Annotated in this window: 56 protein-coding genes and 1 tRNA gene (2 of these 57 only partly in view); 32 read left to right on the forward strand and 25 right to left on the reverse strand. The window is 71.0% G+C overall.

Translation table 11 applies throughout. From position 1 onward, the window contains the following. Positions 1–190, reverse strand: the 5' portion of a protein-coding gene (locus ACIRDU_RS03145) for a DUF2277 domain-containing protein (RefSeq protein WP_403573642.1). The gene continues 41 nt to the left of window position 1, outside the view; 190 of the gene's 231 nt are visible here — the first part of the coding sequence; the start codon lies at positions 188–190; its stop codon lies off the left edge, out of view. Between the two features lie 102 nt (positions 191–292). On the opposite strand from ACIRDU_RS03145, the gene ACIRDU_RS03150 reads away from it, so the two are divergent. Then, complete coding sequence (locus ACIRDU_RS03150) at positions 293–1,189, forward strand: ketopantoate reductase family protein (RefSeq protein WP_403573644.1); 897 nt, start codon at positions 293–295, stop codon at positions 1,187–1,189. A 51-nt stretch (positions 1,190–1,240) separates the two neighbouring features. Continuing rightward, entirely contained in the window at positions 1,241–1,594 is a 354-nt protein-coding gene (locus tag ACIRDU_RS03155) for a hypothetical protein (RefSeq protein ID WP_403573647.1), read from the forward strand. Between the two features lie 18 nt (positions 1,595–1,612). Here the strand turns inward: ACIRDU_RS03155 and ACIRDU_RS03160 are convergent, their stop codons facing one another. Together ACIRDU_RS03160 and ACIRDU_RS03165 are read right to left on the reverse strand one after the other, a co-directional pair. Next, a complete protein-coding gene (locus tag ACIRDU_RS03160; RefSeq protein WP_403573649.1) occupies positions 1,613–2,284 on the reverse strand; it encodes a DUF305 domain-containing protein in 672 nt (223 codons plus the stop codon). Between the two features lie 104 nt (positions 2,285–2,388). Then, on the reverse strand, positions 2,389–2,787 hold the full coding sequence (locus ACIRDU_RS03165) for a DUF6153 family protein (protein WP_403573651.1): 399 nt from the start codon (positions 2,785–2,787) through the stop codon (positions 2,389–2,391). A gap of 181 nt (positions 2,788–2,968) precedes the next feature. On the opposite strand from ACIRDU_RS03165, the gene ACIRDU_RS03170 reads away from it, so the two are divergent. Further along, entirely contained in the window at positions 2,969–3,517 is a 549-nt protein-coding gene (locus ACIRDU_RS03170) for a hypothetical protein (RefSeq protein WP_403573653.1), read from the forward strand. Positions 3,518–3,603: 86 nt separating this feature from the next. Here ACIRDU_RS03170 and ACIRDU_RS03175 read toward each other — a convergent pair. Then, positions 3,604–3,675: transfer RNA gene (locus ACIRDU_RS03175), tRNA-Val, on the reverse strand. A gap of 211 nt (positions 3,676–3,886) precedes the next feature. Between ACIRDU_RS03175 and ACIRDU_RS03180 the strand changes: the two genes are divergently transcribed. From ACIRDU_RS03180 to ACIRDU_RS03195, 4 genes are all read left to right on the forward strand, one after another. After that, positions 3,887–4,660, forward strand: a complete 774-nt coding sequence (locus ACIRDU_RS03180) for a DUF4097 family beta strand repeat-containing protein (protein WP_403573656.1) — start codon at positions 3,887–3,889, stop codon at positions 4,658–4,660. Positions 4,661–4,734: 74 nt separating this feature from the next. Beyond that, entirely contained in the window at positions 4,735–6,135 is a 1,401-nt protein-coding gene (locus ACIRDU_RS03185; protein ID WP_403573657.1) for a hypothetical protein, read from the forward strand. Between the two features lie 22 nt (positions 6,136–6,157). Further along, the gene (locus tag ACIRDU_RS03190) at positions 6,158–6,379 is read left to right on the forward strand and encodes a zinc ribbon domain-containing protein (protein WP_403573660.1); all 222 of its coding nucleotides are present in this window, start codon (positions 6,158–6,160) and stop codon (positions 6,377–6,379) included. 65 nt (positions 6,380–6,444) lie between these two features. After that, positions 6,445–7,137 carry a DedA family protein gene (locus ACIRDU_RS03195; protein ID WP_403573662.1) on the forward strand — a complete coding sequence of 231 codons (693 nt, stop codon included), beginning with the start codon at positions 6,445–6,447 and terminating at the stop codon, positions 7,135–7,137. Here the strand turns inward: ACIRDU_RS03195 and ACIRDU_RS03200 are convergent. Genes ACIRDU_RS03200 through ACIRDU_RS03210 form a run of 3 tightly spaced genes read right to left on the reverse strand, consistent with a single transcriptional unit; the run spans position 7,134 to position 11,723 of the window. Beyond that, positions 7,134–7,955 carry an HAD family hydrolase gene (locus ACIRDU_RS03200; protein ID WP_403573665.1) on the reverse strand — a complete coding sequence of 274 codons (822 nt, stop codon included), beginning with the start codon at positions 7,953–7,955 and terminating at the stop codon, positions 7,134–7,136. The genes ACIRDU_RS03195 and ACIRDU_RS03200 overlap by 4 nt on opposite strands. Beyond that, the gene (locus ACIRDU_RS03205) at positions 7,955–10,552 is read right to left on the reverse strand and encodes a phosphoribosyltransferase (RefSeq protein ID WP_403573668.1); all 2,598 of its coding nucleotides are present in this window, start codon (positions 10,550–10,552) and stop codon (positions 7,955–7,957) included. The genes ACIRDU_RS03200 and ACIRDU_RS03205 overlap by 1 nt, the downstream gene beginning before the upstream one ends. A 4-nt stretch (positions 10,553–10,556) precedes the next feature. After that, positions 10,557–11,723, reverse strand: coding sequence for an HpcH/HpaI aldolase/citrate lyase family protein (locus ACIRDU_RS03210; RefSeq protein WP_403573670.1), 1,167 nt, complete (start codon positions 11,721–11,723; stop codon positions 10,557–10,559). Positions 11,724–11,951: 228 nt separating this feature from the next. Between ACIRDU_RS03210 and ACIRDU_RS03215 the strand changes: the two genes are divergently transcribed. Next, positions 11,952–12,812, forward strand: a complete 861-nt coding sequence (locus ACIRDU_RS03215; protein ID WP_403573673.1) for a TerD family protein — start codon at positions 11,952–11,954, stop codon at positions 12,810–12,812. A 37-nt stretch (positions 12,813–12,849) separates the two neighbouring features. Here ACIRDU_RS03215 and ACIRDU_RS03220 read toward each other — a convergent pair whose 3' ends face one another. The 6 genes from ACIRDU_RS03220 to ACIRDU_RS03245 form a co-directional block, all read right to left on the reverse strand. Next, positions 12,850–13,587, reverse strand: coding sequence for a Tellurium resistance (locus ACIRDU_RS03220; protein WP_403575113.1), 738 nt, complete (start codon positions 13,585–13,587; stop codon positions 12,850–12,852). Positions 13,588–13,717: 130 nt separating this feature from the next. Beyond that, positions 13,718–14,863, reverse strand: coding sequence for a DUF475 domain-containing protein (locus ACIRDU_RS03225; protein ID WP_403573675.1), 1,146 nt, complete (start codon positions 14,861–14,863; stop codon positions 13,718–13,720). Positions 14,864–14,988: 125 nt separating this feature from the next. After that, a complete protein-coding gene (locus tag ACIRDU_RS03230; protein ID WP_403573678.1) occupies positions 14,989–15,564 on the reverse strand; it encodes a TerD family protein in 576 nt (191 codons plus the stop codon). Positions 15,565–15,699: 135 nt separating this feature from the next. Continuing rightward, positions 15,700–16,275, reverse strand: a complete 576-nt coding sequence (locus ACIRDU_RS03235) for a TerD family protein (RefSeq protein ID WP_248500862.1) — start codon at positions 16,273–16,275, stop codon at positions 15,700–15,702. Positions 16,276–16,422: 147 nt separating this feature from the next. Further along, positions 16,423–16,881: a peroxiredoxin gene (locus ACIRDU_RS03240; RefSeq protein WP_403573681.1), complete on the reverse strand. Its 459-nt coding sequence runs from the start codon at positions 16,879–16,881 to the stop codon at positions 16,423–16,425. 105 nt (positions 16,882–16,986) lie between these two features. Beyond that, on the reverse strand, positions 16,987–17,424 hold the full coding sequence (locus ACIRDU_RS03245; RefSeq protein WP_062926619.1) for a DUF3052 domain-containing protein: 438 nt from the start codon (positions 17,422–17,424) through the stop codon (positions 16,987–16,989). Between the two features lie 429 nt (positions 17,425–17,853). On the opposite strand from ACIRDU_RS03245, the gene aceE reads away from it, so the two are divergent. Both aceE and ACIRDU_RS03255 read left to right on the forward strand, forming a co-directional pair. Continuing rightward, positions 17,854–20,601, forward strand: a complete 2,748-nt coding sequence (aceE, locus tag ACIRDU_RS03250) for a pyruvate dehydrogenase (acetyl-transferring), homodimeric type (protein ID WP_403573686.1) — start codon at positions 17,854–17,856, stop codon at positions 20,599–20,601. Positions 20,602–20,684: 83 nt separating this feature from the next. Next, a complete protein-coding gene (locus tag ACIRDU_RS03255; protein WP_403573689.1) occupies positions 20,685–21,419 on the forward strand; it encodes a potassium channel family protein in 735 nt (244 codons plus the stop codon). Between the two features lie 54 nt (positions 21,420–21,473). Here the strand turns inward: ACIRDU_RS03255 and ACIRDU_RS03260 are convergent, their stop codons facing one another. Together ACIRDU_RS03260 and ACIRDU_RS03265 are read right to left on the reverse strand one after the other, a co-directional pair. Next, complete coding sequence (locus ACIRDU_RS03260; RefSeq protein WP_403573692.1) at positions 21,474–21,782, reverse strand: small hydrophobic protein; 309 nt, start codon at positions 21,780–21,782, stop codon at positions 21,474–21,476. A gap of 235 nt (positions 21,783–22,017) precedes the next feature. Continuing rightward, positions 22,018–23,559 carry an MFS transporter gene (locus tag ACIRDU_RS03265; RefSeq protein ID WP_403575116.1) on the reverse strand — a complete coding sequence of 514 codons (1,542 nt, stop codon included), beginning with the start codon at positions 23,557–23,559 and terminating at the stop codon, positions 22,018–22,020. Between the two features lie 199 nt (positions 23,560–23,758). On the opposite strand from ACIRDU_RS03265, the gene ACIRDU_RS03270 reads away from it, so the two are divergent. The 3 genes from ACIRDU_RS03270 to ACIRDU_RS03280 all read left to right on the forward strand — a co-directional run bounded on the left by ACIRDU_RS03270 (position 23,759) and on the right by ACIRDU_RS03280 (position 26,597). Beyond that, positions 23,759–24,391, forward strand: a complete 633-nt coding sequence (locus ACIRDU_RS03270; RefSeq protein ID WP_403573695.1) for a TetR family transcriptional regulator — start codon at positions 23,759–23,761, stop codon at positions 24,389–24,391. 73 nt (positions 24,392–24,464) lie between these two features. Beyond that, positions 24,465–25,682: an alpha/beta hydrolase gene (locus ACIRDU_RS03275; protein ID WP_403573698.1), complete on the forward strand. Its 1,218-nt coding sequence runs from the start codon at positions 24,465–24,467 to the stop codon at positions 25,680–25,682. Between the two features lie 57 nt (positions 25,683–25,739). After that, on the forward strand, positions 25,740–26,597 hold the full coding sequence (locus ACIRDU_RS03280; protein WP_403575119.1) for a DUF4429 domain-containing protein: 858 nt from the start codon (positions 25,740–25,742) through the stop codon (positions 26,595–26,597). A gap of 88 nt (positions 26,598–26,685) precedes the next feature. Here ACIRDU_RS03280 and ACIRDU_RS03285 read toward each other — a convergent pair whose 3' ends face one another. Both ACIRDU_RS03285 and ACIRDU_RS03290 read right to left on the reverse strand, forming a co-directional pair. Continuing rightward, positions 26,686–27,702 carry an aldo/keto reductase gene (locus tag ACIRDU_RS03285; RefSeq protein WP_403573701.1) on the reverse strand — a complete coding sequence of 339 codons (1,017 nt, stop codon included), beginning with the start codon at positions 27,700–27,702 and terminating at the stop codon, positions 26,686–26,688. After that, positions 27,699–28,166 carry a MerR family transcriptional regulator gene (locus ACIRDU_RS03290; protein WP_403573704.1) on the reverse strand — a complete coding sequence of 156 codons (468 nt, stop codon included), beginning with the start codon at positions 28,164–28,166 and terminating at the stop codon, positions 27,699–27,701. The genes ACIRDU_RS03285 and ACIRDU_RS03290 overlap by 4 nt, the downstream gene beginning before the upstream one ends. 98 nt (positions 28,167–28,264) lie before the next feature. On the opposite strand from ACIRDU_RS03290, the gene ACIRDU_RS03295 reads away from it, so the two are divergent. Both ACIRDU_RS03295 and ACIRDU_RS03300 read left to right on the forward strand, forming a co-directional pair. Continuing rightward, positions 28,265–28,735 carry a GNAT family N-acetyltransferase gene (locus tag ACIRDU_RS03295; protein WP_403573707.1) on the forward strand — a complete coding sequence of 157 codons (471 nt, stop codon included), beginning with the start codon at positions 28,265–28,267 and terminating at the stop codon, positions 28,733–28,735. An 18-nt stretch (positions 28,736–28,753) separates the two neighbouring features. Next, the gene (locus ACIRDU_RS03300) at positions 28,754–29,569 is read left to right on the forward strand and encodes a serine hydrolase domain-containing protein (RefSeq protein ID WP_403573709.1); all 816 of its coding nucleotides are present in this window, start codon (positions 28,754–28,756) and stop codon (positions 29,567–29,569) included. Here the strand turns inward: ACIRDU_RS03300 and ACIRDU_RS03305 are convergent. Beyond that, a complete protein-coding gene (locus ACIRDU_RS03305) occupies positions 29,566–30,222 on the reverse strand; it encodes a pirin family protein (RefSeq protein ID WP_403575122.1) in 657 nt (218 codons plus the stop codon). The genes ACIRDU_RS03300 and ACIRDU_RS03305 overlap by 4 nt on opposite strands. 62 nt (positions 30,223–30,284) lie before the next feature. On the opposite strand from ACIRDU_RS03305, the gene fasR reads away from it, so the two are divergent. The 5 genes from fasR to fabF all read left to right on the forward strand — a co-directional run bounded on the left by fasR (position 30,285) and on the right by fabF (position 35,196). Next, on the forward strand, positions 30,285–31,490 hold the full coding sequence (gene fasR, locus ACIRDU_RS03310) for a fatty acid biosynthesis transcriptional regulator FasR (protein ID WP_403573712.1): 1,206 nt from the start codon (positions 30,285–30,287) through the stop codon (positions 31,488–31,490). Positions 31,491–31,579: 89 nt separating this feature from the next. Continuing rightward, on the forward strand, positions 31,580–32,491 hold the full coding sequence (locus ACIRDU_RS03315) for an ACP S-malonyltransferase (RefSeq protein WP_403573715.1): 912 nt from the start codon (positions 31,580–31,582) through the stop codon (positions 32,489–32,491). Positions 32,492–32,506: 15 nt separating this feature from the next. Next, positions 32,507–33,508 carry a ketoacyl-ACP synthase III gene (locus tag ACIRDU_RS03320; protein ID WP_403573717.1) on the forward strand — a complete coding sequence of 334 codons (1,002 nt, stop codon included), beginning with the start codon at positions 32,507–32,509 and terminating at the stop codon, positions 33,506–33,508. Positions 33,509–33,589: 81 nt separating this feature from the next. Then, positions 33,590–33,838, forward strand: coding sequence for an acyl carrier protein (locus ACIRDU_RS03325; RefSeq protein WP_003989952.1), 249 nt, complete (start codon positions 33,590–33,592; stop codon positions 33,836–33,838). A gap of 86 nt (positions 33,839–33,924) precedes the next feature. Continuing rightward, positions 33,925–35,196 (forward strand): beta-ketoacyl-ACP synthase II, encoded by a 1,272-nt coding sequence (fabF, locus tag ACIRDU_RS03330; RefSeq protein WP_403573719.1) that lies wholly within the window; start codon positions 33,925–33,927, stop codon positions 35,194–35,196. Positions 35,197–35,258: 62 nt separating this feature from the next. Here fabF and ACIRDU_RS03335 read toward each other — a convergent pair whose 3' ends face one another. Next, positions 35,259–35,753 (reverse strand): DUF3145 domain-containing protein, encoded by a 495-nt coding sequence (locus ACIRDU_RS03335; protein ID WP_403573722.1) that lies wholly within the window; start codon positions 35,751–35,753, stop codon positions 35,259–35,261. A gap of 259 nt (positions 35,754–36,012) precedes the next feature. Here ACIRDU_RS03335 and ACIRDU_RS03340 point away from each other — a divergent pair, with 259 nt between their 5' ends. Together ACIRDU_RS03340 and ACIRDU_RS03345 are read left to right on the forward strand one after the other, a co-directional pair. Beyond that, the gene (locus tag ACIRDU_RS03340; protein WP_403573725.1) at positions 36,013–36,900 is read left to right on the forward strand and encodes an SGNH/GDSL hydrolase family protein; all 888 of its coding nucleotides are present in this window, start codon (positions 36,013–36,015) and stop codon (positions 36,898–36,900) included. Between the two features lie 27 nt (positions 36,901–36,927). Next, positions 36,928–37,899, forward strand: a complete 972-nt coding sequence (locus ACIRDU_RS03345; protein WP_403573728.1) for an aldose epimerase family protein — start codon at positions 36,928–36,930, stop codon at positions 37,897–37,899. Positions 37,900–37,980: 81 nt separating this feature from the next. Here the strand turns inward: ACIRDU_RS03345 and ACIRDU_RS03350 are convergent, their stop codons facing one another. Then, complete coding sequence (locus tag ACIRDU_RS03350; RefSeq protein WP_403573730.1) at positions 37,981–40,458, reverse strand: beta-glucosidase H; 2,478 nt, start codon at positions 40,456–40,458, stop codon at positions 37,981–37,983. A gap of 64 nt (positions 40,459–40,522) precedes the next feature. On the opposite strand from ACIRDU_RS03350, the gene ACIRDU_RS03355 reads away from it, so the two are divergent. After that, positions 40,523–41,104: a TetR/AcrR family transcriptional regulator gene (locus ACIRDU_RS03355; protein WP_403573733.1), complete on the forward strand. Its 582-nt coding sequence runs from the start codon at positions 40,523–40,525 to the stop codon at positions 41,102–41,104. Between the two features lies 1 nt (position 41,105). Here ACIRDU_RS03355 and ACIRDU_RS03360 read toward each other — a convergent pair whose 3' ends face one another. Continuing rightward, positions 41,106–41,492 (reverse strand): RidA family protein, encoded by a 387-nt coding sequence (locus tag ACIRDU_RS03360; RefSeq protein ID WP_403573737.1) that lies wholly within the window; start codon positions 41,490–41,492, stop codon positions 41,106–41,108. Between the two features lie 50 nt (positions 41,493–41,542). Between ACIRDU_RS03360 and ACIRDU_RS03365 the strand changes: the two genes are divergently transcribed. Next, positions 41,543–42,481 (forward strand): LysR family transcriptional regulator, encoded by a 939-nt coding sequence (locus tag ACIRDU_RS03365; protein WP_403573740.1) that lies wholly within the window; start codon positions 41,543–41,545, stop codon positions 42,479–42,481. 88 nt (positions 42,482–42,569) lie between these two features. After that, the gene (locus ACIRDU_RS03370) at positions 42,570–43,802 is read left to right on the forward strand and encodes a pyroglutamyl peptidase (protein ID WP_403573743.1); all 1,233 of its coding nucleotides are present in this window, start codon (positions 42,570–42,572) and stop codon (positions 43,800–43,802) included. On the opposite strand, the gene ACIRDU_RS03375 is transcribed toward ACIRDU_RS03370, so the two are convergent. Beyond that, positions 43,753–44,583, reverse strand: coding sequence for an EI24 domain-containing protein (locus ACIRDU_RS03375; protein ID WP_403573746.1), 831 nt, complete (start codon positions 44,581–44,583; stop codon positions 43,753–43,755). The genes ACIRDU_RS03370 and ACIRDU_RS03375 overlap by 50 nt on opposite strands. A gap of 143 nt (positions 44,584–44,726) precedes the next feature. Here ACIRDU_RS03375 and ACIRDU_RS03380 point away from each other — a divergent pair, with 143 nt between their 5' ends. Further along, positions 44,727–47,294: a M14 family zinc carboxypeptidase gene (locus ACIRDU_RS03380; protein ID WP_403573749.1), complete on the forward strand. Its 2,568-nt coding sequence runs from the start codon at positions 44,727–44,729 to the stop codon at positions 47,292–47,294. Continuing rightward, positions 47,291–48,436 (forward strand): serine hydrolase domain-containing protein, encoded by a 1,146-nt coding sequence (locus ACIRDU_RS03385; RefSeq protein WP_403573752.1) that lies wholly within the window; start codon positions 47,291–47,293, stop codon positions 48,434–48,436. The genes ACIRDU_RS03380 and ACIRDU_RS03385 overlap by 4 nt, the downstream gene beginning before the upstream one ends. Before the next feature lie 68 nt (positions 48,437–48,504). Here the strand turns inward: ACIRDU_RS03385 and ACIRDU_RS03390 are convergent, their stop codons facing one another. Both ACIRDU_RS03390 and ACIRDU_RS03395 read right to left on the reverse strand, forming a co-directional pair. Then, positions 48,505–48,924 (reverse strand): organic hydroperoxide resistance protein, encoded by a 420-nt coding sequence (locus ACIRDU_RS03390; RefSeq protein ID WP_403573754.1) that lies wholly within the window; start codon positions 48,922–48,924, stop codon positions 48,505–48,507. Between the two features lie 95 nt (positions 48,925–49,019). Further along, complete coding sequence (locus ACIRDU_RS03395; RefSeq protein ID WP_403573757.1) at positions 49,020–50,042, reverse strand: NADP-dependent oxidoreductase; 1,023 nt, start codon at positions 50,040–50,042, stop codon at positions 49,020–49,022. A 102-nt stretch (positions 50,043–50,144) separates the two neighbouring features. Between ACIRDU_RS03395 and ACIRDU_RS03400 the strand changes: the two genes are divergently transcribed. Further along, positions 50,145–50,594: a MarR family winged helix-turn-helix transcriptional regulator gene (locus ACIRDU_RS03400; protein ID WP_403573760.1), complete on the forward strand. Its 450-nt coding sequence runs from the start codon at positions 50,145–50,147 to the stop codon at positions 50,592–50,594. 90 nt (positions 50,595–50,684) lie between these two features. Here the strand turns inward: ACIRDU_RS03400 and ACIRDU_RS03405 are convergent, their stop codons facing one another. Next, on the reverse strand, positions 50,685–51,491 hold the full coding sequence (locus ACIRDU_RS03405) for a hypothetical protein (protein WP_403573762.1): 807 nt from the start codon (positions 51,489–51,491) through the stop codon (positions 50,685–50,687). Between the two features lie 269 nt (positions 51,492–51,760). Here ACIRDU_RS03405 and ACIRDU_RS03410 point away from each other — a divergent pair, with 269 nt between their 5' ends. The 4 genes from ACIRDU_RS03410 to chvE all read left to right on the forward strand — a co-directional run. Next, positions 51,761–52,924 (forward strand): mandelate racemase/muconate lactonizing enzyme family protein, encoded by a 1,164-nt coding sequence (locus ACIRDU_RS03410; RefSeq protein WP_403573765.1) that lies wholly within the window; start codon positions 51,761–51,763, stop codon positions 52,922–52,924. Next, entirely contained in the window at positions 52,921–53,925 is a 1,005-nt protein-coding gene (locus tag ACIRDU_RS03415) for a zinc-binding dehydrogenase (protein WP_403573768.1), read from the forward strand. The genes ACIRDU_RS03410 and ACIRDU_RS03415 overlap by 4 nt, the downstream gene beginning before the upstream one ends. A gap of 128 nt (positions 53,926–54,053) precedes the next feature. Then, the gene (locus ACIRDU_RS03420; protein WP_403573770.1) at positions 54,054–55,022 is read left to right on the forward strand and encodes a hypothetical protein; all 969 of its coding nucleotides are present in this window, start codon (positions 54,054–54,056) and stop codon (positions 55,020–55,022) included. A 141-nt stretch (positions 55,023–55,163) separates the two neighbouring features. Further along, on the forward strand, positions 55,164–55,762 hold the 5' portion of the coding sequence (gene chvE, locus ACIRDU_RS03425) for a multiple monosaccharide ABC transporter substrate-binding protein (protein ID WP_403573773.1). It continues 514 nt past the right edge of the window; only the first 599 of its 1,113 coding nucleotides appear in the window; the start codon lies at positions 55,164–55,166; its stop codon lies off the right edge, out of view.

Genomic DNA, 55,762 nt, shown 5'->3' on the forward strand with positions numbered 1-55,762 from the left:
CGTCCAGCAACTCGGCCGTGGCCTGCGCGACGGCGTCCACGGCGCGGTCGAACACCTCCTGGTTGTGAGCGGCGGGGGCGCGGAACCCCGACACCTTCCGCACGTACTGCAAAGCGGCAGCGCGCACGTCCGCCTCGGTGGCCTCTTCGGGCATCGCGGGCGGACGCAGCGTCTTGATACTCCGGCACATGCCCCCAGTCTCACCCTTCTGGCCCCCGCACGACAGCGTTGCCTGCCATGATCGCTCCGAGGCGGCCACCGTCCCGGGGCCGACCGACGAGAGGAACTCCTCGTGGCGAACGAACTCACCGTGGCCGTCCTCGGCCCCGGCGGCGTGGGCGGCCTGCTCGCCGCCCTGCTCTCCCGCACCGGCCATCGCGTGATCTGCCTGGGCGGCGAGAAGACCGCCGAGGCCCTGCGCACCGACGGCATCCGGGTTCGCAGCGCCCGCTTCGGCGACTTCACGGCCCGCGTCGAGGCCGGCACCGAGCTGCGGGAACCGGTCGACGCGTGCCTGGTCACCGTCAAGCACACCGCCCTCGACGCCGCCTTGGCGCGGGTCCCCGCTCCGGCGCTGTCCGACGGCCTTCTCGTGCCGTTCCTGAACGGCGTCGAACACCCGGCGGCCCTGCGTGCCCGCTACCGCCCCGACCGCGTCGCCCCCGCCGTCATCCGCGTCGAATCGACCCGCGTCGCCCCGGGCGTCATCGAACACGGCAGCCCCTTCGCGGAGATCGACCTGACCGGCACGGACGTGCCCCGGCAGCGCCTCGACTCCCTCGCCGAGGCCTTCGCCACGGCCGGTCCCGCCACCCGTGTCCTGGAGGACGAGACGGCGGCCCTGTGGGCGAAGATGTCGTTCCTGGCGCCCTTCGCCCTGCTGACCACGCGCTACGGCCTGCCCCTCGGAGACGTCCGCACCCGCCACCGCGACGAGCTGACGGCCCTGGTGGAGGAGACGGCCGCGATCAGCCGCGCGTGCGGCGGCCCGGCGGACCCCGCCCAGGCCCTCGCCCGCTACGACGCCTTCCCGCCGTCGACGAAGTCCTCGATGCAGCGTGACGCCGAGGCCGGCCGGCCCCTCGAACTGGACGCCATCGGCGGCGCGTTGCTCCGCGCGGCCGAGCGCCATGGCGTACCGGCTCCGGTGGCGGCCCGCGTGGTGAGCGAGGTACACACGTTCGCATGAACCACAGGAAGGAACTCGCCTGCCAAATTCGAACAGGCGTATCATTGGGTCGTGGCTACGACCTATGACTTTCCGAGTGACCTCCTGGCCGGTCAGGAGGAACTCCATCAGGTCCGGGCCGAGCTGTCGGCCCTGCTGAAGCGGCTTCCCTGGTCGGTGGAGCCGCTGGACGGCTTCAGTGACGACAACGGCTGGCGCAAGGTGGAACGCCCCGCCTCCCCCGGCTGGACCGCCGACGAACAGGCCGAGGTGGAGAAGCTCCGGCAGCGGGAGCACGAACTCGCGGTGTTCGTCAGCACCCACCGCTACTGGTCCGAACTCGCCGGCCCCGAGCGGGTGGCGGCCCGCTCGGAACTGAAGCACGCGCACGAGGCTCCGCCGGAGGAGACCGGCGGAGCCTCGTGACGACGCCCGACCGTCAGGTCAGCTCTTGCTCTCGTTCTCGCCCTTGCCGAGGAGCTTGTTCATCTCGCGGATCTCGGCGTTCTGGGCCGTGACGATGTCGTCGGCCATGGCCTTGGCGGGCGCGTAGCGGCCCTTGCTCCGCTCGGTCCGGGCCATCTCCACGGCCCCCTCGTGGTGCTCGACCATCAAGGTCAGGAACTGGAAGTCGAAGGCCTTGCCCGTCAGCATCTCCAGCGCGGCCATGTCCTGCTCGCCCATCATGCCGGGCATGCCGGAGTGACCCGATCCGGAGTGGCCCGATCCGGAGTGGCCCGTGCCGCCGTCCGTGGCCGTGGGGACGACGTCCTCTCCCCAGGTCTTCAGCCAGCCGGTCATGGTCCGGATCTCCGGATCCTGCGCCTTCTCGATCCGCCCGGCGAGGTCCTTGACCGCCCCGGAGGAGGCTCGGTGGCCCGCCAGCCGCGCCATCTCCAGCGCCTGCCGGTGGTGCGGGATCATGCCCTGCGCGAAGGCGACGTCCTGGGGGTTGTGGGCGCCGGAGGGCGTGGGGCTTCCGGCGTCCGCGTGGCCGGCCCCGCCGGCGGCACGGTCGGCGCCGTCACCGCCGCAGGCGGCGAGGAAGAGCGCCGCGGCACCCGTCGCCGCCGCCAGGGCGGCGCGACGCGCCAGGGTACGAATGCTGTTGCTCATGCGTGAACTCCTGCTTCTGCACTGCTACGAGGGAGGGTGGATCCCGGACACGACGAGGCACCACAACCCGACCGGTCGGTACCGGCCGGCGTGGTGCGTGGTGTCTAGATCCGCAGAAGCTGGAGTTCGGCCAGGGAAGGCGGGGCGCGGGCACCCTCCGTGTTCACGAACGCGTACGCCCGTACGGCGCTCTCCCCCACGACCGCGGGGACCGGGTCGGCGACCAGCGGAGGCAACACCGGCCCACCGCTCACGGCCCCCGACGCGCAGGTCGCGTCGGCGTGCTGCACATGCCCGTCACCGCAGTGCCCGCAGGGCGCGGCCTGGGTCCGGGGCACGGCCGCCTGAAGGGCGTGCGCCTGCTGCCCATGGCTCTGCCGGGAAAGACCGCCACCGGGCGCCAGCCCGTGCATCCCCAGCAGCCCCGCCAACAGCCCCAGCACGCACAGCACATGCCACCGCCGAACGGCGGGTCGCAGGGCGCGCTGCTCGGGGCTGATCACGTGCTCATCGTAGAGACACGCCCCACGTCGGCACCGAACCGGGTGGACACACATGCGAGTTGCCGCCGGATGTGCGACGGGCCGTACCTCCATCAGGTGAACTCATTCAACCTTCTACAACCGCGCGGCTCCCCTGGCGGGTCCTACACCCGCACCACACGAATGATCCCGAGGGAGAACCATGAGCCGGCAGTACCCGCAGCAGCCGAACCAGCCTCACCCGCAGCAGCCCGGTTACGGCGCTCCGGCGCCCCAGCCGCCCAAGAAGCGCGGCGTGGGCAAGATCGCGGGCCTCGGCTGCGCGGGCATCCTCGCCCTCTTCGTCATCGCCGCCGTCGCCACGGGCGGCGGCGACGACAGCGGCGACACCTCGAACAAGGACAAGGCCGTCACCGCCGACGGCAAGCCAGGGGGTGACAGCCCCGAGAAGGCCGGGCCGGCCGACGAGAAGCCCCAGGCCGAGCAGTTCCGCAGCTGCGTCGCCGAGAACGGCACGGACACGGAGAAGGCCGCGGTCGAACACGTCACGAAGGTGACCGGCGCGGACAAGCGCAACGACATCCTCGACGCGGCCGAGGTCTTCACCGACTTCACCGGTGGCCTGATGGGACCCCACCAGGGCGAGGGCAAACTGATCGCCTCCGCGTTCACCTCCTGCTACGAGTCCGAGAACGGCCTCGTCACGGTGTACGACAAGGACGGCGAACTCCTCGCCAACGCGAATTACTGACCCCCCACTGACCCATGCCGCCGGGGCCCACAGGAAAGGCCCTCCAGGGATATCCCTGGAGGGCCTCCGACCCGAACTCGGCGCTGTGGGCGCGGACGGTTTCGAACCGCCGACATCCTGCTTGTAAGGCAGGCGCTCTACCCCTGAGCTACGCACCCGGCTCCCGGGCCACGCGCCCAGGACGAGTCGACAGCCTACATTGCCCGGGGCAGGGTCCCGCAAACCCGTATCGCCGGCGCGCACCGGGCCCGTACCTGGGGTTAACCCCACCCCTGATCCGGGAGTGGCCCGGATCCCCCGGCGGGCCCTGGGTCCATACGGTCGTAGAGCGCCCCAGAGCGCCCGTCGTCCGTCCAGGGGGAGATCGTCATGACCACACGCACCGCCGCTGCCCGCGCCGCCGCCCTCACCGGAGCGGTCGTGGTGCTCGTCGCCGGTCTCAGCGCCTGCGGCGCGTCCGCCGGGGACGACACGGACCCCGACCACCGGTCCTTCGGCCTCCAGGGCCGCACCCTCACCGTCGACTCCGACGACTCGGCCCTGGAGATCGTCGCCGCCGACCAGAACCCCGCGGGCAGGATCGAGGTCACCCGGTGGTTCCAGGGCTCGGTCGTCGTCGGCAAAGAGCCCCGGGTCACCTGGGACATGCGGGACGACCGCCTGGTGCTGCGGCTGAAGTGCTCCGGCATCGTCGCCGACTGCTCGGCCAGGCACCGCATCGAGGTGCCCCGCGGCATCACCGTGAAGGTCCAGGACGGCGACGGCAGCGTCCGCGCGCAGGGTTTCCGGGACCCCCTGAGCATCCGCACCGGCGACGGATCCATCCGTGTCACCGACACCACCGGCCCCCTGGAGCTGCGCACCGGCGACGGATCCATCCGGGCGGACGTCTCCTCCCGCGACGTCCGCACCCACACCGGCGACGGCTCGGTCGGCCTCGAACTCGGCGTCGTACCGGACCGCGTGGAGTCCCGCAGCGGCGACGGTTCCGTGACCATCGCACTGCCCCGGGCCACTTACCGCGTGACCACCGAGACCGGCGACGGCGGCGTCGATGTGTCCGTGCCCCGCGACGACACCAGCTCCCATGTGGTGTCCGCCCACACCGGCGACGGCAAAGTGACGGTGCGAACAGCGAACTGACCGGCCCGTGTGTTCGTCCTCAACCGGTGGGAGAATGACACCGGGCAGGGTGGACCACAGCACGGGAGAGGGATGTGACGGCGACACCAGCGCAGCCGTACTCGCCGTCGGTGCCGCGCGCACAGCGTCCGCGCCGCCGCATCCCCCGCCCTCCCGGCCCGCTCCGCGACACCCTCGCCCTGACGATGCTGCCGCTGCTGGCCGCACTGGCCCTGCCCGCCGCCTTCGCGGGCGGGGGCACCAGGCGCTGGTTCGGCGGCCGGGCCGAGAACCAGCGGGCCGAGGCGCAGGCCGCGAAGGACGCCGCCGCGGCCGCCTTCTACGAGCTCGACACCGCCCAGCGTGACCTGCGCATCTCGATCGAGACGATCACCGCCGTCGACGACTCCCCCGCCGCCCGGCGCGCCGTCGCCGACTTCGACGCCCTCGGCCGGCGCATCGACGAGGCCAGCCACCGCTACATCAACGCCGTCGACGCCCACGACCTCGACCGCCACGACCTGGAGGCCTCCGCCGCCTCCCGGGCCCGTGGCGAGCTGACCGCCGCCCAGGAGGAACTCGGCCGGGTCAAGCAGGAACTCGACCGTTTCACCGACGGCCTCGGCCCGCTCCTCGGCAAGGCCGAGACCCAGCTGGCCCGCCTCGCCCCGGCGGTCGAACGCGCCCGCCAGGCCCTGCTCGCCGCCGCCAACGCCCTCGACGCCGTCCGGGCGTCGGGCCTGAAGGCGGACGACCTCGCCGCCCGGCTCGCCGCCCTCTCCCCGGAGCTCACCAAGCTGAACCAGGGCGCCGGACAGCACGGCGTACCGCAGACCCTGGAGCGGGCCGAGCGGGTCACCCGCGAGGCCGAGGCGGTCCGTGTGGAGGCCGAGCGGCTGCCGGACCGCGCCGCCGAGATCGACCACCGGCTCGTCTCCCTGCGCACCCGCGCCCAGGCCCTCACCACCCGCTCCGAGCAGGTCGAACCGACCCTGAGCGAACTCCGCCGCCGCTTCACCGCGGCCTGCTGGCAGGACCTTCAGCACGTCCCCGAGGTGGCCGCCGAGAACGTCCGCCAGGCCGAGACCAGACTGGCCGAGGCCCACACCGCCCGCGGCGAACAGCGCTGGGCCGACGCGACGGCCCTGCTGTCGACCGTACGGGCCCTGCTGAACAGCACCGACGAGGCCGTCTCGGCCGCAGGCGACCGGCTGCACCGCCTGAACGCCGTGCAGAAGGACCCCCAGCAGGAGATCGACCGCACCCGCTTCGCCATCCGCGACGCCCAGCGCCTCGCCATGGCCGGGCGCAACACCCCCGACCCGCGCCACGCCCGGCCCCTGGACGACGCCGTGTCCCGCCTGGACCGCGCCATCGCCGGCCTCGAGGGCCGCCACCCCGACTACTGGCACTTCCTCACGGAGACGGAAGCGGTCCGCCGGGCAGTGGCCCGCGTGGTCTCCGAGATCCGCGAGGAACGCGGGGCCGGCCACTGACCGTGCCGGTTAACCTGTGCGCATGCCTCGCTACGAGTACCGCTGCCGGACCTGCGGCGACACCTTCGAACTCAGCCGTCCCATGGCGGAGTCCTCCGACCCCGCGGCCTGCCCCTCGGGCCACGACGACACGGTGAAGCTCCTCTCCACGGTCGCGGTCGGCGGCTCGGCCTCCGCGCCGGCCCCGGCCCCCCGCTCGGGCGGCGGTGGGGGCGGCTGCTGCGGAGGCGGCTGCTGCGGCTGACGCGTTCCCCCGGTTCCCCGGGTTTCCTCAGGAGTCCTTCAGCTTCGGTTTCCTAGCGTGGTGGCATGACAGCCATCGCAGCGGACGCCGGACCGCAGTGGGTCAACGACCTGATGGACGCGCTGGGCGCGCCGGGCGCCGGGCTCGCCATCGCCCTGGAGAACCTGTTCCCACCGCTGCCCAGCGAGGTGATCCTGCCCCTCGCCGGGTTCGCCGCGAGCAGCGGCCGGATGAGCCTGCTCGCCGTCCTGCTGTGGACGACGGCCGGCTCGGTGATCGGCGCGCTCGCACTGTACGGGGTCGGTGCGCTGCTCGGCCGTGACCGGACGGTGGCGATCGCGGCCCGGCTGCCGCTGGTGAAGGTCTCGGACATCGAGAAGACGGAGGCGTGGTTCCTGCGGCACGGCACCAAGGCGGTGTTCTTCGGCCGGATGATCCCGATCTTCCGCAGCCTGATCTCCGTGCCGGCGGGAGTCGAGCGCATGCGCCTGCCGGTGTTCCTGGGGCTGACCACCCTGGGCAGCGCGATCTGGAACACGGTGTTCGTGCTCGCGGGCTACTTCCTCGGCGCCAACTGGCACCAAGTGTCGGACATCGTCTCCGCCTACTCGAGGATCGTCTTGGTGGTGGCTGCCGTGGCGGTGCTGGCGTTCACAGCCCTACGGCTGCGACGACGCCCCGAAAGGGCCGCGGGGAACTGCGCGACAAGCCACAACGAACCGGTACCCGCACGATCCCCGCGCCCCCCGAACTCCTAGGGGGTGTCCGCGCCGGACCCGGCGGCAGCGAGGAGCTCCCGCAGGATCCGCTCCCCGGCCAGCACCCCCCGTTCGGGAAGCGCCCTGAGGGCGGGGGCCGTCCAGCCGGTGTCGGCCAGCTCGCCGTGGCCGGGGCGCCAGCCCCGGTCGGCCGCGAGGAGCAGGTCGGCGTCGAGCAGGGAGTCACCGGCGGCGAGGGTGAGATCGGCCCCGGTCCGCCGGGCGACCTCGCGCATCGCCGCGCTCTTGGTGAGCGGCTTGGGAACGGCGTAGATCTTGCGGCCCTGGAGGGACACGGTCCAGCCGCGGTTCTCCGCCCACACCGCGAGTTCCTTCACCCAGTCCTCGTGCAGCAGTTCACGCTCCACGACGAGGTAGGCGAAGAGGTCGTCGGCGACGCGGTGCTTGCGCACCCACACCGGGTCGGCGGCCCTCAGCAGGTGTTCCTGCACCTCGGCCAGGGGCGCGCACTGGTCGGCCAGCCGCGCGGTGACCTGTGCGTGCCAGTCGGGGTCGGAGACGCCGTCCACCAGGAGGTGGCCGCCGTTCGCGCAGATCGCGTACCTGGGCTCCGGGCCCGGCAGGTTGATGCGCTGGTACTGCTTGCGCGTCCGGGTCGTCGTGGGCACGAACACGGCCGCGTCGCCCAGGTCGGTGAGGAGCTGGGCCGCCGTCTCCGTCATGTACGACAGCGGCTTGCTCTCGTGCACCTCCACACACAGCAGCCGGGGCGCCCGCGCGTCCGGCATGGTCAGCGCCAGAGCGGCGGCGGAGTAGATCAGGGTGCGGTCGAGGTCGCTCGCGACGAGTGCGGGCATCAGAGGGTCACCGCCTTGCCGTCGGCGCCGGTCGCGCCCCGGGTGTACTTGGGGTGGATCAGGCCGACGCAGGTGTAGGGCAGTGCGTCGACCTCCTCGACGGGCACGCCGCGTTGCTCGGCCAGCAGGCGTACGTGGTCGAGGTCGCTGCCCGCCCCGGCGCGCGCCAGGACCTTCCAGGGCACGCGGCGCAGCATGACCCGGGTGGTCTCGCCGACGCCGGGCTTGACGAGGTTCACGTCGTGGATGCCGTACTCCTCACTGATGCGCTCGACGGCGGCCCAGCCCTCCCAGGTGGGCGAGCGGTCGGTGGCGAGCAGTTCCTTGGCCTGGGCGCAGGCCGCGTCCGCGACCTCGGGGAAGCGGGCGGACACGGCGTCGAGGAAGGTCACCGAGACGTCGGTGCCGGCGAGTTCGCGGTAGAACTTCGCGCCGTGGAAGTCGTGCGGGCCCACCAGGTCCGCGCGGAGCACGGTCCGCGAGATCAGGCCGGAGACGGTCGAGTTGAGGCAGGCCGAGGGGATGAGGAAGTCCTCGCGCGTGCCGTAGGTGCGGACGCAGGAGCCGGGGTCGGCCAGGACGGCGATCTCGGGGCTGAAGCCGGTGATGCCGTCGGACTTCTCGAACTCATCGATGGCCTGGGCGAGTTCGCGGGTGATGGCGCCCTTGCCCGTCCAGCCGTCGACGAAGACGACGTCCCGGGGGTCGTGGTGCTCGGCGAGCCAGCGCAGCGCGTTGGCGTCGATGCCGCGGCCGCGGACGATCGACACGGCGTAGTGCGGCAGGTCCAGGCCGTGCCGGTACTGGGCCCAGCGGCGCATGAGGATGCCGACGGGGGTGCCGGCGCGGGCCAGGGAGACCAGGACGGGGCGGGGGGAGCATTCCGCGAGGACCGTCTCCGTGACCACGCCGACCGCCTGGGCGATGCGGGCCGCCGAGGTCTCCAGGGCGGCGTGGAACAGCTCCTGGTACTGCTCGCTCGGCTGGTACTCCACGGGCAGCGACTCCGCGTAGTGCGCGCCACCGCTCTGGATCGCCTCCTCGCGCTCCTCGGTCGGCGCCTCCAGCGTCACGTCCGAGAGGTCCTGGAGCAGCCAGCCGACCTCCTCGGGCGCGTACGAGGAGAAGGCGGGGCCGCGGAGGGGCTCGGGCAGCATGGAGGGCCTTTCGGGGGCGTGCGACGGTATGACGGCGAGGAGGACCCGCGGCGTGTGCGCGGCGAGGCAAGCCAGCAGACCGTCGGGCGCGTGCAGCGCGGGGGTGTCCCCGGCCGAGTCGACCACCGCGACGACGGCGTCGAAGCCGGCGCCCGCCACGTTGTAGGCGTACCGCTCGCCGGGGCCGTCGGCGGGGTCGTCGTGGGCGGGGAAGGCGAGGCGGGTGCGTATCGCGTAGCCGGGGTCGTCGACGGCGAGGACGGGCGAGCGGGTGGTGGTGGAGTAGCTGACCTCGATGCCGGTGGTCCGCTCCAGCTCGCGGGCGAGCCTGAGGGGGGCGTACATCAGCTCCTCGAAGCCGAGGATGTGTACGCGGCGGGCGTTGCGAGGCAGAGCCTCGGCGATCCGGGCCGCCATGGCCGGCAGGGCGGCCTCCAGCCGGGCGCGGTGGGCGGGCGTGAACCCGTGCCGGCCGCCGTCCGGCAGGTCGGCGGGCCAGTGCAGGTCGATGCGGTGGTCGTCCGGCTGTGGGCCGGTGGGGGCTGATCGCGCGGTTCCCCGCGCCCCTTGAGGGCTGCGCCCCAGGGGCGCGGGGAACCGCGCGACCGGCCACGACGGCGCCGCGGACGGCCGATCACCGGCCGCCGCACTGTCCGCCTCGTGCCGTGCCACCAGTTCCTGCCCCTTCTCCAGCACCCCCTCGGGCAGCCGTACGGTCCCCGAGGCCGCCGTGACCAGGTCGACCCGGGCGCCGATCTCCTCGGCGAAATCCGCGAGGCGGTTCGCGTCGGCCGGCGACCGCATATCGACCAGGGCCACCACGACGTACCTCCGCCGCGGATACCGCTCATGAAGGTCACGGATCGTGTTCAGCACGGTGTTCCCCGTGGAGAACTCGTCGTCGACCAGGACCAGCGGCCCGTCGCCGGTGAGCAGCGCCGGGTCCTCCGGCAGCAGCAGGTGCGAGGTGGCGTGGGAGTGGGACTCCTCGAAGCCGCCGGCCGGGGTGAGCCCGGCGACCGGGCGGCGGGTGGAGTGCAGGTAGGGGGCGAGGCCCAGGCCGTCGGCGACGGAGTGGCCGAGGCCGGTCGCGGTCTCCGCGTAGCCGAGGACGACGGCCTTGCGGGCCTCGTCGTCGCCCAGCAGCTCACGGACGCGCCGGCCGAGCTCCACGCCGTAGCCGTACACCACGGACGGCGACTGCGGCACGTGCTTGCCCAGCACGTTCGACACCAGCAGATGGGCCCGCTTGGGGTTGCGGCGCAGGGCCAGCCCCAGCAGGCCGGTCAGCCGGTCGTCGCCGACGAGCTCGACGCCGAGCCGCTCGGCGACCCAGCTGCCGGACCAGACGCCGTCGGTGCCGTCGCCCGGCCCGGCCGGTGCATCGGCGCGCACCTCGTGGTGCTCCCCCTCGTTCACTGCCTTCTCCGCCTTCTCCATGCCGTCAGCCCGGCAGCCCTGCCGCCAGCAGTTCCACGAAGCCGATGTCCTGGTTCGCCACGCCGAAAACCTCGGCACGCAGCAGGGTCCGCTCGGCCCAGGCCCGATGCGGCTTCACTTCGTTCATCTTGTTCGTGTACGCCGACCTCAGTACACCCCCGCCGCCGCACTCGGGGCGCAGGATGTCCTGGGCGTCCGAGAACTCCTCGTGGCTGACGACCGACAGGGCGTGCACCGGCAGCACGTGCGAGGGGTGGATGCAGGTCTTGCCGAGCAGGCCGTTGGCGTGGTCCAGGGAGATCTCCCTCAGCAGGCCGTCCATGGCGTGCTCAATCAGCTTCTCGCGCAGTTCCGCGGCCTGCACCTCCAGGAAGGGGCTCTGCCGCAGCAGCGGCTTGAACATGCGCTCCTGGACCCGGAAGTACTCCCACACCGGCCCGGTCACCGTGAAGCCGGTGCCGTCGGCGCGGCCCAGCATGTTCACCACGTCGGCGATCACGGAGGCCACGATCTGCACGTCGTAGGCCGTCATGTCGGGGCCTCTGCGCAGTCCGTAGGAGGAGCAGAAGTCCGTCACTCCGAGGCGCAGGGCGAGCACGCGGTCGCGGTACTTGTCGATCGCCCGGAAGATGCCCTCCAGGGTCTCCACACGCGACTCCCGGTAGAGCAGCTCCGGGGACTCCAGGACGGGCATGGCGAAAAGGCGGCGGCCGCTTTCGGCCTCGGCGGTGGTCAGGGCCTCGAAGAAGGGGATGCCGCGTTCCTCGGTGAACTTGGGCAGGACGAATCCGGACAGCAGCCGGACGGCGGGGCCGAGGCGTCGGACCAGGTCGGGTATCTGCTCGGGGGCGCGCACCCGGATGAACAGCAGCGGCAGGTCGGCGTCCGGGACGCCGTCGAGGGCCGTGAACTGGCGGACGAGGTTCTCCTCGCCGGGGCCGACGTCCGCGTCGTCGATCGAGTCCTCCAGGCACAGCACCATCGAGACCACACCGCGCCCGGCCTGTTTGAGGACGTCGTCGGCGAGGCGCGGCCGGGTGGCCGGGCTGTAGAGCGTGGCGCCCAGGGCGGCCGAGAGCAGCCGGGCCGGTGAGTCCGCGGTGAACGCGCACGGCTCGCGGAAGAAGAGACGCTTCCTAACCTCAGGGGCGATGTGCCCGAAATGACGCATGGAACTCCCCCGTGGTGGTTGTACGGCCTGCGAATCGATGAAAGCTGGCCGGTAATAGTACGTAGATGTCCATGTCGCAGGTTCCCATCAGGCATGAACTTCAGGTAACGCGGGCAATCACAGCCAGTACCCGGCCACGACAACGGTAGTCCGCGACGGCGGTCGGCGCCGCTCGCGACCGCGGCCCCCGCGTTGTCGTGAGCAGGACCGAGAAGGCAGGATGACCGCATGACGCACGCCATGCTGAAGGGGTCGAACGTCCCGCTGGAAGCCACCACGGTACGCGCCGTGCTGCGCTGGACACCCGGGCAGGGGGTTCCGGACGTCGACGCCTCCGCGCTGCTCCTCGGCCCCGGCGGTCGTGTGCGCTCCGACGAGGACTTCGTCTTCTACAACCAGCCCCGGCACCCGGCCGGGAAGGTGTGGCGGCTCGGCAAGAAGCGGGTCGCCGAGGGCCTGACCGACACGATCCAGACAGAACTCACCGGTGTCGAGCAGGAAGTCAGCCGGATTCTGCTGGTCGCGTCGGCGGACGGCGTGACGTTCGACCGCGTACAGGCGCTGCGCATCCTGCTGTACGACGCCGCGGGCTCCGACACCGAGGCGCTGGCGTATTTCGACGTCAAGCCGGAGACGGGCCAGGAGACCGCGCTGATCTGCGGGGAGTTGTACCGGCGCGGGGAGGGCTGGAAGTTCCGGGCGCTGGGCGAGGGCTATTCGAACGGCCTGAAGGGGCTCGCAACGGACTTCGGCATCTCGGTGGACGAGTCGGAGGCGGCGGAGGAGCCGACCACGACGGTCCCCGCACCTCCCACCACGAACACGCCCGGGCAGCAGACGACCGCGGGCGCCGCGCAGCAGCCCCCCGAGGTCTCCCTGCCGCTGCCCCCGGAGCAGCCGACCGCGGTGCCCGCTCAGCCCGGGTACGGGTATCCGCAGCAGCCGCCGCCGACGCAGCCGGCGTACGGCTACCCCCAGGCACCGGCCGCGGGGGCGCAGACCGGCTACGGCTACCCGCCGCCGGTCACGGCGGTACCCGACCCGGACTTCCGTCTGCCCCCGCAGGGCCCGCAGTTCATCGGGCGCTGAGCAGAGCTCCGGGAGGGGGCCCGTCGAGGCGCCGCAGTCAGCGGTCGACCTTGGTCTTGTAGCCCCGCCCCCACTGGAGTCCCCACCCGTACAACCGGTCGAGTTCGGCCTGGAAGCCGTAGACGAACTTCGCCTCGCGGCGGACGACGATCTCGTTCTTCACCTTCTCGATCATGACGACGGCGCAGGAGCGGGCCTGCGGCTGGCGTTCGTCGAGGTGGATCTCGATGCGGGGGCCGTTGCTCGGGTAGAGGGTGACGATGGCGTGGGCGCGGTCGAAGGCGGGCGTCTGGTCGTAGATGTAGACGAAGACCAGCAGTCGCTTGATGTTGTCGCGGTGATCGAGGTTGATGTACATCGTCTCGCCGGACGCGGAGCCGAAGCGGTCGTCGCCGCTGAGTTTGACGTACGGCGCGGCGTTGGTGTCTCCGAAGTAGCCGCCGAGGGGCTGGACGACGCCCTTGCTGCCGTCCTGGAGTTCGTAGAGACAGCCGAGGTCGAGGTCGACGTTGACCATGCTCTGGCTGTGGCCGACGACCTCGGGGGGCTTGAGGGCCCGGAAGGGATGGCGCAGCAGACTCTCGCGCTGGGAGCCGCCGATGTCGGACGTGCGCATCCGCCAGCTCAGGTTGACGCGCAGATGGCCGGTGGCCGCGCCCTGTTTGGTGAGTGATATCTGCGCGCGCCGCTTGGTCAGCTCGATCGCGTTGGTCGACGCGTCGCCCGAGTCGAACTGTGCCTCGCGGCCCCGCCGAAGTCCGTCGAACAGGCCCATTCCGCCCCCACGTTCACTTGGAGACCGCAGGTCGTCGCCGTACCCACGGCCCATGAAGACCGACGGGGCGGCCACCGAGGTGTCACCTCGGTGGCCGCCCCGCACAGAGCGTTCCTCACCCGGAGGGGTGTCACACCCCGGACGGGACCTCAGTCTTGGAGTCCGAGCCGGCGTCTCCCTCGGCCGCCGCGATGGCGCGGTTGCGGCGGACGGAGGACCAGAAGGAGGCGCCGATGAGGACGACGCCGATGAGGCCGGTGATGATCTCGTTGATCTCGAAGCGGATGGTGACGAGCAGGATCGCGGCGAGCGCGCCGATGGCGTAGTGCGCGCCGTGCTCCAGGTAGACGTAGTCGTCGAGGGTGCCCTGGCGGACCAGGTAGACCGTCAGCGACCGGACGTACATGGCGCCGATGCCGAGGCCGAGGGCCATCAGGACGATGTCGTTGGTGATGGCGAAGGCGCCGATGACGCCGTCGAAGGAGAAGGACGCGTCTAGGACCTCGAGGTAGAGGAACATGAAGAACGCGGCCTTGCCGGCCACGACGACCGCGGAGCGCGGCTTGCCGGCGCGCACGGCCTCTTCTTCCTGCTCGTGCTCGCGTTCCTCCTCCTCTTCGAGCTTGTCCTCGAAGTAGCCGGAGAGACCGCCCACGATCATGTAGGTGATCAGACCCGCGATACCGGAGAGCAGAACGGTCTCCGCCTTGTCGACGTGGGTGCCGCCGTGCTGGTGGGCGTGCGTGGCGAAGGTCATCGCCGAGATCAGCAGGACGATGAGCGCGATGCAGACCGACAGCATGTCGACCTTGCCGAGCTTGGCCAGCGGGCGCTCCAGCCAGCCGAGCCACTTGATGTCCCGGTCCTCGAAGATGAAGTCCAGGAAGATCATCAGCAGGAACATGCCACCGAACGCGGCGATCGACGGGTGGGCGTCCGTCACCAGCTGCTGGTACTGGTCCTTGTCGGTGAGCGCGAGATCGACGGCCTCGATCGGCCCGAGCTGCGCGCTGATCGCGACGATCACGACAGGGAAGACGAGCCGCATGCCGAAGACGGCGATCAGGATGCCGATCGTGAGGAAGATCTTCTGCCAGAAGGCACTCATCTTCTTCAGGATCCCGGCGTTGACCACCGCGTTGTCGAAGGACAGCGAGATCTCGAGGACGGACAGGATCGCAACGACGCCGAACGCGGTCCACCCTCCGTAGAAGACCGCTGCGACCAGGCCGAGCGCGGTGACCGCGAACGACCACCCGAAGGTTTTCAGAACCACTGGCTACCCAATCGTGTGTGTACGGGGCTCCCCCGCGCCGTACCCGGCTTTACGAAACTTTGAAGCGGAAGTCTAGTCGGCATCCCTTCGCGCCCCACGGGGCCCCGGATTTTGCTCATATCGCGTTATGAGACGTTGACCCCGAAGTCCAGTGCGATGCCCCGCAGCCCCGACGCGTACCCCTGTCCGACGGCCCTGAACTTCCACTCGCCTTGGTAGCGGTAGAGCTCACCGAAGATCATCGCGGTCTCCGTGGAGGCGTCCTCGCTCAGGTCGTAGCGGGCGAGCTCCTGGCCGTCGGCCTGGTTCACCACGCGGATGAAGGCATTGCTGACCTGGCCGAAGGCCTGGCCGCGCTCGTCGGCCATGTGGATGGAGACGGGGAACACGATCTTGTCGCACTGCGGCGGCACCTTGGAGAGGTCGATCAGGAGCGACTCGTCGTCGCCGTCGCCCTCTCCGGTGAGGTTGTCGCCGGTGTGCTCGACCGAGCCGTCCGGGCTCTTGAGCTGGTTGTAGAAGACGAACCACTCGTCCCCGAGCACGCGCCCGCTGTTGCACATCAGGGCGCTGGCGTCGAGGTCGAAGGGCGCTCCGGTGGTGGAGCGCGCGTCCCAGCCGAGCCCGATCATCACCTGAGTGAGGTTGGGTGCGGCCTTGGACAGGGAGACATTGCCCCCTTTGGCGAGCGTGACGCCCATGCTGATGTCCCTCCCCTTGGGCCACAGGCCCGGTGATGTCACTGAGGTGGTCCTGCACGTCCGGCGCCGCACGTAAACCGTGCGGCGCCGGACAAGAAGACCTCGGGGCCCTGTCGCCAGGGCCCTTCAGGTGGGTCAGACGTTCACGCCGAAGTCCTGCGCGATGCCGCGCAGGCCCGAGGCGTAGCCCTGGCCGATGGCGCGGAACTTCCACTCCGCGCCGTGCCGGTAGAGCTCACCGAAGACCATGGCGGTCTCGGTGGAGGCGTCCTCGCTCAGGTCGTACCGGGCGATCTCGGCGCCGCCGGCCTGGTTCACGACGCGGATGAACGCGTTGCGCACCTGGCCGAAGGACTGCTGGCGGGTCTCGGCGTCGTAGATCGAGACCGGGAAGACGATCTTCTCCACGTCGGCCGGGACCGTGGCGAGATTGACCTTGATCTGCTCGTCGTCGCCCTCGCCCTCACCGGTGAGGTTGTCGCCGGTGTGCTCGACGGAGCCGTCCGGCGTCTTGAGGTTGTTGAAGAAGATGAAGTGCTGGTCGTTGCCGACCTTGCCGGAGTTGTTCAGCAGCAGCGCGCTGGCGTCCAGGTCGAAGTCCGTGCCGGTCGTGGTGCGGACGTCCCACCCCAGACCGATGATGACCGCGGTCAGGCCCGGCGCCTCCTTGCTCAGCGATACGTTGCCGCCCTTGCTGAGGCTGACTCCCACGAGTCCTCCATTGGTGTCCAGGGGCGGGGTGCCCCGTTGTGCTCGGATGTCGGATCAACGAGTCGATCCTAGTGACGGGTTCCCGCCCCTCGCAGGCCCTGAAGCCGAGAATTCGGCGGGTGTCGAGCGCATGCCGCCCGACCGGCGTCACAGGGAGTCGAGCGCCTTCACGTAGTCGTTCAGGTCGCGCGCGTCCGGCAGGCCGTTGACGACGGTCCACCGCACGACGCCCTCCTTGTCGATGACGAAGGTGCCGCGCACGGCGCAGCCCTTGTCCTCGTCGAAGACGCCGTAGGCCCGTGAGACGTTGCCGTGCGGCCAGAAGTCCGACAGCAGCGGGTACTCCAGGCCCTCCTGCTCGGCGAAGACGCGCAGGGTGTGGATGGAGTCGTTGGAGACGGCGAGCAGCTCGGTGTCGCGGTCGGAGAACTGCGGCAGGTTGTCGCGCAGCTCGCACAGCTCGCCGGTGCACACGCCGGTGAAGGCGAAGGGGTAGAAGAGCAGCACCACGTTCTTGGAACCGCGGAAGTCGGACAGCTTCACGCTCGCGCCGTGGTTGTCCTTGAGCTCGAAGTCGGGGGCCTTCTCGCCGACCTGGATCGCCATCGCTGTGGGTGTCCCTTCATGGTCTTTTCCGGTGGGACCACCCTACGCAGGCACCGGCACAGGCCGGTGGGCGGGCCGACAGCGCCGGCCCGCCCCGCCGTACGACTAACGCTTGGACTTGGCGGCCTTGGGCGTGGCCAGCCGGCTGCCGCTCCAGTCCTTGCCGACGCTGACGCTCTTGGACGCCGTCAGACCCGCCGTGGTGGCGGCTTCCGAGATGTCGCTCGGCTCCACGTACCCCGAACGGCCGGTCTTCGGCGTCAGGAGCAGGATCGCGCCGCCCTCTTCGATGTACGTGGTGGCATCCACCAGCGCATCCGTCAGGTCGCCGTCGTCGTCACGGAACCACAGCACAACGGCATCGGCCACGTCGTCGTAGTCCTCGTCCACCAAGTCGGCCTCGATGATGCCCTCGATGGCCTTGCGGAGCTCCTGGTCCACGTCGTCGTCGTAGCCGATCTCCTGGACCACCTGCCCGGGCTGGAACCCCAGCCTGGCGGCAGGGTTCGTCCGCTCCTCCGCGTGGTCCGCGGTCGCGCTCACGGGTTGCCTCCTGATCATGTTTTGGGAATAACTCAGCCACGCGCGTGCGCGAAGCATTGGCCGTAGTCCACACGGGCGGGACGGATCGCGCAAGTACCCGGCCGTTCAGACCGCCGAAACGGTGACGATCCTGGCGGTGTCACCGCAACTCCAGGCACACCATCATGACCCCAGGTGACGCACACCACACCTTTCTGCCCTGTTTGGGCGTTTGGGAATCGTCTGTGGGTACGAGACTCGAAGGTATTCGCCCCATACGTCACGGAGTCGAGGCGGAGTCGATCTCACGCTCGGGTTACCGCTCGGTAGAGATGACGATTCACGGCCCCGAGGTGGACCATGGGGAACGGCGCAGCCCCCAGCGACGACGCCCAGCGACGACAGCGAAACAGCGGCCTTCGCACGGCCCTCTGACAGGTAAGGAACAGCGTGGCTTCCGCATCCGATCGCAACCCGATCATCATTGGCGGCCTTCCGAGTCAGGTTCCTGACTTCGATCCCGAAGAGACGCAGGAGTGGCTCGACTCCCTCGACGCCGCCGTCGACGAGCGCGGCCGGGAACGCGCCCGCTACCTGATGCTGCGGCTGATCGAGCGGGCTCGCGAGAAGCGCGTGGCCGTGCCGGAGATGCGCAGCACGGACTACGTCAACACCATCCCCACCAAGAGCGAGCCGTTCTTCCCGGGCAACGAGGAGATCGAGCGCAAGGTCCTCAACGCCACCCGCTGGAACGCGGCGGTGATGGTCTCCCGGGCCCAGCGCCCCGGCATCGGCGTCGGCGGCCACATCGCCACCTTCGCGTCCTCCGCCTCCCTCTACGACGTCGGCTTCAACCACTTCTTCCGCGGCAAGGACGAGGGCGACGGCGGCGACCAGGTCTTCTTCCAGGGGCACGCCTCCCCGGGCATCTACGCCCGCGCGTTCCTGCTGGACCGGCTCGGCGAGGAGCACCTGGACGGCTTCCGCCAGGAGAAGTCGAAGGCGCCGTACGGCCTGTCGTCGTACCCGCACCCGCGTTTGATGCCGGACTTCTGGGAGTTCCCGACGGTGTCCATGGGCCTCGGCCCGATCGGCGCGATCTACCAGGCGCGGATGAACCGCTACATGCACGCGCGCGGGATCGCCGACACCTCCAAGTCGCACGTGTGGGCGTTCCTCGGCGACGGCGAGATGGACGAGCCGGAGTCGCTGGGCCAGCTCACGCTCGCCGCCCGCGAGGGCCTGGACAACCTGACCTTCGTCGTCAACTGCAACCTCCAGCGGCTCGACGGCCCGGTGCGCGGCAACGGCAAGGTCATCCAGGAACTGGAGTCGGTCTTCCGCGGCGCCGGCTGGAACGTGATCAAGCTGGTCTGGGACCGCAGCTGGGACCCGCTGCTCGCCCAGGACCGCGACGGCGTGCTGGTCAACAAGATGAACACCACGCCGGACGGACAGTTCCAGACGTACGCCACGGAGACCGGCGCGTACATCCGCGACCACTTCTTCGGTGACGACCACCGGCTGCGGGCGATGGTCGAGGGCATGACCGACGACCAGATCCTGCACCTGGGGCGCGGCGGCCACGACCACAAGAAGATCTTCGCGGCGTACAAGGCGGCAGTGGAGCACAAGGGCCAGCCGACGGTCATCCTCGCCAAGACGATCAAGGGCTGGACGCTGGGCCCGAATTTCGAGGGCCGCAATGCCACGCACCAGATGAAGAAGCTGACGGTCGACGACCTCAAGCGCTTCCGCGACCGCCTGCACCTGCCGATCCCGGACAAGGAGCTGGAGTCCGGCGTGCCGCCGTACTACCACCCGGGCCGGGACTCGGAGGAGATCCAGTACATGCACGACCGCCGCAAGGGCCTCGGCGGTTACGTCCCCACGCGTGTGGTCCGCTCCAAGCCGCTGGCGCTGCCCGAGGACAAGACGTACGCGACGGTGAAGAAGGGTTCGGGCCAGCAGTCCATCGCGACCACGATGGCGTTCGTGCGGCTCCTCAAGGACCTCATGCGGGACAAGGAGATCGGCAAGCGGTTCGTACTGATCGCGCCGGACGAGTACCGCACGTTCGGCATGGACTCGTTCTTCCCGAGCGCGAAGATCTACAACCCGCTGGGCCAGCAGTACGAGTCGGTCGACCGTGACCTGCTGCTCGCCTACAAGGAGGCGCCGAACGGCCAGATGCTGCACGACGGCATCTCGGAGGCCGGCTGCACGGCGTCCCTGATCGCCGCCGGTTCGGCCTACGCCACGCACGGCGAGCCGCTCATCCCGGTCTACGTCTTCTACTCGATGTTCGGCTTCCAGCGCACCGGCGACCAGTTCTGGCAGATGGCCGACCAGCTGGCGCGCGGTTTCGTCCTGGGCGCGACCGCCGGCCGTACGACCCTGACCGGTGAGGGCCTCCAGCACGCGGACGGCCACTCGCAGCTGCTGGCCTCCACGAACCCGGGCTGCGTCGCGTACGACCCGGCGTTCGGCTTCGAGATCGCGCACATCGTGAAGGACGGCCTGCGCCGGATGTACGGCGGCTCCGAGCAGCACCCGCACGGCGAGGACGTCTTCTACTACCTGACCGTCTACAACGAGCCCATCCAGCACCCCGCCGAGCCGGAGAACGTGGACGTCGACGGCATCCTCAAGGGCCTCTACCGGTTCAGCGAGGGCACGGCCGGCTCGATCCCGGCGCAGATCCTGGCGTCCGGCGTCGCGCTGTCCTGGGCGATCGAGGCCCAGAAGATCCTGGCCGAGGACTGGAACGTCAAGGCGGACGTCTGGTCGGCGACCTCCTGGAACGAGCTGCGGCGCGAGGCCGTGAGCTGTGAGGAGCACAACCTGCTGCACCCCGAGGAGGAGCAGAGGGTGCCGTACGTGACGCGCAAGCTGGCGGACGCGCAGGGGCCGGTCGTGGCCGTGTCCGACTGGATGCGGTCCGTCCCGGACCAGATCGCGCGCTGGGTGCCGCAGACGTACCAGTCGCTCGGCGCGGACGGCTTCGGCTTCGCCGACACGCGGGGCGCCGCCCGGCGGTTCTTCCACATCGACGCGCAGTCGATCGTGGTGGGCGTGCTGACCGAGCTGGCCCGTGAGGGCAAGGTCGACCGCTCGGTGCTCAAGCAGGCCATCGACCGGTACCAGCTGCTCGACGTGTCGGCGGCGGACCCGGGCGCCGCGGGCGGCGACGCCTGACGGCTTCGGCCCTGTCAAGGGGTGGTGAGCCTCACGGGTACACCGTGGGCACACCACCCCTTCACGTTTCCTACGATTCCGTCATGCAGCAGCAGTCGGCCCGACTCCGTTGGGAACAGCACACACAGCGGCCGCTCTTCGGCCTGGCCCTCGCCTTCGCGGTCGCCTATGCCGTGCCGATCGTCCGGCCCGACGCGAGCCGGGACGTGGTGGAGGTGTGCACGGCCGTCGAGTGGGTGGTGTGGGGCGCGTTCGCGCTCGACTACGTCATACGGCTGGGGCTCGCGGAGCAGCGGCTGGTGTTCGTACGGACGCACTGGCTCGATCTGGGGGCGGTGCTGCTGCCGATGCTTCAGCCGATGCGGCTGCTGCGGCTGGTGTCGACGCTGCTGCTCGTCGGGCAGCGGGCGCGGATGGCCTCGCAGATAAGGCTGACGACGTATGTCGTGGGTGCCGTGGTCGGGTTGCTGATGTTCGGGTCGCTGGCCGTGCTGTCGGTGGAGCGGGACTCGCCGGACGGGAACATCAGGACGCTGGGTGACGCGGTGTGGTGGTCCTTCACGACGATGACGACCGTGGGGTACGGGGACCACGCGCCGACCACCGGGCTGGGGCGGATGCTTGCGGTCGGGCTCATGCTGTCCGGGATCGCGCTGCTCGGTGTGGTGACGGCGAACATCGCCGCCTGGTTCATCGCGCGGTTCGAGAAGGACGACGTCGAGGAGCGGCGTCAGACCGAGGCGATCCGGGAGCTGACGGACGAGGTGCGGGCGCTGCGGGGGGAGTTGGCGGCGCTCAAGGGGACGCCGGCGGAATGACGGGAGGGCCCCCGGCCGAACAGCCGGGGGCCCTTCCCACACGCGTCACCCGGGTCAGAACATGCCCACGCCCGGTGTGGCCGCTCCGGACAGCCAGAGGATGGCCAGGAGCGTGTCGATGGCGCCCAGGACCAGGGCGATCACGGCCGCGGTGGGGCGGGAGCCCGACCACGCGCGGCCCATGGCGAGCCAGCCGCAGACCATCGCGGCGGGACCGAGAACGATCCCCAGCACGAAGAAGCCTGCAACGGCGCAGATGACTCCGATGAGTCCGAGCGTCGCGCGATCCGTCCCGGTCCGTGACCACGTCCGGCCACGTGAGCGGGGGTGCCTGCGCGTACCGTGTCCGAAGCTCGCCATCATCAACTCCCGTAAACCCTCGATCGGTTGGGGTTCGGTTCGGGTATGACATGGCGAGTACCCCGTCAGCGGGCTTCAATCCCGCTGCCTGCGCGCCGCCCCCCTCCGGCAGCGCGCCGCAGCGTCCGCCCTCCATGCCCTGCGGAGGACTTGACCCACTGTGACCTGCGAGACGTGCCGGAGGGGAGGGTTCGGCGGCTGCGTTCACCCTGATAGGCGAACGAGCCGCCGGGAACCGTCAGATGTGCGCCGCGCCCGCGCCGGCCTCCGCGTTCTCACCGCGCTTGGTGAGGAACGCGACCAGCACCGCCGCCACCGCGACCCCGGCCGCGACGAGCGAGGCCGCGCTCATGCCCGAGATGAACGTGTCGTGCGCGACGCCCGTGATCTTCGCGGCGATCGCGTCGGGCGTGCCCGGTGCCACCGGCGGGACGCCGACCTGGACCGCCTCGGAGGCCTGGTGCTCCTGCTCCGGGGTGAGCGGCGGCAGGCCCGCCTTCTCCCAGTTGCCCGCGAGGTCGCTGTTGACCTTGGACGCCATCACGGCACCCAGCACGGCCGTACCGAGGCTGCCGCCGATCTGCATGGCGGCCTGCTGGAGACCGCCCGCGACGCCCGAGAGCTCCATCGGGGCGTTGCCGACGATGACTTCGGTGGCGCCGACCATGACCGGCGCGAGGCCGAGGCCCAGCAGGGCGAACCAGAGCGACATGATGCCGCTGCCGGTGTCCGTCTCCAGCGTCGACATCCCGTACATGGCGATCGCGGTGAACGCCATGCCGCCCGCGAGCGGGACCCGGGGGCCGAGCTTGGTGATCATCGCGCCGGCGAGCGGCGAGCCGACGATCATCATGCCGGTGAGCGGCAGCAGGTGCAGACCCGCGTCGATCGGGCTCATGCCGTGCACGTTCTGGAGGTAGAACGTCACGAAGAACAGACCGCCCATGAACGCGATGGCCATCAGCACCATCAGCACGACACCGGCGGACAGCGCCACGGAGCGGAACAGCGCCAGCGGGATCAGCGGCTCCTTCACCTTCGTCTCCCAGAAGCCGAAGAGGGCGAAGCACAGCACCGAAGCGCCGAGGAACGTCAGCGTCTTGACGTCGCCCCAGCCCCACTCGGACGGCGGGGCCTTGATGAGCGCCCACACCAGGCAGAACACGGCGGTCGACAGCAGGGCGATGCCCAGGATGTCGAAGGAGCGCGGGGCGTTCTCGGCGCGGTGGTCGAGCAGGATCAGCACGCCGAGGACGACGGCGAGGACACCGACCGGCACGTTGATGAAGAACACCGACTGCCAGTTGACGTGCTCGACGAGCACACCGCCGAGGATCGGGCCGCCCGCGGTGGACGCGCCGATGACCATGCCCCAGATGCCGATGGCCATGTTCAGCTTCTCGGCCGGGAAGGTCGCCCGCAGCAGGCCGAGCGCGGCCGGCATCAGCAGCGCGCCGAACAGACCCTGGAGGACGCGGAAGACGACGACGAACGCGATGCTGTCGGACAGGCCGATCGCGCCCGAGGCGGCGGCGAAGCCGACGACGCCGATGAGGAAGGTCTGCCGGTGGCCGAAGCGGTCGCCGAGCTTGCCCGCGGTGATCAGGGAGACCGCGAGGGCGAGGAAGTACCCGTTGGTGATCCACTGGACCTCGGCGAACGTGGCGCCGAGGTCCTTCTGGATGGCCGGGTTGGCAATGGCCACGATGGTGCCGTCGAGGGCCACCATCATGACCCCCACAGCGACGGTGATGAGGGTGAGCCAGGGGTGCCCTCGCATCCCCTTGCCCGGCGTCGCGTCCGACGGCGCCGCCGGCGCCTTGCCCCCCGACCCCGTCGTGTCGATGGTGGTCTGACTAGTCATACCGCGAGGCTAATGACAGCCACTGACAGTTGACAAACCAATTCACTAGTCGGTTACTGACACGACATACCCGTATAGCCTGAACTGGGCAAACACTTCAGACGAAAGGCACGTCTTGAACCTGCGCGAACGCAAGAAACGGCGCACCCGGGACGCACTGCTGCGGGCCGCGCTGGAACTCTTCGCCACGCGCGGGTACGACGAGACCACCGTCGACGACATCGCCGCCGCCGTGGACGTCTCGCAGCGCACCTTCTTCCGCTACTTCGCCGGCAAGGAGGAGACGGCGTTCTTCGTGCCGCGCCTCGCGGAGACACTCGTCGTCGAGGCCCTGCGGACGCGCCCGCCGGGCGAGGTTCCGCTGGAGGCGCTGCGCCGGGCCGTGCTGGAGAGCTGGGACGCGATCAACGAGGCCGTCGAGGAGCTCGTGCCGATCGACCTCCACATGCGCGTCTACCGGGTGATCGAGTCGACGCCCGCGCTGCTCGCCGCCCATCTGCGGCGGTCGGCGGAGCTGGAGGAGCAGCTCGCCCGCATCATCGCCGAGCGCGAGGGGCTCGACGTGGACGCCGACCCCCGGCCGAGGATCATCGTGGCCCTCTTCGGCGGGGTGATTCGTGTCACCGAGCGACTGTGGTCCGCGGGGGACGACCTCAGCCTCGACGGAATGCGCGAACTCACCACCGCATACCTGGATCAGGTGGGTCCCGCACTGGCCGGGAACTGGCGTGCGGAGCGGTCCCCTTAACGCTTCCACCGAAACGTGATCCCGGTCACTTGGTTAACGCGAGACCCTCTCGTTCTCCTAGTGTGTCCTTTCAGTGACTTCCTTCGACACCTCCCCGCAACTGAACGTCTGGCGCGCACTGCTCGCGCTGGCCGTCGTGTTCGTGATGCTGGCGACCACCGGCTGGACGGCCATGCGCAACCAGCGGGGCGCCACGCCGCTCCAGGCCTCGCTCTCCGCCTGGGAACACGGCCGGATCGGCGGGCACCGGCTGCCCGACCCGCAGTCCGAGCCGGCGAAGCTCGCCCGCTTCTTCAGCTCGCTCACCGCGCAGGAGCGTTCGACCCTGGTCCGCAAGTACTCGCTCGCGGTGGGCAACATGAACGGCGCGCCGGTCGAGCTGCGCTACCGCGCCAACCACCTCGCGCTCGCCAAGGCGCGCAAGGTCGAGCGGGAACGCATGCACGACAAGCGCCTCACCCCGGCCGGGCAGCAGGAGGCGGGCCGCAGGATGCACCGCCTCGAGGACCTCATGGAGCGGGGCCGTCACATCCTGGCCTTCGACCCGGAGGGCTCGGGCCGGGTGGCGGAGGTCTTCGGGAACCTGCGCAGGGCGGAGCGGGTCTCGGTCGTCGTCCCCGGCGTCGACACCGATCTGCTCACCTTCCAGCGCACCAACCGCAAGTACGCGGCGCCCGTCGGCATGGCCAAGTCCCTGTACGCGGCCGAACAGCGGGTGAGCCCCTCGACCCGTACGGCCGTCATCGCCTGGGCCGACTACACGGCGCCCAGCGGACTCGGCATCGACTCGGCCACGGCGATGCGTGCCCAGGAGGGTGCCGTACGGCTGAACGACCTGGTGCGGGCGCTGCCGGGCAGTTCGCCGGTCTCGCTGTTCTGCCACAGCTACGGCTCCGTGGTGTGCGGGGTCGCCGCGCACGCGCTGCCGGACCGGGTGTCCGACATCGCGGTGGCCGGCAGCCCGGGCATGCGCGTCGAGAAGGCCGCTCAGTTGCGGACCACCGCCCGGGTGTGGGCGATGCGGGACTCCGACGACTGGATCCAGGACGTGCCCTATCTGGAGGTCGGCGGGCTGGGCCACGGAGCCGATCCGGTGTCCACCGGATTCGGGGCGCGGGTGCTGTCGGCGGCGGGTGCGAAGGGTCACGCGGGCTACTTCGAGCCGGGGACGGCAAGTCTGTTCAATTTCGCGGAGATCGGCGTTGGCGCATACCGCTCGGTGCACTGCGCGCACGAAGACGGCGTCTGCCGTACCGGTTTGTCCGGCACGGCGGCGGCCCGACGCGCGTAGAAGCGAAGAAATTACGGTCTGCTCGGGAGGGGGACGGAGGAGCGCGTGCCGCATACGATGAGCCGCATGGGTGACGTACTGGCCGGATTTCATGCCGCCTGGGAGTTCGAGTCCGACTCCGTGCTCATCCGCTACGAACGGGGGATTCGAACACCCAAACTCTTCCAGGCCCTCGGGGAACGTCGTGTGCCCCTGGAGGCGATCGCCGGGGTGACGCTGACGCGCGGGAAACGCGGCACGGTCGTGCTGCGCGTGGAGCCGCGCCCCGGGGCGGACCCGTTGATGGAGGCGGCCGCCGGACAGTTGAAGGAGAGCGGCGATCCCTACCGGCTGGTGCTGCCCGCCGAGCGAGAGGTCCTCGCGGAGTACTACGCCGACGAGCTGCGGACCCTGCTGACGGAGTCCGGGCCGTCCGAGCGGTTCCTCGTGCAGCCGCCCGAGGGGCCGTTGTCGTTCAAGGCGTACGACGGGAAGGCGACCTTCGACGGGCGGACCGTGAACTTCCGGTGGTTCTGGACGGGGGCGTCGTCGGCGAAGTGGAAGGCCGGCGACCAGAGCTTCTCCGTCGGAGAGCTGAACGGGGTGGAGTGGCGGTCGCCGGAGGTGTTCGAGGGGCATTTGCGGCTTTTGCGCCGGGATGCGGAAGCGTCGGGGGCTCAGGCCGATCAGGATCCCGCCGCGGTGGTGTTCGGGCTGGGATACGGACCCGTGCACGAGTCACTGCCGTTCGCGGCGGCGGTGCTGGCCGCGGTGCGGACGTCCGCACCGGTGGCGGCGGTGCCCGCGGCCGCGCCGCGGCGGGATCCTGCCGACATCGCCGAGAGGATTCGTCATCTGGGTGAGCTGCATCAGGCCGGGTTGGTGACGGATGAGGAGTTTTCGGTCAAAAAGGCGGAGTTGTTGGCGGAGCTTTAGCGTCTGCCGGGTTCGGTGTATCGGTGGGCGCGGGTTCGTGGTGGTTGATCGCGCAGTTTCCCCGCGCCCCCCCGAAAGGGACCCTTCCCTACTCCCTGCCTGCCGAGGTGAACGCCATGTCCGCGTAGCGGGTGCCTGCCACCTGGGCCGCTATGCCGTCCAGCAGGTCCAGTTGCTCGTCGGTCAGCACGATCCTGGTCGCCGCCGTGTTCTCCTCCACCCTGGCCGGCTTGCGGGTGCCAGGGATCGGGACGACCGGGAGGTCGTGGATCGTCGCCTGCTGCTGGGCCCAGGCCAGGGCGATCTGACCGAGGGTCGCGTCGTGGGCCTGGGCAACCGAGCGGATCAGCTCCAGCAGGGTCGCGTTCGCCGTCGCGTTCTCGCCCGTGAAGCGGGGCTGCTGGCGGCGGAAGTCGCCCGCGCTCAGGTCCTGGTCGGCGTTGGTGAAGGAGCCGGTGAGGAAGCCCCGGCCCAGCGGGGAGTACGCGACGAGGGCCACGCCCAGGTCACGGGCCGCGGGAACGACGTGCGTCTCGATGTCACGGCTGAACAGCGACCACTCCGACTGCACGGCGGCGATGGGGTGGACGGCGTGGGCGGCCCGCAGTTCATCGGCCGTGACCTCGCTCAGGCCGAGGTGCTTGACCTTGCCCTCGCGGACCAGGTCGGCCATGGTGCCGACGCTCTCCTCGATCGGCACGTTCACATCGCGCCGGTGCATGTAGTAGAGGTCGATGGCGTCGACGTCCAGCCGCTTCAGGCTCGCCTCCACGGCCTGCCGGATGTAGGGCGGGTCGTTGCGGACGACACGCTTCGTCGGGTCGTCCGCGGGGATCGACAGGGCGAACTTGGTCGCGATGACGACCTCGTCGCGGTGGGCCTTGAAGAACGGCGACAGGAACCGCTCGTTCTCGCCGGCGCCGTACGCGTCGGCCGTGTCGTAGAAGGTGACGCCCAGTTCGAGGGCCCTCTCCAGGGTCGCCCGGGACGCGTCCGCGTCCGAGGGGCCGTAGCCGAAGCTCATGCCCATGCAGCCGAGACCCTGGACGCTCACCTCGGGTCCGTGGTCGCCGAGCTTCGCCGTCGTGATCCTGCCGTCCGTCATCGGGACCTCTCCGACGCCAGGGCCTGCCCGGCGTCCGCGTAGAAACTGATCTTCCGGTCGAGCACGGCGAGCGTGCCCCGGAGTTCGTCGATCCTGGCCAGGACGTCCTCGCGGGTCGTCTTCAGCAGCTCGAAGCGCTCGCCGTAGGTGTGGTCGCCCTCGCGCACCAGTTCCGCGTACCGGACCATGTCCGCGACCGGCATGCCCGTCAGGCGGAGCTTGCCGACGAGGTCGAGCCAGTCGAGGTCGCGGTTGGTGTAGCGGCGCTGGCCGGTGTGGGACCGGTCGATGTGCGGCATCAGACCGATGCGCTCGTACCAGCGCAGGGTGTGTGCCGTCAGGCCGGTGAAGGCGACGACCTCGCTGATCGTGTAGTGGTCGTCGCCGTCCGGGCGCCGGTTCTGCTGCTGCGGCGGGCCGGCGCAGGTGTCGGTCCTGGTCCCCGTGGTCTCCATCACCGTCATGGCCCCAACGCTAGAACCCTGGAGTGCACTCCAAGCAAGCGCCGAAGGTAAGAAATCGGCAGGACGACTCTTGATCCGGCTGGTTAGCGTACGGAGTCATGAGTGTTGTCCGTCGCGCCCTGCCCGCCGACGCCGAGGAAGTCCTGCGGCTGCGCCAAGTCATGATCGACGCGATGTTCGCCTCCGACCCCTCCGTCGCCTGGCACGGGGATTCCCTCCCTACCCTGAGGGCCGAACTCGGTGAGCCGGACGGGGACTTCGTGGCGTTCGTGGTCGACCACCCGGAGCGGGAGGGGGCGCTGGCGTCGCTGGTGGCCGGGACGATCGACTACCGCATCGGCAAGCCGGGCGATCCGCACGGCAGGGTGGGCTTCGTGTTCAGCGTCGCCACCGACCCGGGCGCGCGACGCCGGGGTTACGCACGTGCCTGTATGAACGCGCTGCTGGAGTGGTTCCGCGAGCGTGGCGCCCGGCGCGTGCAGCTCACCGCGTCGGCGGAGGCCGAGCCGCTGTACGTCTCCCTCGGGTTCCGGCCCAAGCCCGACCCCTTGCTGGAGCTCACGCTCTGAGCGCATAGGCTCGAAAGCATGTCACTGAAGAGCCTCGCGCTGATCGAGAACTGGCCGGTTCCCACCGCTGCGGCGGGTGTCGTACGAGCGGACGGCACCGTCCTCGGCACCCACGGCCCGGCCGGGCAGCGGTTCCCGCTCGCGTCGGTGACCAAGCCGCTCGCCGCCTACGCGGTGCTCGTCGCATACGAGGAGGGGGCCGTCGAGTTCGACGAGCCGGCGGGTCCCACCGGGTCGACGGTCCGGCACCTGCTCGCGCACACCTCGGGCCTCGCCTTCGACGAGCACAAGGTCACGGCCCCGCCCGGGGAGCGCCGGCTGTACTCCAACGCCGGGTTCGAGCAGCTGGGCGACCATGTCACGAAGGCCACGGACATCCCGTTCGGGGAGTATCTGCGGCAGGCCGTGCTGGAGCCGCTGGGCATGACCTCGACGACGCTGGAGGGCTCCCCGGCCAAGGACGGGGTGTCGACGGTCGAGGACCTGCTGCGGTTCGCGGCCGAGGTGCAGGCACCGCGCCTGCTGGATCCGCGTACGGTCGCCGAGGCGATGACCGTGCACTTCCCGGGCACGAAGGGCGTCCTGCCGGGGTACGGCCACCAGAACCCCAACGACTGGGGGCTCGGTTTCGAGATCCGCGACTCCAAGTCGCCGCACTGGACGGGTTCCTCGTCCTCACCGCGCACGTTCGGGCATTTCGGGCAGTCCGGTACGTTCCTGTGGGTCGACCCGGACGCGGGCGCGGCCTGCGTGGCACTGACGGACCGGGCGTTCGGCCCCTGGGCGACCGAGGCGTGGCCGGCGTTCACGGACGCGGTACTGGCCGATCTCTAGGCCGCGTTCATCTCCCAGATCAGCAGCTCCGCCTCGGTCACGCCCTCGGCCTCCAGACCCTTGGCGTCGGTGATGCGGGCGGCGTCGCCCGCGTGCAGCTCCTCGCCGTCCAGGCGGACGTCACCGTGGACGACATGCACGTAGGCGTACGCCCCGTCCGGTACCGCCGTCCGCTCCCGGGGCCCGAGGCGCCGCACGTGCAGCAACGCGCCTGCCTCCGGGAGGGCGTAGGGCGTGGAGTCGGCGATGCCGTGGACGACCTCGTAGAACGGGTCGCCGCCGGGCCGGAGCGGGGCCAGCCACATCTGGATGAAGGTCAGGGGCTCCGGGCCGTCGTTGCGCTCCACATGGCGCACCCCGCCCGCCGAGCTGAGCCGCTGCACGTCACCGTGGCGTACGACCGACTCGTGCCCGGTGGAGTCCCGGTGGGTCAGCTCGCCCTCCACCACCCACGTCACGATCTCGGTGTGACTGTGGGGGTGCTCGTCGAACCCGGCACCGGGCGCCAGTCGCTCCTCGTTGCACGCGAGCACCGCGCCGAAGCGGAGGTTGTCCGGGTCGTAGTGGGGCCCGAAGGAGAAGGCGTGCCGGCTGTCGATTCCGGCCGCCGGGTCGCCGCCCTGGTAGCGCTCACCGGCGCGCCGAATGTCCATCACGGAGTCCACCGTAGACCCGGCAGCCCACCTTCCCGTCCGGATAAGGCAGTCTTGTCCCCGTGTCCGAACCCGAAACCGGCAAGAACGCAGCCGCAGCCCACGACGTCCATTCGCATGCCGCGACGCTGAAGCGGCTGGAGAAGTCGTCCGGATCGCTCGCCGCGCAGGCCATCGCGCGGATGGACGAGACGCTGCCCTGGTACCGGGCCATGCCCCCGGAGAACCGTTCCTGGATCGGTCTGGTCGCGCAGGCGGGTATCGCCGCGTTCACCGAGTGGTTCCGGCATCCGGACGCCCCGCAGGCCATCTCCACCGATGTGTTCGGCACCGCGCCGCGCGAGCTGACCCGGGCGATCACACTGCGCCAGACCGTCGAGATGGTGCGCACCACCATCGAGGTCATGGAGAGCGCGATCGACGAGGTCGCGGCCCCCGGCGACGAGCGGGTGCTGCGCGAGGCGCTGCTCGTCTACGCCCGGGAGATCGCCTTCGCCACGGCCCAGGTGTACGCGCAGGCCGCCGAGGCACGCGGCGCCTGGGACGCCCGGCTGGAGTCCCTGGTCGTGAACGCCGTGCTCAGCGGCGAGGCCGACGAGGGGGCCGTCTCGCGGGCCGCCGCCCTCGGCTGGAACTCCCCCGAGCACGTGTGCGTGGTGCTCGGCACGGCGCCCGACGGTGACAGCGAGCTGACCGTGGAGGCCATACGGCGTGCGGCCCGGCACGCCAAGCTCCAGGTGCTCACCGGGGTGCTCGGCGACCGGCTGGTCGTCATCGCGGGCGGCAGCGACAACCCGCTGGCCGTCGCCAAGTCACTCATCGGCCCGTTCGCGGCCGGGCCGGTCGTGGCGGGCCCGGTGGTGCCCGACCTGCAGGCCGCGACCCGGTCCGCGCAGGCCGCCGCGGCCGGGCTGAAGGCGTGTTCTGCCTGGCAGGACGCCCCGCGCCCGGTGCTGGCGGACGACCTGCTCCCGGAGCGGGCGATGGCCGGGGACCCCTCGGCACGTGAGCAGTTGGTGGAGGAGATCTACAGACCACTGGAGGAGGCCGGGGCCGCGCTCCTGGAGACCCTCAGTGTGTATCTCGAACAGGCGAGCAGTCTCGAGGGCGCCGCGCGGATGCTGTTCGTCCATCCCAACACCGTCCGCTACCGGCTTCGACGTGTGACTGACGTCACCGGATGGTCACCCTCCGATGTACGCTCTGCCTTCACGCTGCGGATCGCGCTGATCCTGGGGCGTCTGGTCGATGGAGATCTCCAGCCCTAAGGTTTTGTCGGGGCTCGACAAAACCCCCTCGTGTTCTTCGTCCTTGTCCCCACGGGCGGCCGTGCCCGTACCCAAGAGAGAGTGTGAGAGTGCTCGTACTCGTCGCTCCCGGCCAGGGCGCCCAGACGCCCGGCTTCCTGACCCCCTGGCTCGAACTGCCCGGTGCCGCCGACCGCCTCGGTGCCTGGTCGGACGCCATCGGACTGGACCTCGCCCACTACGGGACGCAGGCCGACGCCGACGCCATCCGGGACACCGCCGTGGCGCAGCCGCTGCTCGTCGCGGCCGGCCTCCTGTCCGCCGCGGCACTCGGTGACGTCGCGCCCGGCGCGGTCGCCGGCCACAGCGTCGGCGAGATCACCGCGGCCGCCTACGCGGGCGTCCTCGACGACACCGCCGCGCTGACCCTCGTGCGCAAGCGCGGCCTGGCCATGGCCGAGGCCGCCGCGATCACCGAGACCGGCATGTCGGCGCTGCTCGGCGGAGACCCCGAGGTGAGCGTCGCGCACCTGGAGAAGCTGGGTCTGACCCCGGCGAACATGAACGGCGCCGGGCAGATCGTGGCCGCGGGCACCATGGAGCAACTCGCCGCGCTGAACGAGGACAAGCCCGAGGGCGTGCGCAAGGTCGTCCCGCTGAAGGTCGCCGGCGCGTTCCACACGCACCACATGGGCCCGGCCGTCGACAAGCTGGCCGAGGCCGCCAAGGAGATCGTCCCCGCCGACCCCGAGGTCGCCTACGTCTCCAACAAGGACGGCAGTACGGTGACCACCGGCGCCGAGGTGCTGGAGCGGCTCGTCGGACAGGTCGCCAACCCGGTCCGCTGGGACCTGTGCATGGAGACGTTCAGGGAACTCGGCGTCACGGCCCTGATCGAGGCGTGCCCGGGCGGCACGCTGACCGGTCTGGCCAAGCGCGCCCTGCCGGGTGTGAAGACCCTGGCGCTCAAGACCCCCGACGACCTGGACGCTGCTCGCGAGCTCATCGCAGAGCACGCCTGACAAGGAGCCCGGAGCATGGCGAAGCTGAAGCCCAGCAAGGGCGCCCCGTACGCGCGCATCCTCGGCGTCGGCGGCTACCGTCCGACCCGGGTCGTGCCGAACGAGGTGATCCTGGAGACGATCGAGTCGTCCGACGAGTGGATCCGCTCGCGCTCCGGCATCGAGACGCGGCACTGGGCCTCCGACGAGGAGACGGTCGCCGCGATGTCGATCGAGGCGTCCGGCAAGGCCATCGCGGACGCGGGCATCTCCGCCGAGCAGATCGGCGGCGTGATCGTCTCGACGGTCTCCCACTTCAAGCAGACCCCGGCCGTCGCCACCGAGATCGCCGACAAGCTGGGCACCGCCAGGGCCGCCGCGTTCGACATCTCGGCGGGCTGCGCGGGCTTCGGTTACGGTCTCACGCTCGCCAAGGGCATGATCGTCGAGGGCTCGGCGGAGTACGTCCTGGTGATCGGCGTCGAGCGGCTGAGCGACCTGACCGACCTGGAGGACCGCGCGACGGCCTTCCTGTTCGGCGACGGCGCCGGCGCGGTCGTGGTCGGCCCGGCGCAGGAACCCGCGATCGGTCCCACGGTGTGGGGCTCCGAGGGCGACAAGTCCGAGACCATCAAGCAGACCGTGCCGTGGACGGACTACCGCGACGGTACGGTCGAGAAGTTCCCCGCGATCACCCAGGAAGGCCAGGCGGTGTTCCGCTGGGCCGTGTTCGAGATGGCGAAGGTCGCCCAGCAGGCGCTGGACGCGGCCGGGATCAGCGTGGACGACCTGGACGTCTTCATCCCGCACCAGGCCAACGTGCGGATCATCGACTCGATGGTGAAGACGCTGAAACTGCCGGAGCACGTCACGGTCGCGCGTGACATCCGCACCACCGGCAACACCTCGGCCGCCTCGATCCCGCTCGCTATGGAGCGGCTCCTGGCGACCGGAGAGGCGAAGAGCGGCGACACCGCGCTCGTCATCGGCTTCGGGGCGGGTCTCGTGTACGCCGCGACTGTCGTTACCCTCCCCTAGGCACTCCGTGCCGGATCATGCGATCCGGCACGGGAGGAAACACCTGCCACACCCTCTGGATATCTACGAAGGAGCGCCAACATGGCCGCCACTCAGGAAGAGATCGTCGCCGGTCTCGCCGAGATCGTGAACGAGATCGCCGGCATCCCGGTTGAGGACGTCCAGCTGGACAAGTCCTTCACCGACGACCTGGACGTCGACTCGCTGTCCATGGTCGAGGTCGTCGTCGCCGCCGAAGAGCGTTTCGACGTCAAGATCCCCGACGAGGACGTCAAGAACCTCAAGACCGTCGGTGACGCGACCGACTACATCCTCAAGCACCAGGGCTGATCAGTCGATCAGGCCGCCTGGCTGACTGCCCCGCCACCCGGCGGTGGCGCCGCTTAATCCTCGGATCCGTTGGAGAAAGAATTCCCGTGAGCTCGACCAATCGCACCGTGGTCGTCACCGGTATCGGCGCAACCACACCGCTGGGTGGCGACGCAGCCTCTACCTGGGAGGGCCTGATCGCCGGCAAGTCCGGCGTCAAGCCCCTGGAGCAGGAGTGGGCCGCCGATCAGGCGGTCCGTATCGCGGCCCCGGTCGCCGTGGAGCCGACCGAGGTCATCCCGCGGCCGCAGGCCCGCCGACTGGACCGCTCGGCGCAGTTCGCGCTGGTGGCGGCCAAGGAGGCCTGGGCCGACGCCGGCTTCGAAGCGAAGGCCGGCGAGGACCCGAACATCGACCCCGAACGCCTGGGCGCGGTCATCGCCTCCGGTATCGGCGGCGTGACGACGCTGCTCGACCAGTACGACGTGCTGAAGGAGAAGGGCGTCCGCCGCGTCTCCCCGCACACCGTGCCCATGCTGATGCCCAACAGCCCGTCGGCCAACGTGGGACTGGCCGTGGGTGCCCGGGCGGGCGTGCACACGCCGGTCTCCGCCTGCGCCTCGGGCGCCGAGGCCATCGGCTACGCCATCGAGATGATCCGCACCGGCCGTGCCGACGTCGTCGTCGCGGGTGGCACGGAGGCGGCGATCCACCCGCTGCCCATCGCCGCGTTCGGCAACATGATGGCGATGTCCAAGAACAACGACGACCCGCAGGGCGCGTCGCGTCCCTACGACACCGCCCGCGACGGCTTCGTCCTCGGTGAGGGCGCCGGTGTCGTCGTCCTGGAGTCCGCCGAGCACGCCGCGAAGCGCGGTGCCCGGGTGTACGCCGAGGCGGTCGGGCAGGGCATCTCCGCCGACGCGCACGACATCGTGCAGCCGGAGCCGGAAGGACGGGGCATCTCGCACGCCCTGCAGAACCTGCTGGACCGCAACGACCTGGACCCGGCGGAGATCGTGCACGTCAACGCGCACGCGACGTCCACGCCGGCCGGTGACATCGCCGAGCTCAAGGCGCTGCGCAAGGTGTTCGGTGACGACGCCGACCACTTCGCGGTGTCCGCGACGAAGTCGATGACGGGGCATCTGCTGGGTGGTGCCGGTGGTGTCGAGACGGTGGCGACCGTGCTCGCGCTGTACCACCGGGTGGCTCCGCCGACCATCAACGTGGAGAACCTGGACCCGGAGGCCGAGGCGAACGCCGACGTCGTTCGCGGTGAGGCGCGCAAGCTGCCGGTCGAGGGCCGTATCGCCGCGCTGAACGACTCGTTCGGCTTCGGCGGGCACAACGTGGTGCTGGCGTTCCGGACCATCTGAGAAGCACGCACGCAGTGAAGGGCCCCCACCTGAACGGTGGGGGCCCTTCGCGTGTTCGCGTCTCAGACCACCTGGTGGAGCCAGCGGACCGGGGCGCCCTCGCCCGCGTAGCGGAAGGGCTCCAGTTCGTCGTCCCAGGGCTTGCCCAGGAGTTTGCCGATCTCGGCTTCCAGGTCGGTCTCGCCGCTCCGGCTGCGTTGCAGGGCCGCGCGCAGGCGGTCCTCGGGGATGAGGATGTCGCCGTGGATGCCGGTGACGGCGTGGAAGATGCCCAGGTCGGGGGTGCAGCTGTAGCGCTCGCCCTCGGCGGAGGGGCAGGGTTCCGCGGTGACCTCGAAGCGGAGGAGGTGCCAGCCGCGCAGCGCCGAGGCCAGCTTGGACGCCGTGCCCGCCTGGCCCTGCCAGGAGAACTCCGAGCGCCAGGTGCCCGGTGCGGCCGGCTGACGGATCCAGTCCAGGCTGACGCGTGTGCCGAGCACCCCGGCGACGGCCCACTCGACGTGCGGGCACAGCGCGCGCGGCGCGGAGTGCACGTACAGAACTCCACGTGTCGTCACCGGAACCTCCGGGCAGAGCGGGACATGGTGCAAACGGGCGGAACGGCTGTGACCGGGCGGGTCACGTTGATGGCGAGGCTACCGTGCGGGGGCGCAAGGAGTGTGACGTACGGACGGTCCAGGTGCCGGGAAACGCCCGCCATTCACCCAGGGGGACGCTTGTACGGGTGTGAGCCGTTGCACCTGATGGGCCGGGAACCCTCGTGCGTTGTTATTGGTTGGGGAGACAGGCACGGCGTGGCGAGGGGATGGACCAGGTATGCGCAAGCGAGGTCGTCGCACCCGGGGCGTTCTGGCCGTGGTCGCGGCGGCCGTGCTGGGCGCCGCCGGGTGTGATGCCGTGGGCGGTGATGCCGCCGCCCCGTCCGGGACCGCGAAGCCGTCGCCCAAGCCCACACCCCTGTGGGACCGCAGCCCGGGTTCCGTGGCCGCCGTCGGTGACTCCATCACGCGCGGGTTCGACGCCTGTGACGTGCTGTCGGACTGCCCGGAGGCGTCCTGGGCGACCGGCGCCAGCCCCGAGGTCCACTCGCTCGCGGTGCGGCTGCTGGGGAAGGCCGGGGCCGCCCGGCGGAGCTGGAACTACGCCGTGACCGGGGCGCGGATGGCCGATCTGCCCGGGCAGATGGCGCAGGCGGTGCGGCGGAAACCGCAGCTGGTGACGGTGATGGTCGGGGCGAACGACGCCTGCCGGTCCACACCCTCGGCGATGACTCCGGTCTCCGCCTTCCGCGCCGACTTCGAGGATTCTCTGCGCAGCCTGCGCAAGGCCCTGCCCAAGGCCCAGGTGTTCGTGGCGAGCGTGCCGAACCTGAAGCGGCTGTGGTCCGAGGGCCGTGACAGCCCGATGGGCAAGCAGGTGTGGAAGCTGGGCATCTGCCCGTCGATGCTGGGCGACCCGGATGCCCTGGACTCGGCGGCGACCCTGCGGCGGGACACGGTGCAGAAGCGGGTGGAGGACTACAACAAGGTCCTGAAGGAGGTCTGCGCCGAGGACGAGAGGTGCCGCTACGACGGGGGTGCGGTGTACGACTACCGCTTCGGCACCGCCCAGTTGAGCCGCTGGGACTACTTCCACCCGAGCGTGAACGGACAGGCCCGGTTGGCGGAGATCGCGTACCGCACCGTCACCGCGAAGAAGCCCTGACCCGGGCTCTGTCCTAGAGTTCCGCACATGAACGAACTCTTCGGGACACTTTCCGACGGGACCCCGGTGCACCGCTGGACCCTGGAGCGAACGGGCGTGCGGGTGCGGGTGCTGTCGTACGGCGGGATCGTGCAGTCCGTGGAAGTGCCGGACCGGGAGGGCCGGGCCGGGGACGTGGTGCTGGGGTTCCCGGACCTCGACGGGTATCTCGCCCACCCGGAGCCGTACCTCGGTGCCCTGATCGGGCGGTACGCCAACCGGATCGCGGGCGGCCGGTTCGCCCTGGACGGGCGGACGTACGCACTGGAACCGAACAACGGGCCGAACTCGCTGCACGGTGGAGCGCGCGGTTTCGACAAGCGGGTGTGGGACGCGGAGCCCGTCGAGCACGGGGTGCGGCTGACGCGGGTCAGTCCGCACGGCGAGGAGGGGTTCCCGGGGCGGCTGGAGGTCTCGGCGACGTACACGCTCGACGGGAGCGGGGCGCTGCGGATCGCGTACGAGGCGGTGACGGACGCGCCGACCGTGGTGAATCTGACGAACCACAGCTACTTCAACCTGGCCGGTTCCGGTGACGCGGGCGGCCATGAGCTGCGGCTGGCCGCCTCCCGGTACACGCCGGTCGACGCGGACCTGATCCCGGCCGGCGACCCGGACGACGTGACCGGCACGCGGTTCGACTTCCGCGAGGCACGCAAGACCGGCTCCGGATACGACCACAACTTCGTGCTCGACAAGGGTGTGACGGACGCTCCGGTGGAGGTCGCCGAGCTGCACGACCCGGCGTCCGGGAGGGTGGTGACGGTGGCGACCACCGAGCCCGGCCTCCAGCTGTACACGGCCGACCATCTGGGCGAGCCCTTCGCGCCCGGTGACGGCATCGCGCTGGAGACCCAGCACTTCCCTGACTCGCCGAACCGGCCGGAGTTCCCGACGACCGTGCTGCGGCCGGGCGAGGTGTTCCGCTCGGAGACGGTGTACGGGTTCGGCACCCGCTGAGCGGTCCCCTGACCGACCACGAGCCCCGGTCCGGAGGTCAGGTCCCGGACCGGGGCTGCTCGGTGGGGAACGTGTCCCGGATCAGACGTTAATCGTCGCGGTGATCCTGCGGTCCGTGATCGAGCGTCCGACCTGGATTTCGTACGAACCCTTCACAAACGACCACGAGCCGGTCGCCTCGTCCCAGATCTCGAAGGCGCGGCGCGGCAGTTCGACGGTGGCCTCGGCGCTGTCGCCCGGGGCGGCCTCGACGCCCGCGAAGCCGGCCAGCCAGCGGGCCGGGCGGGTGGGGTCGGCCTCGCCGGGGGCGAGGTAGAGCTGGACGACCTCGCGGCCGGGGCGGTCGCCGGTGTTGCGGAGGCGGACCTTCGCGGTGGTCCCCTCGGCGGTCGCCTCCACCTCGACGGAGTCGTAGGTCCAGTCGGTGTAGCCGAGGCCGTGGCCGAAGGGGTAGGCGGGGCTGCGGCCGTGCTTCTCCCAGGCGCGGTAGCCGATGAACACGCCTTCGTCGTAGGGGAGTTCGCCGTCTCTGGGGACGACCTGGGTGACCGGGGCGTCGGTGAGGGAGCCCCAGGTGGTGGGCAGGCGTCCGCCGGGTTCGTGGGCTCCGGTGAGGACGTCCGCGAGGGCCGCGCCGCCCTCCTGGCCGGGGAACCAGGACAGGAGCACGGCGGCGACGTCGTCGCGCCACGGCATTTCCACCGGGGATCCGGAGTTGACGACCACGACGGTGTGGGGGTTGGCGGCGGCGACGGCGCGGACCAGGTCGTCCTGGCGGCCGGGCAGGCGCAGGTCGGTGCGGTCGAAGCCCTCGGACTCCACGCGGTCGGTGGTGGCGACCACGACGACGGCCGTGTCGGCGGCGCGGGCTGCCGCGGCGGCCTCGGCGATCCGCTCGTCGGCGTCGCGCTGGGGGTCCTGGTGGGCGAGGGTGAAGCCGATGACCCGCATCGGGTGGTCGCCGAGCGGCGGGACCGTGTAGGTGAGGGAGACCTCGACCGGTTCGCCGGCGATGAGTTCGGTCCGGGCGTGGGGCACCGGCGGGCCGAAGAAGGTCAGGAACGGGTCGTCCCCGTCGGGGCGCTGGACGCCGTCGTAGTAGGTGGTGCCCGCGACGCTCAGCCTGAAGGGGCCGAGGCCCTTGATGCCGAAGGTGTGCGTGCCGCTCTCGCGCGGGGTGAAGGTGCCGGTCAGTTCGACGCTGTGCAGGTTCTCGCGGGTGACGCCGTCGGGGAGGTCGGCGCCCATCCACTGGAGGTGGCCGCTGGGGGCCGAGCGCGTGCCGATGACCTGGCCGGCCGCGTCCCGGCAGACGGCGCGCAGCTCGAAGCCCCGGTCCGCGATGGGGAGTTCGGTGTTGGGGTCGGCACCGAGGGTGTAGGTCACGGTGCCGTCGGGGAGGGCGGCGGTGAGGCCTTCGAGCGGGGAGACGACCCGGGCGGGGAAGACGGTGGCGGAGCCGCCGCCGAGGACACGGGCGTCGCGGGCGGCGGCGCCGATCAGTGCGACCCGGCCGGGCTTCAGCGGCAGCGCGCCGTTCTCGTTGCGGACGAGGACGAAGGAGCGGCGGGCGATCTCGCGGGCGAGTGCCTCGCCGTCGACGGGGGCGGGCGGGTCGGTGACGACCGGCTCAGCGCCCTGAAGGATGCCGACCCGGGCGGCGAGGCGCAGCACGCGGCGGACGGCCTCGTCGACCCGGGCCTCGTCGGCCTCGCCGTTCCGGACGGCCCGGGCGAGGGCCTCGCCGTAGACGGTGCCGGGGCCGGGCATGGCGATGTCGAGGCCGCCGGTGAGGGCACCGGTGGTGGAGCGGGCGGCGGTCCAGTCGGAGACGTTGGCGCCGTCGAAGCCCCACTCGCCGCGCAGGACCTCGTTGACCAGGTAGTGGTGCTCGGTCATGGTCGGGCCGTTGACGGAGTTGTAGGCGGTCATGATGCCCCAGGGGTGGGCGTTCTCGACGATCGCCTCGAAGGGGGCCAGGTACAGCTCGCGCAGGGCGCGTTCGCCGACGAGGTTGTTCACCGTCAGGCGGTCGGTCTCGGCGTCGTTGGCGACGAAGTGCTTGACGGTGGTGCCGACGCCGCCGGACTGGACGCCGCGGACGTACTCGGTGCCGATCCGTCCGGTCAGGTACGGGTCCTCGCTGTAGGCCTCGAAGTGGCGGCCGCCGAGCGGGGAGCGGTGCAGGTTGACCGTGGGGGCGAGCAGGACGTGGACGCCCTTGCGGCGGGCCTCCTGGGCCAGCAGGACGCCGGCCCGGTGGGCGAGGGCGGGGTCCCAGGTGGCGGCCAGGGCGGTGGGGGACGGGAGGGCGACGGACGGGTCGTCGGCGCTCCAGTGCACCCCGCGGACGCCGATCGGGCCGTCGGACATGACCAGCGAGGCCAGTCCGGCCTCCGGCAGCGCGGGCAGGCTCCACATGTCCTGGCCGGCCAGCAGCCGCGTCTTGGCGTCCAGGTCGAGCTTGCCGAGAGCCGCCTCGACGGCCGCCTCGCGCCGTACCTCTGCTGTCTCCGCCACGTCGGCACCTCCACGTCGAAAGCCGCTGGATGTCACCATCGTGCCCGCTTTGCCTGTGACGCGGTAGGTTTCGTTATCTCCTCGTGATGATGAGCTGTTCGGCATGTCGTACGGTGACGCCATGACGGCCAGGACGAGAAGCGAGGAACGGCGCGCGGAGATCGTGCGGGCCGCTCTGGAGGTGATCGCCGAGCGCGGTTACCGGGGGGCCAGCCTGGCCGCGGTCGCCGAACGGGTCGGGCTCACCCAGCAGGGGCTGCTGCACCACTTCCCGACGAAGGAGTCACTGCTGGTGGCGGTGCTCCAGGAGCGGGACCGCTGGGACGCGATGCCCGCCGGGCGGCTGCGGCTCGACCTGCTGGCGTCCCTGGTGGAGTACAACGCGATGCGGCCCGCCATCATCCAGACCTTCTCGGCGCTGCTCGGCGAGAGCGTCACGGAGGGGCATCCGGCCCGGGCGTACTTCACGGAGCGCTATGCCGGGGTACGCGCCGGCATGGCCGAGGTGCTGCGCGCCGAGTACGGCGACCGGCTGCCGGGCGGCCTCACCCCCGAGCGGGCCGCGCCCCTGCTCGTGGCGGTCCTGGACGGGTTGCAGTACCAGTGGCTGCTGGACCCGGAGTCGGTCGACATGGCGTCCGCGTTCCGGGACTTCCTGATGCTGCTCGGCGAGAACGACGGCTGATCTAGCGAGCGGGTACGGCGGCCACGACCTCGACCTCGACGAGGGCCTCGGGGCGGAACAGCCGGGACGCCTCGAAGGTCATGCTGGTCGGCGGAGTCCCGGTGAGGAACTGCCGTCGTACGGCGCCGTATTCGTCCAGCCGGGAGATGTCGGTCAGGTACGTGCGGATGTTGACCACGTCGGCCAGGGTCGCGCCGTGCGCCGCCAGCAGCGCGGTGAGGGTCTCGAAGACGCCCCGGGTCTGCTCGGCGAGCGTGGCACCCTCGGCGATCTGCCCGGACACGAACAACAGGGCGCTGCCGTCGGCCTGTTCGATGCGGGCGACCTGGGAGTAGTAGGGGCTCAGGGGCTGCGGCGCGGCGGCGGGGTTGTCCAGGGTGATCTGCATGCCGCCGACGCTAGGCGCGACCCCGGAAATGCGACAAGCGAATGTCTAGCATGGCTGCCATGCCGAACACGCATGACGCGGGCCCCGAGCTCTCCACCGTCTGGCTGCGGGTCTTCCTGGAGGTGGCCCGGCACGGGTCGTTCACGGTGGCGGCGCGGACGCTCGGCTGGACGCAGTCGGCGGTGTCCCGGCAAGTGGCCTCACTGGAAGCCGCGTTGGGCGGCGGCCCGCTCTTCGACCGGCTGCCGCGCGGGGTGACGCTGACGGAGGCGGGGCGGCTGCTGGTGCCGCACGCCGAGACGGTCGCCGCCGCGCTGCACGACGCCCGGCGCGAACTCGCCGCCCTGCGCGAGGCGGCCGGTGGACGGCTCCGGTTCGGCGCCTTCGCCACCGCCGACGCGGCCCTGGTGCCGCACGCCCTGGCCCTCTTCCGCGCCCGCCGGCCCCGGGTCCGGGTGACGCGCGAGGAGGGCCTCACCCCCACCCTGCTGGACCGGCTGACGGCCGGTCACCTGGACCTGGCGGTCGTCTCGACGACGGGCCGCGCACCGCTGGAGCGGTACGAGCTCCACCACCTCCTCGACGAACCGCTGTACGTCGCCGTCCCGGACGGTCACCCCCTCGCCGGCCACGAGGGGCCGGTGCCGCTCGGCCGTTTCGCGGACGCCGACTGGATCTGCGGCAGCGCGCGCCCCGAGGGCACCCTCCTCGACGCGGCCCTGCGTCAGGGCTTCCGACCGCGGGTCGCCCACGTCGTCGGCGAGTGGACCGCCAAGCAGGGCTACGTCGCCGCGGGGCTCGGCGTGACCCTCGTACCGGCGCTCGCGGCCGCGTCCGTACGCCCTGACATCACGCTGCTGCCGGTGCGCGACGAGGGCGCCCCGGCCCGGGCGGTGTACGCGGCGACCGTGCGCGGCCGGTCCCTGACCCCCGCCGCCTCGGTCTTCCTGGACGCGGTGCGGGAGGCGACGGCGAAGATCCTCGCCTGAGCCCCGCCCATGGCGTGGACCACACCCGTCACGCGATACTGCGGCGGTCCGGCACCGACCCCCACCGCGACGGAAGGCCTGAACACCCTTGAACTCCATACGCGTTCGCCTCGGCGTCCTCGGCCTCGCCCTGCTGACCGGCTTCACCGCCCCGACGGCCGCGAGCGCCGCCGAGACGGCACCCGCTCCCACCGTCGAGGAGCAGCGGCTCGACAGAGCGGCGCCGCAGGAGATCTTGCGGCGCTCCGGGTTCGGCGGCCTGGCCCCGCGGCTGGCCCGGGCTCTCGACGCGGCCCGCTCCTACGGGGAGGCGCGCCGGGCGGTCACGCGCGAGGGCGCGCGGCTGTGGCAGCGTGCCGTCGACCGGGCGCAGGGGCGCGGACCGGCCGGCGGGGACCTCAGCCGGGACGACGACCGGCCGCTGTACTGGGCACGGCTCGGTATGACCCGTGAAGTGCGCACCTGGGAGCCGGCGTTCGGCCTGACGGACGGGCAACGGGCCGCGCTGCTGGACGAGCTGGAGCGCTCCTCGCGCGGCCAGGACGCCCTGCGCTATCCGCACGGCAAGAACCTGAAGCGGATATTGCTGACCGGCTTCGACCCGTTCACGCTGGACCGCGACATCCGCATCTCCAATCCGTCCGGCGCCACCGCGCTGGCCCTCGACGGCACGGTGATCGAGACGGCGGACGGACCGGCCCGGATCGAGACGGCCGTGTTCCCGGTGCGCTGGCAGGACTTCACCGAGGGCACGGTGGAGCGCACCCTGCGGCCGTACCTGCCGAAGGTCGACCTGTTCACGACGGTGAGCCAGGGCAGGGTCGGGCGGTTCGACATCGAGCGCACCAACGGGGCCTGGCGGGGCGGCTTCGCGGACAACGACACCATCGGCCGCACCGGGACCGTGCCGGTGACCGACCCGGCCTCGCAGCCGCAGTGGACGACGACCACCCTGCCCCACGCGGCGATCGTCGCCGCGGACACGGGCCGCTTCCCGGTGTACGACAACACCGGCGTCACGGAGATCCCGGCCGGCGGCACCGAGCCGGTCGTACGCCGCGACGGGCCGACGCCCGGCTCGACCGCTCGCGCGGGCGGCGGCGGCGACTACCTCTCCAACGAGATCGCCTACCGGGCGACGCTGCTGCGGGACCGGCTGGGGCTGCACGACACGCTGCCGGGCGGGCACGTGCACACGCCGGTGCTTCAGTTCGGCGCCGGGAACACCACCGAGGTCACCGACCCCGAGTTCGTGCGGAACCGGCTGGACATCATCGCCCAGGTGAGGGCGATCCTGAGGGTGGCTGCGGAGAAGTCGTAGCGGCCTGGTCGCCGTCCTCCTCGCCGCCCTCGTCGATCTCCTCGCCCAGCAGGTCACGGGCCATGAGGGTGGCGCCCGCGACCGCGCCCGGCATGAGGAACACCGCGACGAACGGCACCAGGAAGGCCACGGCGAGCGGTGTGCCGAAGCCCCAGACGAGGGTCTTGCGCGAGCGCAGCAGAGTGAGGCGGGTGCGCAGGTCGACGCTGCGGCGCTGGAGGGCGACGGCGGTCAGTTCCTCCGTGAGGAAGAACCCGGTGACGAAGAACCCGATCACCGGGACGGCCGTCTGCCCGACCACCGGGATGAAGCCGCACCCGAACAGCAGCACACCCCACAGGGCGGCCCGCACCACGATGCGGAGGCTGTCACGGGCGGAGATCCACAGTTCGCGCCAGAGCGGCAACCCCGACTCGGGGGCGTGCCCGTCCGGGGACACGTCCCGGTCGACCTGCTCGGAGAGGTTCTCGTAGAAGGGCTGCCCGATCAGCAGGGTCACCGCGGTGAAGGTCACGACGGCGAGGAGCAGGGCGAGGGCGAACAGCACGGCGGTCAGGAAGCCGCGGAAGAGGCCGAGCCACGGCCTGGACCAGTCGTCGGCGAAGGGCGTCGCCCAGGTGACGGCGTCCTCGCCCCACAGCGCCAGCGCGACCAGCGCCGCCGCGTACAGGACGAGGGTGATCAGGCCCGGGAGCAGCCCGAAGCCGTAGCTCCTGCCGTGCCGGGCCACCCACCGCTGGCCCTTCAGGAGGTACCGGAAACCCGCCCCTAGATCGCGCATGGGCAAACCCTATCGGGGGAGGCCGGGCCGCTCCCCGACAGGGCCGTTCGGGGCTCCGGTGACACCAAGGCGCCCTTGTTGCCGTTGAGTCGAACCGGTACACCTCGCCGTACCGATCTCAGGAAGCCCCGGAGGAGGCACGCGTGCGCACCACGAGAAGCGTTCCCGCGAGACCCGCACTGATCGTCACCCTGACCCTGGCCACGGCGGGTTCACTCCTGCTCGCCCCCGGCGCCGCCGGCGCGGACCCGAAGCCCGTCACCCGTGAGGGCCCCGCCGTGGACGACCGCGCGGCACAGGCGCCCGCGAGCGCGACGCGACGCGCGTTGACCGCGGACACCTCGGCCGGCACCACCACCCGCGGCTACCCCCGCCGCCAGATCCTCTCCCCCGATCCGGAGAACCCCGGCGACAAGTCCCTGAAGCTGGGCCTCACGCCGTACCACGCGATCGCGCCGAAGCTGAACGCCTTACAGCGCCTCGGCGACCGGGTGAGTGTGGAGGTGACCGGCCGCTCGGCCGGCGGCCGCCGCCTCTACCTCGTCACCGTCACCGCCCCGGAGACCACCCGGCAGGCCCGCGCCCAGGAGCGGATGCGCGACCTGATCGAGAACGCGCCCGCGACGGCGGCCAAGTCCCGGGACATCAAGCGGGATTACAAGACACCGGTCTTCGTCAACGGCAACATCCACGGCAACGAGTGGGAGGGCACGGACGCCTCCCTGAAGGTCATCGAGCAGCTCGCGACGGCAAAGGACGCCAGGACCAGGGACCTCCTCGCGCGCAGCCGCCTGTACTTCAACATCACGGCCAATCCGGACGGCCGTATCGCCGGGACCCGCGCCAATGCCAACGGCTTCGACCTGAACCGGGACTTCGTCACCGCCTCGCAGCCCGAGACGCGGGCGATGCGGCAGATCGAGATCGGCAAGCAGCCGGCCGTCCTGCTCGATCTGCACGGCTACGTCAACGGCACCCTCATCGAGCCGACCACTCCCCCGCACGGCGAGAACTACGAGTACGACCTCTTCCTGAAGAACAGCTACGCCAACGCCCTCGGCATGGAGTCCGCGGTCAACGCCCTCGGCTACACGCCCGCGAAGGACGGTGTGGAGGCGGCCCAGATCCCGTTCCGCGACCAGGAGGAGGGCTGGGACGACTGGCCGCCGATCTTCACCCCGCAGTACGCGGCCTTCCACGGCACGGTGGCCGCCCACACGGTGGAGATCCCGCTGGCGGTGAACAACGAGGAGTACGACGACCTGCCCGTCCCGGAGCTGCGCCGCCGCTCGGCGGTCAACACGGCCGTGGCGGGTGCGGCGATCCGCGCGACCCTGAACCACGTCCGCGAGCACCGCGGCACCCTGATCACCGACCAGATCGAGGTGTTCCGCCGCGGCGCGACGGGCGCCCCGCAGGTGCCGGTGTCCGCGCGGACGGTCCCCGGCGTCCCCGGCATCGGCCCGGAGGACGTCTACACGACGACGTTCCCGCGCGCCTACGTCATCCCGCCCGGCGACGCCCGCACCCAGCGCTCGGCCCCGGCCGCGGCGCGTCTGGTCGACCACCTCCTCGCCAACGGCGTCCGTGTCACCCGCGCCACCCGCCCCTTCCGGCTCGCCGGACGGACCCACCCCGGGGGCTCGTACGTCGTCGACATGCACCAGCCCAAGCGCGGCATGGCGAACGTGCTGCTGGCCGACGGCCGGGACATCAGCGACAAGGTGTCGGTGATGTACGACATCTCCGGCTGGAGCCTGGGCAGTCTGTGGGGCGCCACCGTCGAGCGGGTGCCGTCGGGCAGCCTGCGGGGTGCGCCCCTGCGTGCGATCAGCGGGGCCACGCCCGTCGCCCACGTGCCCGCTCACGGCAGTCTCCGGCTGCGCCTGACCGATCCGCGCGAGGTCGCCGCCCTCAACTCCCTGCTCCGGCGGGGCGTTGCGGTCCGGCGGGCGGCGGACGGCAGCGTGATCGTCCCGGCGTCGGCCCGCCGGGAGGCGCTCACCGCCGCCCGCGCCCACGACGTCTCCTTCACGGCGACGCGGCACACCGGCACGGCACCGCTCCACCGCCTTCGCGTCGCCGCAGCCGTCACGCCGGGTGAACTGTTCGCGCTGCGGGAGATGGGCTTCGACGTCACGCCGGTCTCGACGGCCGTCCTGAACGCGGGCTTCGACTGGTCGGGCACGGACGTGCTGTTCGTGTCCGCCGGGCTGGATCACGCGGCCTTGACCGCCCCCGCACGCCAGGCGCTGGACGCCTTCGTCGACGGCCACGGCCTGGTCGGCCGGGGCGCGACGGGAGCGGCCCTGAACGCGGCGGCGGGCCTGCTGGCCGTCAAGGCGGTGGAGGGCAACGCAGACGCGAACGGTGTGGTGCGGGTGACGAACTCGGGCCCCCTCACGCGCGGCGCACCGGCGCACAGCTTCGTCTACGCGCCGCTCTGGTTCACCGACCCCGGCCCCGGCGTCCGCGTGGAGCAGTCGTACGCGAACGGGAATCCGCTGGTGTCCGGGCACTGGCGGCCGCTGCGGGACGGCACCGGCGGTCCGGCCGGCGCCGCCGGGCAGGCCTCGGTCGTCAGCGGAGGTCACACGGTTTTGTTCGGTACCGAGCCACTGTTCCGGGACCACCCCAAGGGAGAATTCCCGCAGGTGGCGAGGGCATTGTTCACAGTCGCACACAGCGGTTCAGTTGAGGAGAGCGGATGACGCAGGAGATCCACGGCACCGTGGCGGACGGCTTCGAGGCGGTGCGCGAGGAGTTCGCCGCGTTCGTCGCCGGGGAGCGAGCCGACTACGAGGGGCAGCTGTGCGCCTACGTCCACGGCCGGAGGGTCGTCGACCTGTGGGCGGGGACCGGCGCGGACGCCCTCTACGGTGTGTTCTCGTCCACCAAGGGCGCCGCCTACCTGGTCGTGGCTCTGCTCGTCCAGGAGGGCACGCTCGAACTGGACCGCAAGGTGACGTACTACTGGCCGGAGTTCGCGGCCGAGGGCAAGGGCGCCCTGACGCTGCGGGATCTGCTGGCGCACCGGGCGGGCGTGGTCGGCACGGACAGCGGCTTCACGCTCGCGGAGCTGGCGGACGACCGCCAACTGGCCGAACGCCTCGCCGACCAGAGGCCGTTCTGGCGCCCCGGCACGGCGTTCGGCTACCACGCGCTGGTCGCCGGTGCCCTGGCCGGTGAGGTCGTACGCCGCGCGACCGGCCGCAGGCTTCAGGAGGTCTACCAGGAGCGGATCAGGAGCCCGTACGGCCTGGACTTCCACCTGGGCCTGCCCGCGCCCGAGGAACCGCGCTTCCGCAGCGTCCAGCCGATGGACCCGACCCCGGAGCAGCGGGTCGTCCTCGACGCCACGCCCACGGGCCGGCACGCGCTCGCCTCGATCGCGTTCAACGGCAACGCGCCGGAGCCGACCGACCTCGTCTCCCTTCCGAACATGCCGTTGATCCGCGCGAAGGGCCCGGCGTCGGTGGGCGGGGTGGCGTCCGCGCGGGGCCTGGCGGGGATGTACGCCGCGGCGATCAGCGAGGTGGGCGAGCAGGCGCCGCTGCTGAAGCCGGACACGGTGGCGGAGTTCGGCCAGTTCCACTCGGCCGGCTACGACCTGGTGGCCCGGGCCCACAAGTCGTTCGGGCTCGGCTTCCAGACGACCGCTGACACGTGGCACCCGTTCCTCGGCGCCGGGACGATCGGGCACAGCGGCGCGGGCGGCTCCCAGGCCTTCGCGGACCCGTGGAGCGGCCTCGCCTACGGCTACACGCGCCGCCGGTTCGCCTTCCCGGGCGGGGCGGCCCCGGAGAACGACCGGCTGGCGAGGGCGGTCCACGCGGCGGCGCTCGCCCTCTGAGCCCGGGCACGGGCAAAGGCCGCACCCCACGTCCAAGGGTGCGGCCTCCGCGTACGCAACGACTGTGGTCAGGCCAGCGTCACGGTGATGTTGCCGCGGGTCGCCTTCGAGTACGGGCACACCTCGTGGGCCTTCTCGATCAGCGACCGGGCGGTGCCCCGGTCCACCTTGGGGATGTCGGCCGAGATCGCGACGATGATCCCGAAGCCGTCCCCGTTCTTGCCGAGGCCGACCTTCGCGGTCACGGTCGAACCGGTGAGGTCGGCCCCCTCCTGACGGGCGACGACTCCGAGGGCCCCCTGGAAGCAGGCGCTGTACCCGGCGGCGAACAGCTGCTCCGGGTTGGTGCCGGCGCCGCTCCCGCCCATCTCCTTCGGCGGGTTGACGACGACGTCGAGTGTGCCGTCGTCGGTGGCGACCCGGCCGTCGCGCCCGTTCTCGGCGGTGGCGACGGCGGTGTACAGGACGTCGGACTGCTGGATCGGCATGCGGTGTGTTCCTTCGGTCGTCCGCCGCGGCTCGCGCCCGGGCCGGGACGGATTCGGAAACAAGTTACCGCATGTCGGAAACCTGAAGGAAGGCGTCAGAGCTTGACGATCATCTTCCCGGTGTTGTCGCCGCGCAGCACACCCAGGAACGCCTCCAGGTTGTTCTCGATGCCCTCGACGACGGTCTCCCGGTACTTCAGCTCACCGGAGGCGACCCAGGGGGCGACCTCCTGCACGAACTGCGGCTGGAGGTCGTAGTGGTCCCCGACCAGGAAGCCCTCGATCCGGCCGCGGGTGGCGATCAGGCGGGCGAGGTTCTTCGGGCCCGGGGCGGGCTCGGTGTTGTTGTAGACGGAGATCATGCCGCAGACGGCGATCCGGCCGCCCTCGTTGAGGGAGCCGATGGCCGCCTCCAGGTGGTCACCGCCGACGTTGTCGAAGTAGACGTCGATCCCGTCGGGAGCGGCGGCGCGCAGCTGCTTGGCGACGGGCCCGTCCTTGTAGTTGAAGGCGGCGTCGAAGCCGTACTCCTCCACGAGGAGCTTCACCTTCTCGTCCGACCCGGCGGAGCCGATGACCCGCGAGGCACCCTTCAGCCTGGCGATCTGCCCGACCTGGCCGCCCACGGCGCCGGCGGCACCGGACACGAAGACGGTGTCGCCCTCCTTGAAGGCGGCGGTCCGCAGCAGGCCCGCGTAGGCGGTGAGGCCGGTCATGCCCAGCACACCGAGGTACGTCGACAGCGGCGCGGCCTCCGGGTCCACCTTCACGGCGTTCTTCGCGCCGACGACCGCGTACTCACGCCACCCGAAGAAGTGCAGCACGTGGTCCCCGACGGACAGCCCCTCGGCGTTCGAGGCCACGACCTCACCGACGGCACCGCCCTGCATGACCTTGCCGAGCTCGAACGGGGCGACGTAGGACTTCGCGTCGCTCATGCGGCCGCGCATGTAGGGGTCCACGGAGAGGTACTTGTTCCGGATGAGGACCTGCCCCTCGCCCGGCTGCGGGACCTCCGCCTCGACGAAGGCGAAGTCCTCGGGCTTCGGCCAGCCGACGGGGCGGCTCACCAGGTGCCACTCACGGCTGACGGCGGGGAGGGTGGGGGTGTCGGTCATGATGCGCCTTACCTCACTGGCTCGATGCGAATGCTTCAGTACCTGAAACAACCATGCTCCTGAAAATTTCAGGTTGTCAAATAACCGGGTACCCTCGACGGCATGGCCTCCACCACACCGACGCCCCACGACATGACCAAGCGCCCGGATCCGCTGACCCTCGAGGTCGTCGAGCTGATCGGGGAGGTCGTGGCGCGGTTTCACGAGGACTACGAGTCGGCGGCCGCCGAGCACGCCCTGACCGGCGCGCAGGCCCGGCTGCTCAGCCTGCTGTGCCTCGAGCCGCTGCCGATGCGGAGGCTGGCCCAGCAGCTGAAGTGCGAGCCGTCCAACGTGACGGGCATCGTGGACCGGCTCGAGGCGCGGGGGCTGGTCGAGCGGCAGCCGGCTCCTGCGGATCGCCGGGTGAAGGTGGCGGCGGCCACCGCGGAGGGGCGCCGGGTGGCCCGGAGCCTGCGGGAGTCACTGAGGTTCGCCCGGGAGCCCCTGGCCGGGCTCTCCGAGGGGGAGCGGGTGGCGTTGCGGGACACGCTGCGGCGGATGCTGGGCTGAACCCGGGCCGGGGCCGCCGCCGTCAGGGGATCCCGCGCCCGGGGACCGGGTACGGCGGAACGTGGCCGGTGTCGCCCTCCGGGCCGGACGCTACGTGCACCACCACAGGAACCGGTTGCACGTCTGAGACGGGGTCGGTTCGGGTTCCGGTGCCGGGGTGGTCGGGGTTGACGTCGGAGTCGGGGCCGGGGCCGGCGGTGCGGCCGTGGGGGCGGCGGTCGGGCGGCCGGGGGAATCTCCCGAAGCGGCCGACTCGGCGTCCTTGCTCGGCTCGTCGCCCTTCGGGGACTCCGACGTGCCGTCCGTCGGGGACGCCGAAGCCGACGGTGAGTCAGATGCCTTTGGGGAGGGGGAATCCGACGCCCTGTCAGCTTCCGTCCTCCCGCCCGGGGCGCCGCCCGGTTCCCCCGCCTCGGCCGACGCGTTCCCGTCCGCCGACTCGCCCCCGGCCGCGGCCGGTCCGGGGGTCGGCCTCGGGGCGTCCATGCCGAGTTCCGCGAGGCTCAGGCCGCCCGCGGCCAGCACGAACCCGGCTGCCACGAACAGGGTTCTGCGCCGCCGCCGGCGGTGTGCCGCGGCCTTGCGGTCCCGACGGCTCGCCCCGCCCGGGCCGTCGGCAGCCGGCCCGTGGCCCCGTCCGCGACGGCGCGCGGCACGCCCCAGGTGCTCGTCGTCCTCGCCATCGTCATCGCCGTCGTCGTACACGTCTTCGTGCGCGTCGTCCGGCGTGTCCGACCCTGCCTGCCCCTCCGGGGCGTCGCCCGCGCTCTCGTAGGCGGTGGCGTCGTAGCCGGCGTACTCCGGCTCGCGCCGGCGCAGCGCTTCGGCCGAGGTGCCGCACCCCGGGCAGGCGAGGGCGCCGTTGAGGTGCCGTCGGCACGGGTCGCAGTAGTCCATGTCGCGGGAAGATTAAGTTCCGCGCCGGTCACGTTCCTAGATCCAGCTGTGAAGGTTCTGTACGGACACGGCTCCTCCGTGGTTTCGAAACTGTCGAAACCGTTATGCGCGCGACCCATTGACACCCCTGCCGCCGGATCCTTACTGTCACGCCAGCATTTCGAACGTGTGCCGAAATCTCGAACAGACCGAGTCGCCGGAGCACGAGCGGGACGCTGACGGAACAAACTGACGGAACTGAGCCGACGAAGCTGCGAGGGACAACCGCCGTGCGCATCACTGGAATCAGCACACACGTGGTCGGGACGCCGTGGCGCAACCTGACGTACGTCCAGGTGCACACCGACGAGGGGATCACCGGAGTCGGCGAGACCCGGATGCTGGGACACACCGACGCCCTTCTCGGTTATCTGAGGGAGGCCGAGGCCAATCACATTCTGGGCTCCGACCCCTTCGCTGTCGAGGACCTCGTCAAGCGCATGAAGTACGGCGACTACGGCCGCGCGGGCGAGATCGTGATGTCCGGCATCGCCGTGATCGAGATGGCCTGCTGGGACATCAAGGGCAAGGCCCTGGGCGTCCCCGTCTGGCAGCTGCTGGGCGGCAAGGTCACCGACAAGGTCAAGGCCTACGCCAACGGCTGGTACACCACCGAGCGGACCCCGGAGGCCTACCACAAGGCCGCCCAGGGCGTGATGGAGCGCGGCTACCGGGCACTCAAGATCGACCCGTTCGGCACCGGCCACTTCGAGCTGGACCACCAGCAGACCCTGTACGCCGTCTCCCTGATCGAAGCGGTCCGGGACGCCATCGGCCCCGAGGCCGAGCTGATGCTGGAGATGCACGGCCGCTTCTCCCCCGCGACGGCCGTGCGCCTGGCCAAGGAGCTGGCACCGTTCAAGCCGGCGTGGCTGGAGGAGCCGGTCCCGCCGGAGAACCTGAAGGCGCTGGAGAAGGTCGCCGCCAAGGTCGACATGCCGGTCGCCACCGGTGAGCGCATCCACGACCGGATCGAGTTCCGGGAGCTGTTCGAGAGCCAGGCCGTCGACATCATCCAGCCGGACGTCGGCCACATCGGTGGAATCTGGGAGACCAGGAAGCTCGCGGCGACCGCCGAGACCCACTACATGCTGGTGGCTCCGCACAACGTGGGCGGCTCGGTCCTGACCGCGGCGTCCCTCCAGGTCGGCTTCACCTCCCCGAACTTCAAGATCCTCGAGCACTTCAACGACTTCGCCGACGCGGAGATCAAGAAGGTGGTCAAGGGCGCCCCGCAGGTGAACCCGGAGGACGGCTGCTTCCACCTCTCCGACGCCCCGGGCCTCGGCGTGGAGCTGGATGTCGACGCCGCCGCCGAGTTCCCCCAGCAGCAGGCCCGTTTCGACCTCTGGGCGGAGGGCTGGGAACAGCGCAGGCCGAAGGGCTCGCAGTGAGCACCGCGGTCGTCATCGACGCCCCGGGCGAGCACCGTCTCGTCCCGCACGAGCCCCGGCAGCCCGAGCCGGGCGAGGCCCTGGTGCGGGTGCACGCCTCCGGGATCTGCGGCAGCGACCGCGAGGTCTACCAGGGCAACCGTCCCGAGGGCTATGTGCGCTACCCGCTCACCCCGGGCCACGAGTGGTCCGGGACGGTTCAGGCCGTGGGCGCCGGTGTCCCGGAGTCCCTCGTCGGCCGCAAGGTCGTCGGTGAGGGCTTTCGAAACTGTCAGGTCTGCGACCGCTGCCACGCGGGCGACACGACCCTGTGCACGGCCGGCTACGAGGAGACCGGGTTCACCCAGCCGGGCGCGATGGCGGCCACGCTGACCCTCCCGGCCCGCCTCCTGCACGCCCTCCCGGACGACTGCGACCTCACGGCCGCGGCCCTCCTGGAGCCCGCCGCCTGTATCGCGGCCGCCGCGCTGAAGGGCAACGCACAGCCCGGCGAGCGCGTCGCCGTGGTCGGCACCGGCACCCTCGGCATGTTCGCCGTGCAGTTCCTGAAGGCGAACTCGCCGGCCGAACTGCTGGTCGTCGGCACCCGCAGGGACCGCGAGGCGCTGTCGCGACAGTACGGCGCGACGGACTTCCGGACGAAGGACCAGGAACTCCCGGACGACTTCGACGTGGTGATCGAGACGGCCGGGTCCGCGGACGCCGCCCGGATCTCCGCCGGTCTGCTCAGGCGCGGCGGCCGGCTGGTCCTGACCGGCATCCCGGCGCCGGACGCCGACGGTCTCGACCCGACCGACCTCGTCGTGCGGCAGCTGGAGGTGCACACCGTCTTCGGTGCGCCGCCGGACGCCTGGGCGCACACGGTGCGCGTGTTCGCCGCCGGGCTGCTCGACCCGCTGCCGCTGGTGACGCACGAGCTGCCGCTCACCGAGTTCCCGCAGGCCATCGAGCTGGTCGGGGCCGGCGATCCCAAGGTGGGCAAGGTCCTGCTCCGCCCCTAGACGTACGCCGGTACGGGGGCAACCTGACGGCTCCCGTACCGGCGTACACCCAGCCCTGCCGCACCACGAGCCTCGCCGTACCCAGAGCCGCGAACCTCGTCCGACATATCGAACCGAAGGACATTCCTGTGACCGACGCTTCCGCCCCGGCCTCCCGCAGGCCCGGTGAGCAGGCGCTCACCGCCCTGGGCCTGAACGCGCCCGCCCCCGACCCCGCCGACGCCTCTCCGCACTCCTTCCCCGGCGGCGGTCGCTGGCGCACCGAGATCCCCTCCTGCGAGGGTCCCGAGGCCCTGGCGGTGGTCCTGAAGGAGGCCTCGCGGCTGGACGTGCCGATCCACCGGATCAGTCAGGGCAGCGGCGTGTGGATGCTGACCGACGCCGAGATCACCGAGATGGTCGAGGCGACGGCCGAACGCGACATCGAGCTCTGCCTGTTCACCGGTCCGCGCGGCACCTGGGACATCGGCGGCTCGACGCGCACCGACTCGCGCGGGGCCGGGCTGCGCGCCCGCGGCCACGACGCCGTCGCCGGCTGCGTGGAAGACGCGGTCAGGGCAACGGAGTTGGGTGTCCAGTGCCTGCTCGTCGCCGACGAGGGCGTGCTCTGGACGCTGCACCGGGCCCGGGCCGCCGGGATCATCCCGGCCGACACGACGCTGAAGGTCTCCGCGCTCATCGGCCCGGTCAACCCGGCCGCGTACGCGGTCTACGAGCGCCTCGGCGCCGACTCGGTCAATGTGCCGAGCGACCTGACGCTCGATCATCTCACCGAGATACGCCGGGTTTCCGGCGCTCCGATGGACATGTACATCGAGGCCCCCGACGACCTCGGCGGCTACGTCCGGATGTACGAGGTGGCCGAACTCATCAGACGCGGGGCCCCGTTGTACCTGAAGTTCGGCCTGTCCAAGGCCCCCGGGATCTACCCGTACGGGCACCACATGCGGGAGCTGACCCTGGCCACCGCCAAGGAGCGGGTGCGTCGCGGCCGGCTCGCCCTGGACCTGCTCGCCCGCCACGGCGCGGACGGCGACATGGCGCCGCTCGGGTCCCGGATGCCCGGCGATCTGCAACGGTTCGAAATCTCGGCATAACGTTCCGGACACTCGGCTTCACAAAAGAAGACACAGCCGACCACAATCCGACACATCTCTTCTCGGTCTTTCCGGCACGACCACCCGGAGCGACTTCGCGCCTCCCAGACCGAGCCCTGCCACAGATCAAGGATGACGATCATGCGTAACCGCAGAGCCGCCCTCACCGCCATAGCCGGAGCCGCGTCCCTCGCCCTCACCCTGTCCGCCTGCGGTCAGAGCAGCGAGGGTGGCGGCAAGGAGACCGAAGGGGACACCAAGGGCGCCACCATCGGCATCGCGATGCCGACCAAGTCCTCCGAGCGCTGGATCGCCGACGGCAAGAACGTCGTCGCGGACCTCGAGTCCAAGGGCTACAAGACCAAGCTGGTCTACGGCGAGGACGACCCCGACCAGCAGGTGTCGCAGGTCGAGAACCTGATCACGCAGGGCGTCAAGGCGCTGATCATCGCCGCGATCGACAACAAGTCGATGAACAACGTGCTCCAGCAGGCCAAGGACGCGAACATCCCGGTCATCTCCTACGACCGTCTAATCCTCGGCACGCAGAACGTCGACTACTACGCCTCCTTCGACAACGAGAAGGTCGGCGAGCTCCAGGGCACCTACATCGTCGAGAAGCTCGGCCTGAAGGACGGCTCCAAGAAGGGCCCGTTCAACATCGAGCTGTTCGCCGGCTCCAACGACGACAACAACACCCGCTACTTCTTCCAGGGCGCGATGAACGTCCTGCAGCCCTA

Source organism: Streptomyces sp. NPDC093598 (genome assembly GCF_044764825.1).
Taxonomy (GTDB): Bacteria; Actinomycetota; Actinomycetes; order Streptomycetales; family Streptomycetaceae; genus Streptomyces.

Coding starts and splice junctions, on each gene's coding strand:
- ACIRDU_RS03160 (WP_403573649.1), bottom strand. CDS start 2,284: ATGAGCAACAGCATTCGTACCCTGGCGCGTCGCGCCGCCCTGGCGGCG.
- ACIRDU_RS03170 (WP_403573653.1), top strand. CDS start 2,969: ATGAGCCGGCAGTACCCGCAGCAGCCGAACCAGCCTCACCCGCAGCAG.
- ACIRDU_RS03180 (WP_403573656.1), top strand. CDS start 3,887: ATGACCACACGCACCGCCGCTGCCCGCGCCGCCGCCCTCACCGGAGCG.
- ACIRDU_RS03190 (WP_403573660.1), top strand. CDS start 6,158: ATGCCTCGCTACGAGTACCGCTGCCGGACCTGCGGCGACACCTTCGAA.
- ACIRDU_RS03195 (WP_403573662.1), top strand. CDS start 6,445: ATGACAGCCATCGCAGCGGACGCCGGACCGCAGTGGGTCAACGACCTG.
- ACIRDU_RS03200 (WP_403573665.1), bottom strand. CDS start 7,955: ATGCCCGCACTCGTCGCGAGCGACCTCGACCGCACCCTGATCTACTCC.
- ACIRDU_RS03205 (WP_403573668.1), bottom strand. CDS start 10,552: ATGGAGAAGGCGGAGAAGGCAGTGAACGAGGGGGAGCACCACGAGGTG.
- ACIRDU_RS03210 (WP_403573670.1), bottom strand. CDS start 11,723: ATGCGTCATTTCGGGCACATCGCCCCTGAGGTTAGGAAGCGTCTCTTC.
- ACIRDU_RS03215 (WP_403573673.1), top strand. CDS start 11,952: ATGACGCACGCCATGCTGAAGGGGTCGAACGTCCCGCTGGAAGCCACC.
- ACIRDU_RS03220 (WP_403575113.1), bottom strand. CDS start 13,587: ATGGGCCTGTTCGACGGACTTCGGCGGGGCCGCGAGGCACAGTTCGAC.
- ACIRDU_RS03230 (WP_403573678.1), bottom strand. CDS start 15,564: ATGGGCGTCACGCTCGCCAAAGGGGGCAATGTCTCCCTGTCCAAGGCC.
- ACIRDU_RS03240 (WP_403573681.1), bottom strand. CDS start 16,881: ATGGCGATCCAGGTCGGCGAGAAGGCCCCCGACTTCGAGCTCAAGGAC.
- ACIRDU_RS03255 (WP_403573689.1), top strand. CDS start 20,685: ATGCAGCAGCAGTCGGCCCGACTCCGTTGGGAACAGCACACACAGCGG.
- ACIRDU_RS03260 (WP_403573692.1), bottom strand. CDS start 21,782: ATGATGGCGAGCTTCGGACACGGTACGCGCAGGCACCCCCGCTCACGT.
- ACIRDU_RS03265 (WP_403575116.1), bottom strand. CDS start 23,559: ATGCGAGGGCACCCCTGGCTCACCCTCATCACCGTCGCTGTGGGGGTC.
- ACIRDU_RS03280 (WP_403575119.1), top strand. CDS start 25,740: ATGAGCCGCATGGGTGACGTACTGGCCGGATTTCATGCCGCCTGGGAG.
- ACIRDU_RS03285 (WP_403573701.1), bottom strand. CDS start 27,702: ATGACGGACGGCAGGATCACGACGGCGAAGCTCGGCGACCACGGACCC.
- ACIRDU_RS03290 (WP_403573704.1), bottom strand. CDS start 28,166: ATGACGGTGATGGAGACCACGGGGACCAGGACCGACACCTGCGCCGGC.
- ACIRDU_RS03295 (WP_403573707.1), top strand. CDS start 28,265: ATGAGTGTTGTCCGTCGCGCCCTGCCCGCCGACGCCGAGGAAGTCCTG.
- ACIRDU_RS03300 (WP_403573709.1), top strand. CDS start 28,754: ATGTCACTGAAGAGCCTCGCGCTGATCGAGAACTGGCCGGTTCCCACC.
- ACIRDU_RS03305 (WP_403575122.1), bottom strand. CDS start 30,222: ATGGACATTCGGCGCGCCGGTGAGCGCTACCAGGGCGGCGACCCGGCG.
- ACIRDU_RS03320 (WP_403573717.1), top strand. CDS start 32,507: ATGGCGAAGCTGAAGCCCAGCAAGGGCGCCCCGTACGCGCGCATCCTC.
- ACIRDU_RS03325 (WP_003989952.1), top strand. CDS start 33,590: ATGGCCGCCACTCAGGAAGAGATCGTCGCCGGTCTCGCCGAGATCGTG.
- ACIRDU_RS03340 (WP_403573725.1), top strand. CDS start 36,013: ATGCGCAAGCGAGGTCGTCGCACCCGGGGCGTTCTGGCCGTGGTCGCG.
- ACIRDU_RS03345 (WP_403573728.1), top strand. CDS start 36,928: ATGAACGAACTCTTCGGGACACTTTCCGACGGGACCCCGGTGCACCGC.
- ACIRDU_RS03350 (WP_403573730.1), bottom strand. CDS start 40,458: ATGGTGACATCCAGCGGCTTTCGACGTGGAGGTGCCGACGTGGCGGAG.
- ACIRDU_RS03355 (WP_403573733.1), top strand. CDS start 40,523: ATGTCGTACGGTGACGCCATGACGGCCAGGACGAGAAGCGAGGAACGG.
- ACIRDU_RS03360 (WP_403573737.1), bottom strand. CDS start 41,492: ATGCAGATCACCCTGGACAACCCCGCCGCCGCGCCGCAGCCCCTGAGC.
- ACIRDU_RS03365 (WP_403573740.1), top strand. CDS start 41,543: ATGGCTGCCATGCCGAACACGCATGACGCGGGCCCCGAGCTCTCCACC.
- ACIRDU_RS03375 (WP_403573746.1), bottom strand. CDS start 44,583: ATGCGCGATCTAGGGGCGGGTTTCCGGTACCTCCTGAAGGGCCAGCGG.
- ACIRDU_RS03385 (WP_403573752.1), top strand. CDS start 47,291: ATGACGCAGGAGATCCACGGCACCGTGGCGGACGGCTTCGAGGCGGTG.
- ACIRDU_RS03390 (WP_403573754.1), bottom strand. CDS start 48,924: ATGCCGATCCAGCAGTCCGACGTCCTGTACACCGCCGTCGCCACCGCC.
- ACIRDU_RS03395 (WP_403573757.1), bottom strand. CDS start 50,042: ATGACCGACACCCCCACCCTCCCCGCCGTCAGCCGTGAGTGGCACCTG.
- ACIRDU_RS03400 (WP_403573760.1), top strand. CDS start 50,145: ATGGCCTCCACCACACCGACGCCCCACGACATGACCAAGCGCCCGGAT.
- ACIRDU_RS03405 (WP_403573762.1), bottom strand. CDS start 51,491: ATGGACTACTGCGACCCGTGCCGACGGCACCTCAACGGCGCCCTCGCC.